Source organism: Pseudomonas sp. P7758, assembly GCF_013386485.1.
Taxonomy (GTDB): domain Bacteria; phylum Pseudomonadota; class Gammaproteobacteria; order Pseudomonadales; family Pseudomonadaceae; genus Aquipseudomonas.
In genome coordinates, this window is sequence record NZ_JACARS010000082.1 from 27183 (window position 1) to 83098 (window position 55916).

A 55916-nucleotide genomic window follows, 5' to 3' on the forward strand; every position below is an offset into this window, starting at 1 on the left:
CAGTTCCCTGACCTTTCTGGGCGAGCCGCATCACGAGTAACCCCGCAAATCCAAAGTGGGCACAGTCAATGTGGGAGCGGGCTTGCTCGCGAAAGCGGTGTGTCAGTCGCCATCTTCATTAACTGACCCACCGCCTTCGCGAGCAAGCCCGCTCCCACATTTAGTCCTCACTCGGCTTGATTACAGTGCAACCGGCGCTCTTTCCAGTTCCCTGAGCTTTCCAGGGCGAGCCGCATCACGAGTAACCCCGCAAATCCAAAGTGGGCACAGTCAATGTGGGAGCGGGCTTGCTCGCGAAGGCGGTGTGTCAGTCGCCATCTTCATTCACTGACCCACCGCCTTCGCGAGCAAGCCCGCTCCCACACTCAGGCCTCACCCGGCTTGACTACAGCGCGACCGGCGCTCTTTCACACAGGGTATTGAGCGCCGCCGCCCACTGCGGGTCATCGTTCAGGCACGGCACCAACACCAACTCCTCGCCCCCCGCCTCGCGGAATTGCTCCAGGCCGCGATCACCAATTTCCTCCAGTGTCTCGATGCAGTCCGCAACAAACGCCGGGCACATCACCAGCAGCTTCTTCACGCCCTGTTGAGCCAACGCTTCAAGGCGTGCCTCGGTGTACGGTTCGATCCACTTGGCCCGGCCCAGCCGCGACTGGAACGCCACCGACCATTTGCCATCCGGCAAGCCAAGGCGCTCGGCAAAATCCCGCGCAACGCTGAAACACTGCGCGCGATAGCACGTGGCAAGCACCTCGGGAGAGGCGTTCTGGCAGCAGTTGGCGTCCTTGAAGCAGTGTTGCCCGGTAGGGTCGAGCTTTTTCAGGTGGCGCTCGGGCAACCCATGAAAGCTCAGCAGGAGGTGATCGAAATCCTCTTCCACATAGGCTCTGGCGCTGTTGGCCAAGGCGTCCAGGTACTCCGGTTCATCGTAGAACGGCTGCAGAATCGAAAACTCGATCGCCAGCTTTTTGTGCCGCACCACGCGCCGGGCCTCTTCGATTACCGTGGTCACGGTGCTGTCGGCAAACTGCGGGTACAACGGCGCCAGGGTCACTTTCTTGATGCCTTGGGACGCCAGCCGGGTCAGTACGCTTTCAATCGACGGCTCGCCATAGCGCATGGCCAACTCCACCGGCCCCTGGGTCCACTGTGCAGTCATCTGTTGTTGCAAGCGACGGCTAAGAACTACCAGCGGCGAGCCTTCGTCCCACCAGATCGAGGCGTAGGCATGGGCCGATTGCTCCGGGCGCTTGATCAGGATCAGCGACACCAGCAAACGCCGAACCGGCCATGGCAGGTCAATGACGTAAGGGTCCATCAGGAACTGATTGAGGTAGCTGCGCACATCCGCCACCGAAGTGGACGCCGGTGAACCCAGGTTGACCAGTAACAACGCGTGATCCGTCATGCAACATCCTATCTCTAGAGGCGGCTGGACAAGTCGTCCAGGGCCGCATGCAACTCAGTGAACTGGAAAGTGAAACCGGCCGCCAACAGCCGCTGCGGCAAAGCCCGCTGGCCACCCAGCAACAAACCGGACAACTCGCCCAGGCCGATACGCAAGGCAAACGCCGGCATGGGCATGAACGCCGGGCGGTGCAGCACCTTGCCCAGGGTCTTGGCGAACTCCAGGTTGCGTACCGGGTGTGGCGCGCAGGCATTATAAGGACCGCTGGCATCGGTCTTGTGCAGAAGAAAATCAATCAGGGCGATTTGATCCTTTATATGGACCCATGGCATCCACTGCCGACCATTGCCGATAGGCCCGCCCAGCGCCAGTTTGAACGGCAGCAACAGCCGCGACAAAAAGCCGCCCTCCGCCGCCAGCACCAGCCCGGTACGCACCAGCACCACGCGGATGCCCAATGCCTCGGCACGCTGGGCGGTTTCTTCCCAGGCAATGGATAACTGGCTGCCGAAATCGTCCTGCACCGGGCCGCTGTCTTCGGTCAGCTCGCGCTCACCACCGTCGCCGTACCAGCCCACCGCGGAACCGGAGATCAACACCGCCGGTTTGTGTTCAAGGCCCTCAAGCCAGGCCAGCAGCGTTTCGGTGAGGCCGATACGGCTGCTCCACAACAGCGCCTTGCGTTTATGCGTCCAGGGCCGGTCGGCAATCGGCGCGCCGGCCAGATTGACCACCGCGTCCACCGCCTCGTTTATGTCTTGCAGGCGGGCGACGCCACTCACCTGGGCGCCGCACAATTTAGCCACTTGTTCGGGATGGCGGCTCCAGACCGTGAGGCGATGGCCCTGGGCAAGCCAGTATTGGCAAAGTTGACGGCCGATCAAACCGGTACCGCCGGTCAGCAAAATGTGCATGAGTTGTTCCTCGTGTAACGTTCGCCGACCACCGTTAGTCTATTTTATAAACAGGGATGTTTTAATCGGGCGCAACGCTGGTTAAACCTTCAGGTTTAACCATAGGTCACGCCAAACGATCAGGTACGCCAAAACTTATACCAAAAAACAATATTGTACAGCTATTGGTGTCGGCGTAGTCTGTACCCAACGGTAAAACGAGGCCTCCCATGACTGTTCCCATCGCGATCATTGGCACCGGCATCGCCGGTCTCTCCGCCGCCCGAGCGTTGAAAGACGCGGGGCACGTTGTACAACTCTTCGATAAAAGCCGCGGCAGTGGCGGTCGCATGTCCAGCAAGCGCAGCGATGCGGGCTCGCTGGACATGGGCGCACAGTACTTCACCGCCCGCGACCGGCGCTTCGTCAACGAGGTGCAACGCTGGCAGGCCAATGGTTGCGCCGAGCAATGGAAGCCACAGCTGTACAACTTCAAGTCCGGCCAACTGACGCCCTCCCCCGATGAACAGATCCGCTGGGTCGGCACGCCGCGCATGAGCGCGATCACCCGCGCCCTGCTCGATGACTTGCCGGTGCAGTTCGGTTGCCGCATCACCGAGGTGTTCCAGGGTAAACATCACTGGAACCTGCTGGACGCCGACGGCGAAAGCCACGGCCCGTTCAGCCACGTGATCATCGCCACCCCAGCGCCCCAGGCCACTGCCTTGCTGGCCGCTGCGCCCAAGCTGGCGAGTGTCGCCGCCGGGGTCAAGATGGACCCGACCTGGGCCATTGCCCTGGCCTTCGACAAGCCGCTGGATACGCCCATGGAAGGCTGCTTCGTCCAGGACAGCCCGCTGGACTGGCTGGCGCGCAACCGCAGCAAACCGGGGCGCGACACCACCCTCGACACCTGGGTTTTGCACGCCACCAGCACCTGGAGCAAGCAACACCTGGACCTGTCCAAGGAAGCCGTGATCGAACACCTGCACGGCGCCTTCGCCGAACTGCTGCACAGCGCCATGCCGGCGCCTTCCTTCACCCTCGCCCACCGCTGGCTGTACGCGCGGCCGTCCACCAGCCATGAATTTGGCGTGCTGGCCGACGCCGACCTGGGCCTGTATGTATGTGGCGACTGGTGCCTGTCAGGCCGCGTGGAAGGTGCGTGGCTCAGCGGCCAGGAGGCGGCGCGGCGGTTGATCGAGCACCTGCGATGAACCGCATCAATCCCGCCAAGTTGCTGCTGTCGAAGTGGACAGCAGCCCGCCCGCAGCACAAGGAAAAACATTTTCTGGTGACCAAACTGCTGCGTGATGACGAAGGCGATGTGCAGGAAATCGAGCTGGAAGCCGTGATGAGCCATCGCGTGCAGCGCCTGGCCTGGCAAACCCTGCAAAACGCCGAAGACTGGAAAATCGGCTGGAAATAGCCATTCCGCAAATACCTGTACAAATTATTTGACTTGTACAGCTTCAAACCTATGATGAGATTAAGTTGTACAGGAATTTAACTCTGTACAGGAATTTCATCGAGGTTTGGCCATGTCCAGCACCCTGCCCGCCACCGGCAAACCGAAAATCGCCATCAGCGCCTGCCTGTTGGGCGAGAAAGTGCGCTTCAACGGCGGGCATAAACAATCCCAGCTGTGTAGCCAGACCCTGGCCGATTATTTCGACTTCGTGCCGCTGTGCCCTGAAGTCGCCATTGGCCTGGGCATCCCCCGCGAACCGATTCGCCTGGTGGGCGACCCGCTCAATCCACAGGCCGTTGGCACCGTAAACCGCGAACTTAACGTGACCCAGCCGCTGGACGATTACGGCCAGCAAATGGCTGCTGAACACACCGACCTCTGCGGTTACATCTTCATGCAGAAATCCCCGTCCTGCGGCCTGGAACGGGTCAAGGTCTATCAGGACAACGGCATGCCCATCGACGGCGGCGGGCGCGGCATCTACGCCCAGGCGTTTTGTGCACGCCACCCCAATCTGCCGGTGGAAGAAGACGGTCGGCTGAATGACCCGGTGCTGCGGGAAAACTTCCTGACCCGGGTGTTCGTCTACGCCACCTGGCAGCAACTGCTCGCCGAAGGCTTGACCCGTCACCGCCTGCTGGAATTTCACTCGCGCTACAAATACCTGCTGATGGCCCACAGCCCGGTGCATTACAAAAGCCTCGGCAACCTGCTGGGCAGCATGCCCAGGGACGTCGACCTCGACGCCTTGGCCGCCGGTTACTTCAGCGAACTGATGAGCGCCCTGACCCAGTGCGCCACACGCGGCACCCACACCAACGTGCTGCAACACATCAGCGGCTACCTCAAGCAAGCCATCAGCGCCGAAGACAAACAGGAAATGCAGACCATCATCAGCCAATACCGCCAGGGCATCGTGCCGCTGGTGGTACCGCTGACGCTGCTCAAGCACCACTTTCGCCAGCATCCGGACCGCTATATCGCGCAGCAGGCCTACCTGCAACCGCACCCGGAAAACCTCAGCCTGCGTAATGCGATTTAACCTATGACTTTTCCCCTGCAAGAACCTGGCGAAGACATCGCCGAGGCCATCGACCAAGGCTGGCTGCCGATCCGCGAAGTGGCGCGCCAGACCGGCGTCAACGCCGTGACCTTGCGCGCCTGGGAGCGCCGCTACGGCCTGATCGTGCCCCAGCGCACGCCCAAGGGGCACCGCCTGTTCAGTGCCGAGCACGTGCAACGCATCCATACCATCCTGACCTGGCTCAACCGCGGTGTGCCGGTCAGCCAGGTCAAGAGCCTGATCGACACCGCGCAAGCCACCAGCGAGCCGCCGGTGGAAAACGAATGGCACAACCGCCGCCAGCACCTGGTGCAGGCCATCAGCGAACTGGCCGAGCGCCGGGTGGATGATGCCTTCAACCAGGCCATGGCGCTGTACCCGCCGCGCACCTTGTGCGAGCAACTGTTATTGCCGTTGCTCAAGGAGCTCGAACTGCGCTGGCAAGGCCAGTTCGGCGCGCAGATGGAACGGGTATTTTTCTATTCCTGGCTGCGCAGCAAATTCGGTGCGCGGATGTATCACAACAACCGCCAGCTCAACGGCGCCCCCCTGCTGCTGATCAACCATTCCGACCTGCCGCTGGAGCCGCACCTGTGGCTCACCGCCTGGCTCGCCAGCAGCGCCGATTGCCCGGTGGAAGTTTTCGACTGGCCATTGCCGGTGGGCGAACTGGCCCTGGCCGTCGAGCATCTGCAACCCCGTGCGGTACTGCTGTATTCGAGCAAGGCACTCCATACCTCGGTGCTGGGCAAACTGTTGAGCGGCTTCAGTTGCCCAAAACTGATAACCGGACCAACGGTATGCATCCACCAGGCGGAGCTGTCCGTATTAACCCAAGAGATTCCTGAATTGCTCCTGGCCGAAGACCCGTTGTCGGCCCATCAGGTACTGATCCAGCGTGGACTTATTTAAATGCACTTGATCTGGCTGCGCACCGACCTGCGCCTACATGACAACACCGCCCTCGCCGCCGCCGCACAGCGTGGCCCGACAGCGGCCGTCTACCTGATCAGCCCCGGGCAATGGCTGGCCCACGATGACGCGCCGTGCAAGGTCGATTTCTGGCTGCGCAACCTGCAGCGCTTGAGCTCGGCACTGGGCGAGTTGAACATTCCGTTATTGATCCGCCATGCCGACACTTGGGATCAAGCACCTGAAGTTTTGGCAGGCCTGTGCCAGGAACTGTCGGTGGAGTCGGTACACGTCAATGACGAATACGGCATCCACGAAGAGCGCCGCGACGCCGCCGTGGCCAAGGCCCTCGAAGCTCAAGGCATCACGTTCCACACCTATCTGGACCAGTTGTTTTTCCAGCCCGGCAGCGTGCTGACCAAGACCGGCACCTACTTCCAGGTGTTCAGCCAGTTCCGCAAGGTCTGCTACAGCCGCCTGCATGGCGCCTTGCCGCGTTTGGTCGCCACGCCCAAGGCGCAGGCGCCGCTCAAACTCAAAAGCGACGAGGTTCCGGATCACGTCGAGGGCTTCGCTACCCCGAGCGAAGCCTTGCGCGCCCTGTGGCCTGCCGGCGCAGCCGAAGCCCGGCGCCGTCTCGACCAGTTTGCCGACGCACAAATCAGCTACTACAAGGACGAACGCGACTTCCCGGCCAAGCCCGGTACCAGCCAGCTTTCGGCCTACCTTGCAGCAGGCGTGGTTTCACCGCGCCAGTGCCTGCATGCCGCGCTGCAAAGCAACCAGGGTGAATTCGAAAGCGGCGACATCGGCGCGATTACCTGGATCAACGAGCTGCTGTGGCGCGAGTTCTACAAACATATTCTGGTGGGCTACCCACGGGTCTCGCGCCACCGCGCATTCCGTCCAGAGACCGAAGCCGTGGCCTGGCGCAACAGCCCGGAAGACTTGAAAGCGTGGCAGGAAGCACGCACCGGCCTGCCGATCATCGACGCCGCCATGCGCCAGCTGCTGGAAACCGGCTGGATGCACAATCGCCTGCGCATGGTGGTGGCGATGTTCCTGACCAAAAACCTGCTGATCGACTGGCGCGAAGGCGAGCGCTTTTTCATGCGTCACCTGATCGACGGCGACCTGGCAGCCAACAACGGTGGCTGGCAGTGGAGCTCGTCCACCGGCACCGACTCGGCCCCGTACTTCCGGATTTTCAGCCCCTTGAGCCAATCGGAAAAATTCGACGGCGAAGGTGTGTTTATCAAGCACTGGCTGCCACAGTTGTCGGCGCTGAACAAAAAGGAAGTGCACAACCCCGACGCCGTGGGCGGCCTGTTTGGTGTGGCCGACTATCCTCGTCCTATCGTCGATTTGAAAAAATCCCGCGAGCGCGCCCTCGCCGCTTTCCGCAGCCTGCCTTCACGCCAGGCGGTCGGAGGTGCTTATGAGTGATTTCCTGCGCCGCTTCGCCCAGGTGTTCGCCAGCGTGGACAAGCACAACCTGCACCTGCTCGACGGCCTGTACAGCCAGGACATCAGTTTCACCGACCCACTGCACGAGGTGCACGGGCTGCCGGCGTTGCACCGCTACTTCGCCGAGCTGTACGACAACGTTACCCAATTGCGCTTTGACTTCCATGGCTTTGATCAAGTGGCGGAAGGCGAAGGCTACCTGCGCTGGACAATGAGCTTCTGCCACCCGCGCCTGGCCAAGGGCGAAGTGATTCGTGTGGAAGGCTGCTCGCACCTGCTGTGGCGCGACAAGGTGTATCGCCACCGGGATTATTTTGACGCTGGACAGTTGCTGTATGAACACGTGCCGGTCCTTGGCGGTGTGGTCAGCTGGCTGAAAAGGAGAATGGGATGAGCCTTAACCTTCCACGTCGTTACTGGTTGACCGGTGCCAGCAGTGGCATCGGGGCCGAACTGGCGAAGACGCTGCTCGAAAGCGGTGCCCATGTGGCCCTCAGTTCCCGCTCCAAGGCGCCCCTTGAACAGCTTGCCCAGCAATATCCCGGGCAAGTACTGGTGGTGGCCGGCGACCTGACCAACAGCCAGACCGTACGCGAGATCGGTGAACACATCGCGGTGGCCTGGGGTTCGCTGGATACGGTGATCCTGAATGCCGGCACCTGCGAATACGTGGATGCAAGGCAATTCGACGCCTCGATCATCGAGCACGTGGTGCGCACCAACCTGCTGGCCAGCAGTTACTGCATCGAGGCCGCGCTGCCGCTGTTGCGCGCCGGTCATACACCGCACCTGGTCGGTGTGGCCAGTGCGGTGACCTACCTGCCGATGCCCAGGGCGGAAGCCTATGGTGCGTCGAAGGCCGGCCTGCGTTACCTGTTCGAGTCCCTGCGTATCGACCTGTCGCCTGAAGGGATCGACGTCACCGTGGTCAGCCCGGGGTTTGTCGACACGCCGCTGACCGCCCGCAATGATTTCCCGATGCCCCTGAGCTGGCCGGCAGACAAGGCCGCGCGACATATCTTCGCCAAGCTGCAAAACCGTCCATTGGAAATTGCCTTCCCTGCCCTGTTTATTGCCGCCTTGTGGCCACTGTCGAAACTGCCGAACCGCGTCCAGTTGATCATTGGCAAACGCATGCTGCGCAGCCCGCCGCCGAGAAAGGACGACCTGTGAAGATCGCCATTATCGGCAGCGGCATTGCCGGGCTGACCAGCGCCTACCTGCTCAGTCGCCGCCACGACATCACCCTGTTCGAAGCGGGCGACCGCATCGGCGGGCACACTCACACGGTGAATGTCACAGTGGAAGGCAAAAGCCATGCGGTGGACACCGGCTTTATCGTGTTCAACGACTGGACCTATCCCAACTTCATCAAGCTGCTGGGGCAAATTGGCGTGACGTACAAACCCACCGAGATGAGCTTTTCGGTGTGCGACCCGAACGCCGGGTTCGAGTACAACGGCAACAACCTCAACAGCCTGTTTGCCCAGCGCCGGAATATTCTGTCGCCGGGGTTCTGGGGCATGTTGCGCGATATCCTGCGCTTCAACCGCCAGGCGCCCCTGGACCTGCAAGAGCAACGCATCAGCGCCGAGATGACCCTGGGCGAGTACCTGCAAGCGGGCGGCTACGGCCAGCGATTTATCCAGCACTACATCGTGCCGATGGGCGCGGCGATCTGGTCGATGTCCCTGGCTGACATGCTCGGGTTTCCCCTGCAATTCTTCGTGCGGTTCTTCAAGAACCATGGCTTGTTGTCGGTGAGCAACCGGCCGCAGTGGTGCGTGATCGAAGGCGGTTCCAGCCGCTATATCGAACCGCTGACCCAGTCCTTCCGCGAAAATATCCGCCTCAATTGCCCGGTCACCCGGGTTGAGCGCTCAGCCATCGGCGCAGTTATCCACAGCGCCGCCGGCAGCGAGGCATTCGACAAGGTGGTGTTCGCCTGCCACAGCGACCAGGCCCTGGGGTTGCTGGGGGATGCGAGCCTGGCCGAGCAACAGATCCTTGGCGCCCTGCCCTACGCCGACAATGACGTCGTCCTGCACACCGATACCCGTCTGCTGCCCGAGCGCAAACTGGCCTGGGCCAGCTGGAATTACCGCCTGGATGGCCGCGCGCAAAAACAGGCGGCGGTGACCTACGACATGAACATCCTGCAAGGCATCGACAGCACCACCACCTTTTGCGTGAGCCTCAATCAAAAGGCGCTGATCAACCCGCTCAAAGTCCTCGCCCGCTACACCTACGCCCACCCGCAATACAGCCTGGCCGCTGTGGCCGCCCAAGCGCGCTGGGAAGAATTGCACGGCACGCAGCACACCTATTATTGCGGCGCCTACTGGGCCAACGGTTTCCACGAAGACGGCGTGGTCAGCGCATTGCGCGTGGCCAAGGCGTTCGGGGAAATCCTGTGAACAGCGCCCTGTACAGCGGCTGGATCGCCCATCGGCGGTTTACGCCAAAGGGCCATGCCTTTCGGTACCGGATCGGCCTGCTGTACCTGGACCTCAGCGAACAGGACGAAGTGTTCGGCTTGTCGCCATTGGCGGGTGAGCGCTGGGCGCCGTTCGCGTTTCGCCAGCAGGATTACCTGCGTGAATTGACCCGTCACGGCATGAGTTTGACCGATGCCGTGCGCCAAGAAGTCGGCAAGGCCCTGGGGCGCATCCCCTCGGGCGTTATCTGCCTGCTGACCCAGGCCCGCAGTTGGGGCCTGGCCTTTAACCCGGTGAGTTTCTTCTACTGCTTCGAGGCCGACGGAACGCTGGCCGCGATCCTTTGTGAAGTGACCAACACCCCGTGGCGCGAGCGCTATCACTACGTGCTGCCGGCCCAGGCGCTGCCTGCCGGTGAGCATCAGCACTTCGCCGTGGCCAAGGCGTTTCATGTGTCGCCGTTCTTGCCCCGGGACCTGGAATACCGCATGAGCTTCAGCCCGCCCGCCGCCAGGCTCGGCGTGCACATGGCCGACTGGCAGGGCGAACTGAAAGTCTTTGACGCCACCTTGAGCCTGCAACGCGAAGCCCTGAACCGCGCCAGCCTGCACCGCTACCTGTGGCGCTTCCCGTGGATGACCGCCAAGACCTGCCTGGCCATTTATTGGCAGGCCTTGCGCCTCTTGCTTAAACGCACGCCGATTTTTTCCCATCACGCCGCCGAAGGCGCTTCTCGCACCGCAGTCGGTTACACCAAGGATCGCCGCCATGAAATCCCCTAGCTTATCGGTCAAATCCAACCGCTTGAACGTCAACGGCATGACCGCCGCGCTGCTGCGCAAAGCCGTGCTGCGCCAGCTCGGCCAACTGCGCCACGGCCAGTTGGTGGTGATCGAGGACGGCGAACGGCAAGTCTTCGGCGCACGGGAAGCGCACCTGCTGGGGGAGATCCAGATCCTCGATTCAGCCGTGTGGGGGCTGGTGGCGGCCAACGGCTCCATCGGCGCCGGCGAGGCATTTATCCATGGTTACTGGAGCAGCCCGGACCTGACCGCCGTGGTACGGGTGATGGTCAGCAACCTCGACGTGCTGGATGCGCTGGAAGGTGGCCTGGCGAAACTCGCGCGGCCCTTCACCCAGGGCCTGCACTGGCTCAACCGCAACACGCGCAAGGGCTCGCAGAAAAACATCGCCGCCCACTACGACCTGGGCAACGACCTGTTCGAGGAATTCCTCGACCCGACCATGATGTATTCGGCCGCGCAGTTCCTCACCGCCGATGACACACTGGAACAGGCACAACTGAACAAACTGGAACGCATCTGCCAGAAGCTCGCGCTGAAACCGTCCGACCACCTGCTGGAAATCGGCACCGGCTGGGGCAGCATGGCGATTTATGCCGCGCAGCAGTACGGCTGCAAGGTCACCACCACGACCCTGTCCAAAGAGCAGTTTGCCTACACTGAAAAACGCATCGAGGCCCTGGGTTTGCAGAATCAGGTGACGTTGCTGCTGGAGGACTACCGCGACCTGACCGGGCAGTACGACAAGCTGGTGTCGATCGAGATGATCGAAGCCGTGGGCCACCGCTTCCTGCCGACCTATTTCAAACAGTGCGCGCAGTTGCTCAAGAGCAACGGCCTGATGTTGCTGCAAGCCATCACCATTCGCGAGCAGCGCTACGAACAAGCCAAGAGCAGCGTGGATTTTATCCAGCGCTATATCTTCCCCGGCGGCGCCCTGCCCTGTGTACAGAAGATGCTGGAGGTCGTCAGCCGCGACACTGACATGAACCTGCTGCACATGGAGGACTTCGGCCTGCACTACGCGCGAACCCTGCGCATGTGGCATGAGAACTTTCGCCGCGCCCACAGCCGCCTGACGGAAATGGGCTACGACGAATACTTCCTGCGGCTGTGGGAGTTTTACCTGTGCTACTGCGAAGGCGGCTTTATGGAGCGCACCATCGGCACCGCGCAGATGCTGCTGGCCAAGCCGGCGGCGCTGACCCAGCCACTGCTCGGGCGCTTTGATGCTTAAACCACTGGCAAATGCCGTGCTGTTCCAGTGCGGCTGGTTTGCCTGTGTGCTGGGCGGCGACAGTCTGTGGCTGTTGGTGGGGTTGGCGGTGCTGGTAATCCATCTGCTGTGGATAAGTTCGTGGTCAGCGGAAGGCCAGGTGATTCTTGCCGTCACCTTGTTGGGCACCGTGATCGACACCGTGCTACGAGCATTCGGCGTGTTTCATTTCAGCCTGCCCGGACCGTTGGCACCATGGTGGCTGATCCTGTTGTGGGCATTGCTGGCGACCACGCTGCGCCATTGCCTGGCCTGGAGCGCGCAGCCCTGGTGGCGTGCGAGTTTGTTGGGGGCGGTGGGTGGGCCGCTGTCCTATTACGCGGGCAGCCAACTGGCGGGGGTGAGTTTCGGCTATGGCACCGTGCCGACCGTCATCGGCCTGGCGTTACTCTGGGGGATGATTTTTCCGTTGTTGCATTGGGTCGCCAGGCAGTTGGCGCATTGACGTCCGTCAGGCCTTTCACACACCTATGAGCCGCTTGCCTTACACTGCGCGCCTATGACCAACATCCCCCATACCCAAATCGCCGAACCTGCCGTCACCTGCTCCACCTGCGCCGCGTGCTGCTGCCAGCTGGAAGTCATGCTGATCACCGACACCGGCGTGCCCGATCGCTTTATCGATACCGACGATTGGGGCGGCGAAGTCATGCTGCGCCTGGATGACGGCTGGTGCGCGGCGCTGGACCGCGACACGATGATGTGCACGATTTACGAGAAGCGGCCGCTGATCTGCCGGGAATTCGAGATGGGCGCGCCGGAGTGCATCGATGAGCGCCAGGGGATTGCGACGGTGTATCGCTGATTTCGGAACCAATGAGTAGCCAATGTGGGAGCGGGCTTGCTCGCGAAAGCGGTGTGTCAGTCAACTGATTCGTGGCTGATATACCGCTTTCGCGAGCAAGCCCGCTCCCACAATGGTTTTGCAGTGTGCTTAAAAAACTACAACGGCAGCGTGTAGTGCAGCGAATAACTCTCTACACCATCGTTATTGCTGCTGATCCCGGCATTGGAGTAATGGGTGGCCCGAATCCCCACTTCACTGCCACCGACAAAGCGCAAGCCAAAGCCCAGCCGGTCTTCAAACTGGAAAGCCTGGCCGATATTGTTGTCTTCTACCCGCGTGCGGGAGAACACGGCCACACCCACGCCGGCCTCGATGTACGGCTTCACCCTCTCCCCGGCAAACTCATACACAAACACGGGTGAGAACGACAGGCTGCTGACGCTGGCCCGCTTGTCACCGTCCCAGTAGGTGTAGGCGCCGCTCCAGTACCCGGTCACGCGCCCCGTATCGGTCTGCCACCAGCTTTTATCCCAGTCCGAGGTCAGCCCCAACCGATAGGTCATGGTCGAATCGCTCGTACTTCCCACCCCAAGTTCCAGGCCTGCCGCCTGTGCGGAAAAAGAGTGCCCCAACATTGCGGCCGCAATCGCAGCCAAACAGAACAAGCGCTTCATAGAGAAACATCCCTTCCGAACGAAGTTGTATGATTTTGTACCGGCTAACTTGCTATAGAAGCTGCCGTATAGCCAGAAGTTCAGCGGATAAAGGCGTTATTTCACGTTTTTTTCACACGCCAAAACTACGCACAACTCCGGGAGATTTCCATAGGGTCGGTAGGATATTTCTTAGATGCTGCGGATCGCCGCTGGTCCAGAACTGTACAGGCGGCGGATTGCCAGTGGCCAGCAGTTCGCGATCACTCAAAAGACGTTGCAATTGACGCGCTACTGCCGCCCCGGTGTCGATCAAAATGATCGTCGGCGGGAGCATCTCGGCGAGCAGGGGCTTGAGGAACGGGTAGTGGGTGCAGCCAAGGATGATGGTGTCGCAACCGGCCGCAATCAGCGGCTCCACGTAGCCTTGCAACAGCAGGCGCAGGGCCGGGCTGTCCAGGTCGCCGGTTTCGATCAGCTCCACCAGGCCCGGGCAGGGTTGGGTGATCACCCGCACATCGGTGGCGAAGCGGTCAAGCAAGGCGGCGAACTTGGCGCTTTGCAGGGTGCCGGTGGTCGCCAGCACGCCGACGACGCCACTGCGGGTCGCGGCAGCCGCGGGTTTGACTGCCGGTTCCATGCCCACCAATGGCCAGTCGGGATAGTCCTGGCGCAAATCGGCAACCGCCGCAACGGTCGCCGTGTTGCAGGCAATCACAAACGCTTTGGCGCCCTTCTCACGGAAGAACGCCGCCACCTGTCGCGAACGATCGAGGATGAACGCCGGGGTTTTCTCGCCGTAGGGGATATTCCCGCCATCCGCCACGTACAGCAGCGACTCATGGGGCAGCAGACGCTGGATTTCGTCCAGCACCGACAGGCCGCCGACACCGGAGTCGAACACACCAATCGGCGCATCCTTAACCATGTTGGCTACCGCAGACGATGCAACCGGGGTCACGCTTGACCCGCAGCTCGCGAAAACGCGTGGTCAGGGCGTCGATCAACAAAAGCCGCCCCACCAACGGCTCGCCGAAACCGGCCAGTAACTTCAAGGCTTCCAGGGCCTGCAGGCTGCCGACCAGGCCCACCAACGGGCCGATGACGCCGGCTTCGCTGCAGGTCAGTTCGGCGTCGCTGCCGTGCCCGTATAAACAGTGGTAGCAGGGGCTTTCGGCGCGACGAGGGTCGAACACCGACAGCTGGCCTTCGAGGCGAATCGCCGCACCGCTCACCAAAGGCTTGCCGGCAGCGACACACGCAGCGTTGACCGCTTCGCGGGTGGAGAAGTTGTCGCTGCAATCCAGTACCACATCGACCACCGCAACGGCGGCCGCGAGGGAATCCTCATCCAGCGCGCTGCGATGGGCAACCAGCTGTATGTCAGGATTGATCGCGCTCAGGCGGCGAATCGCCGAGTCGACCTTGCTCAGGCCGACGCTGTCGGTGTCGTGAATGATCTGGCGTTGCAGGTTGGTCAGGTCGACAGTGTCGAAATCCGCCAAATGCAGCTCACCCACCCCCGCCGCCGCCAGGTACAGCGCCACCGGCGAACCGAGGCCACCCAGGCCGACGATCAGCGCGCGGCTGTTTTTCAGGCGCAACTGGCCTTCGATGTCGACATGCTGCAACAGAATCTGCCGGCTATAGCGCAACAGCTCCTGGTCGTTCATCACGGGCGGCGCCCCAACGTGATGCGTTCGTGGCCGCCCAGGTCGATGCGGCTGTGGACTTCTTCAAAGCCTTCCCCCTGCAGCAGGTCGCGCACGGCGGGCGCCTGGTCGTAACCGTGTTCCAGCAGCAACCAACCCGCGGCGTCGAGGTGCGCAGGCGCCTGGGCGATGATCAGCCGCAGGTCGTCCAGGCCGTCATGCCCGGATACCAGCGCGCTGGCCGGTTCAAAGCGCACGTCACCGGCCACCAGGTGCGGGTCGGTGTCGGCTATATAAGGTGGGTTGCTGATGATCAGGTTGTAAGTGTGGCCTTCGAGGGCACTGAACCAATGGCTGTTCAGCACCGTGGCGTTGTTCAGGTGCAGGCGCTGGCGGTTGCGTTCGGCCAGGGCCACAGCTTCCAGCACGCGGTCGACCGCCGTCACTTGCCAGGCCGGGCGTTCGCTGGCCAGGGCCAGGGCAATCGCGCCGCTGCCGGTGCCCAGGTCCAGGACCTTGGCCGGTGTGGCAGGCAGCAATTCCAGGGCGGCTTCCACCAGCATCTCGGTTTCCGGACGCGGGATCAGCGTGTGCGGTGCCACTTCCAGGTCGAGCTTCCAGAAGCCTTGCTGGCCGAGGATGTAGGCCACGGGCTCGCCGGCACGACGGCGTTGCAGGTAGTCGGCAAAGGTCAGCGCGTGTTCACTGCTGACGATTTTTTCCGGCCAGGTGTGCAGGTAGCTGCGGGACTTGCCCAAGGCGGCGGCCAGCAACAATTCCACGTCCAGGCGCGCAGTCGGCGAGTCCGGCAGGTCGGCGGCGCGTAACAAACTGGCAATAATGGTCATTTATTCACCTATCGCCGCAAGCTGGTCGGCCTGGTATTCGGCCAACAACGGCTCGATTACCGCATCGACGCCACCGGCGAGGATTTCGTCCAGGGAGTACAGCGTCAGGTTGACGCGGTGGTCGGTGACCCGGCCCTGGGCAAAGTTGTAGGTACGAATGCGCTCGGAACGGTCGCCCGAGCCCACCAGCAACTTACGTTCGCTGGCAATCGCATTGGCGGCGGCGCTGGTCTGCTGGTCATTCAGCTTGGCCGACAGCCAGGACATGGCCCGCGCACGGTTCTTGTGCTGGGAACGTTCTTCCTGGCACTCCACCACGATGCCCGAAGGCAAGTGAGTGATACGGATCGCCGAGTCGGTCTTGTTGACGTGCTGGCCACCGGCGCCCGATGAGCGGTAGGTGTCGACCCGCAGGTCTGCCGGGTTGATCTCGATGGCTTCCTGCTCGTCGGGCTCGGGCAACACGGCCACGGTGCACGCCGAGGTGTGGATACGGCCCTGGGATTCCGTGGCCGGCACCCGCTGCACGCGGTGCACGCCGGATTCGAACTTCAGTTTGCCGTAGACATTCTCGCCCTCAACCCGGGCGATGACTTCTTTATAGCCGCCGTGTTCGCCTTCGTTCTCGGACAAAATCTCCACACGCCAGCCGCGACGCTCGGCATAGCGCGAATACATGCGGAACAGGTCGCCGGAGAAAATCGCCGCTTCGTCACCGCCGGTGCCGGCGCGGATTTCAAGGAATACGTTGCGCCCGTCGTTCGGGTCCTTGGGCAACAGCATGCGTTGCAGGTCGCCTTCCAGTTCGATCAGCTTGTCCTTGGCCTCTCGCACTTCTTCAACGGCCATTTCGCGCATGTCCGGGTCGCTGTCCTTGAGCAGCGCCTGGGCGCCTTCGAGGTCAGCCTGAACCTTGAGCAACTGTTTATAGGTGCCCACGATCGGCTCAACTTCCGCGTACTCCTTGGAATAGGTGCGGAACTTGGTCTGATCGGAGATGACCTCGCCATCGCCGAGCAAGGCGGTCAGTTCTTCGAAACGGTCCTGAAGGACGTCCAGTTTATTGAGCAGTGACGCTTTCATTGCGGTTTTTTATCCGAAGAGCTTTCTGTCGCGCCCTCACCGAGGGCAAAGAGTTCCTGAGCCATGGCCAGCGCATCGAGGCGGCCTTCGGCGGTAAGCTTTTTCAACTGGACACTGGGAGCATGCAGCAATTTGTTGGTCAGGCCGCGCGCCAGTTGCATCAGCACGTCTTCGGCGCTGCTGCCGTTGGCGAGCATACGCTGGGCCTTGATCAATTCCTCGTCCCGCAGGCGTTCGCCTTGCTGACGGTAGGCCTTGAGCACGTCCACTGCCGCCAGTTCACGCAGGCGCACCATGAAATCGTCGGCACCGGTGCTGACCATTTCCTCGGCAGCCTGGGCAGCGCCCTGGCGACTCTTGAGGTTTTCGGCGACCACTTCGTGCAGGTCGTCGACGCTATAGAGGTAAACGTCGTCCAACTCGCCGACTTCAGGCTCGATGTCCCGGGGAACGGCGATATCCACCATGAAGATCGGCTTGTGCTTGCGCAGTTTCAGGGCGCTTTCCACCGCGCCCTTGCCGAGGATCGGCAACTGGCTGGCAGTAGAGCTGATGACGATGTCGCTGCGCACCAGCTCGGCCGGGATGTCGGAAAGCAACACCGCGTGGGCACCGAACTGCTCGGCCAGGATGCTGGCGCGTTCCAGGGTACGGTTGGCGACGACGATGCGCTTTACGCCCAGCTCGTGCAGGTGGCGGGCGACCAGGGTGATGGTCTCGCCGGCGCCGATCAGCAGGGCCTGGCTGCGCTGCAAGTCACTGAAAATCTGTTTGGCCAGGCTGACGGCGGCAAACGCCACGGACACCGGGTTTTCACCGATGGCGGTGTCGGTGCGCACCTGCTTGGCGGAGTTGAAGGTGGCCTGGAACAGGCGCCCCAGCAGCGGGCCGATGGTGCCGGCCTCGCGGGCCACGGCGTAGGCGGACTTCATCTGGCCGAGAATCTGCGGCTCGCCCAACACCAGCGAATCCAGCCCGGAGGCGACTCGCATCATGTGACGAACTGCCGCATCCTCTTCGTGCACATATGAGCTTTGGCGCAGCTCATCGAGGCTCAAATGGTGGTAATCGGCCAGCCAGCGCAGCACCACATCCGCTGAAAGATGTTCCTGCTCTATATAGAGCTCGCTGCGATTACAGGTCGAAAGGATCGCAGCTTCGCGACTGTCGGTGAGCCGGCAGAGCTGCTGCAAGGCCTCAACCAACTGCTCGGGAGTAAAAGCCACGCGCTCGCGGACGTCTACAGAAGCAGTCTTGTGGTTAATACCGAGTGCAAGGAAGGCCATTCAATATCGCTGATGATGTCGGGAAGCCGACAATTGTCCTACTTCGAATGATTCAGAACAACCACCGTAGGCTATTGTCCTATTAGCTTACGCCTATAAAGGCCATCTGTAGGAGCGAGCTTGCTCGCGATGGTCGTTAACGATAACGCTGGCTTACGGGATAAAACGCGTTGTCCTCTGGTTCTTCGCGAGCAAGCTCGCTCCTACACGGTTATGTTTGGCCGAAGGCTTGTGTCATGATGATCCGACCGCAGGTTAGTCGTCCTCTTCCTATATGAATAGATCTTCCGCGTTGCTCCTTGCTTTTGTCTTTCTCAGCGGCTGCCAGGCCATGGCACCCGTGTCGCCGGACGGTACGCCGCCGGTAGAAGACAGCACCCCCGCCCCTGAAAAGCCCAAGGTTTATTCCTCGTTCAGTGAAGAGACGATCTTCAGCCTGCTGAGCGCGGAGCTGGCCGGCCAGCGCAATCGTTTCGACATTGCCCTGGATAACTACGTGACCCAGGCCATCAATACTCAGGATCCGGGGATTTCGGAGCGGGCGTTTCGCATCGCCGAGTACCTGGGCGCCGATCAGGCGGCCCTGGACTCCTCGCTGATCTGGGCGAAAAACGCCCCGGACGATCTCGAGGCACAACGGGCAGCGGCCATTCAACTGGCCCGCGCCGGGCGCTATGACGACTCCATGGTGTATATGGAGAAGGTCCTGCAGGGCAAGGGCGACACGCATTTCGACTTCCTCGCGCTGTCGGCCGCCGACACCGATCAGGACACCCGCAACGGCCTGATGAAGAGTTTCGACCGCCTGCTGCAAAAACACCCGAACAACAGCCAGCTGATTTTCGGCAAGGCGCTGTTGTTGCAACAGGATGATGAGCCCGAGGCTGCGCTGAAGCTGCTGGAGCAACACCCGCCGGAAGAGGGCGAGATCGCGCCGATCCTGCTGCGCGCCCGCCTGCTGCAAAACCTCAACCGCGGCAAGGAAGCGATTCCGCTGCTGGAAAAAAGCATCAAGAAGTACCCGGGCGACAAGCGCCTGCTGCTGACCTATGCCCGCATGCTGGTCGAACAGGACCGCATGGAAGACGCCAAGGTGCAGTTCGCCAACCTCGTGCAGCAATACCCGGACGATGACGAATTGCGCTACTCCCTGGCGCTGGTGTGCCTGGAAGCCAAGGCCTGGGATGAGGCCAAGGGTTACCTGGAAGACCTGATCGCCCGCGAGAGCCACGTGGATTCGGCGCACCTGAACCTGGGCCGCATCGCTGAAGAGCGTAACGACCCGCAGGCTGCATTGCTTGAATACGCCCAGGTCGGCGCCGGCAATGACTACCTGCCGGCGCAACTGCGCCAGGCCGATATCCTGATGAACAACGGCCGCACCGACGAGGCGGAAAAACGCCTGGCTGCCGCACGGGATGCCGAACCGGACTACGCGATCCAGCTGTACCTGATCCAGGCCGAGACCCTGTCGGCCAACAAGCAGGGCGATCGCGCCTGGAAAATCCTCCAGCAAGCCTTGCTGCAGTATCCGGACGACTTGAACCTGCTGTACACCCGCGCCATGCAGGCGGAAAAACGCAATGACCTGGCGCAGATGGAAAAAGACCTGCGCCTGATCATCAAGCGCGATCCGGACAATGCCATGGCACTGAACGCCCTGGGTTACACCTTGTCCGACCGTACAACGCGTTACGCCGAAGCCAAGGAGCTGATTGAAAAGGCTCACCAGCTCAACCCGGAAGACCCGGCCGTACTCGACAGCCTCGGCTGGGTGAATTACCGCCTGGGCAACCTGGACGAAGCCGAACGCTTGTTGCGCCAGGCGCTGGAGCGCTTCCCCGACCAGGAAGTCGCCGCACACCTGGGCGAAGTGCTCTGGGCCAATGGCAAGCAGCGTGAAGCGCGACAAATCTGGGAGAAGTTCCTCAAGGAACAGCCCGAAAGCCCAATCCTGCGCAGCACCATCAAGCGCCTGACCGGATCCGAGACCCTTTAACTTTATGTTTTTGCGCCACGTTATCGTTTTCAGCTTTATTGCCCTGCTTGCCGGCTGTTCCGGTCTTGGCACCCGTGAATCTGTCGAAGGCCCGGGCAACCCGGCGCAGTGGCAGCAGCACAAGGATCAACTGAGCAGCCTTGATGGCTGGCAGATCGAGGGCAAGGTGGGCATTCGCGCCCCGAAAGATTCGGGCAGCGGCACCTTGTTCTGGCTGCAACGCCAGGACTATTACGACATTCGCCTGTCTGGCCCGCTGGGCCGCGGTGCGGCACGCCTGACCGGCCGGCCGGGGCAAGTCAGCCTGGAAGTGGCCAATCAGGGCCGCTATGAAGCGCCAACGCCGGAAGCCCTGCTGGAAGAACAGATGGGCTGGAAACTCCCCGTATCGCACCTGGTGTGGTGGGTACGCGGTCTTCCTGCGCCAGACAGCAAGAGCCGCCTGAGCCTCAATGGCGACAGCCGCCTGGCTTCGCTGGAACAGGATGGCTGGCAGGTCGAATACCTGAGCTATGTGCAACAGAACGGTTACTGGCTGCCCGAGCGCATCAAGCTGCATGGCACCGACCTTGACGTCACGCTGGTGATCAAGGACTGGCAACCGCGCAAGCTGGGGCAGTGAGATGAACGAGCAACGCCTGACCCTGCCCTCCCCGGCCAAACTCAATTTGATGCTGCACATTCTCGGTCGCCGTGAAGACGGCTATCACGAGTTGCAGACGATTTTTCAATTTCTCGACTACGGCGATGAGCTGACCTTCGCCGTTCGCGATGACGGCGTGATCCAGTTGCACACCGAATTCGACGGCGTGCCTCACGACAGCAACCTGATTGTGAAGGCCGCGAAAAAACTCCAGGAACAATCCGGTTGCCCATTGGGCATCGACATCTGGATCGAAAAAATCCTGCCCATGGGCGGCGGCATCGGTGGCGGCAGCTCAAATGCCGCAACGACATTGCTCGGCCTGAATCACTTGTGGCAACTGGGTTGGGACCACGATCGCCTGGCGGCGCTGGGCCTGACACTGGGCGCGGACGTCCCGGTTTTCGTGCGTGGGCACGCCGCTTTTGCCGAAGGCGTGGGGGAGAAACTCACCCCTGTAGACCCCGAAGAGCCGTGGTATGTCGTGCTTGTTCCGCAAGTATCTGTAAGTACAGCAGAAATTTTTTCAGATCCACTGTTGACACGTAACTCTCCTCCCATTAAAGTGCGCCCCGTTCCCAAGGGAAACAGTCGAAATGACTGCTTACCGGTTGTAGCAAGGCGTTATCCAGATGTACGTAACGCTTTGAATTTGTTAGGTAATTTTACCGAAGCAAAATTAACCGGAACTGGAAGTTGTGTGTTTGGGGGCTTCCCAAGCAAAGCTGAAGCTGATAAAGTCTCGGCCCTTCTTACAGAGACCCTTACAGGGTTTGTAGCAAAGGGAAGCAACGTTTCGATGTTGCATCGCAAGCTGCAAAGTCTGCTCTAAAGGAACCGAGTACTGGGTACTCGTTGCAACAGATACAGGGGCGTCGCCAAGCGGTAAGGCAGCAGGTTTTGATCCTGCCATGCGTTGGTTCGAATCCAGCCGCCCCTGCCATTTTCTATACTCATCCAGGTTACCCTCAGCCTCTAGGTACTGCGCGTGTCCAAGATGATGGTCTTTACGGGGAATGCTAACCCCGATCTGGCTCGGCGTGTTGTACGTCAGCTGCATATCCCTCTCGGTGACATCTCTGTCGGTAAATTCTCCGACGGCGAAATTACAGCCGAGATCAATGAAAACGTCCGCGGTAAAGATGTCTTCATTATTCAGCCGACTTGCGCTCCGACCAACGATAACCTGATGGAACTCGTCGTGATGGCTGATGCCTTCCGCCGCTCCTCAGCGACTCGAATCACAGCTGTAATCCCTTACTTTGGTTATGCCCGTCAGGATCGCCGTCCGCGTTCCGCACGTGTGGCTATCAGCGCGAAAGTCGTTGCTGACATGCTGACCGTGGTAGGTATCGACCGTGTTCTCACGGTTGACCTGCACGCTGACCAAATCCAGGGGTTCTTCGATATTCCGGTAGATAACATCTACGGCTCCCCCGTCCTGGTGGATGACATCGAAGACCAGCGCTTTGAAAACCTGATGATCGTGTCCCCGGACATTGGTGGCGTCGTGCGTGCACGGGCTGTTGCCAAATCCCTGGGCGTGGATCTCGGGATCATCGACAAACGCCGCGAGAAAGCCAATCACTCTGAAGTGATGCATATCATCGGTGATGTCGAAGGGCGTACCTGTATTCTGGTTGATGACATGGTCGACACCGCCGGCACCCTGTGCCACGCGGCGAAAGCCTTGAAAGAGCACGGTGCAGCAAAAGTCTTCGCCTACTGCACACACCCTGTGCTGTCGGGCCGAGCGATCGAGAACATCGAGAACTCAATGCTGGACGAACTGGTGGTGACTAACACCATCCCGTTGTCCGCTGCCGCTCAAGCCTGTTCGCGTATCCGTCAACTGGATATCGCACCGGTAGTTGCCGAAGCGGTTCGCCGCATCAGCAACGAAGAATCGATCAGCGCGATGTTCCGTTAAGGGTCAAACCTTAGCAGCATCAACCTGACGAAAAGCGCCCCGCCCCAGCATTCTGTTGGGGCGGGGCTTTTTTGCCCATATCGCCTTTAGCGCTGGTCGCAAACGCTAGGGCGAATGTGGTTATTTTGGAGATACAACATGAACGATTTTACTTTGAATGCTGAACTGCGTTCCGACCTGGGGAAAGGTGCGAGCCGCCGCCTGCGTCGTCTCGCAAGCCTGGTTCCAGCTGTAGTTTACGGTGGCGAAAAAGCCCCTGAATCCATCAGCATGCTGGCTAAAGAAATCGCCAAACTGCTCGAAAACGACGCGGCTTACAGCCACATCATCGAGCTGAACGTTGGCGGCACCAAGCAGAACGTCATCATCAAGGCACTGCAACGTCACCCAGCTAAAGGCCACGTGCTGCACGCTGACTTCGTACGCGTAGTAGCTGGTCAGAAACTGACCGCTATCGTGCCTGTGCACTTTGTTGGTGAAGAAGCTCCGGTCAAGAAAGGCGGCGAAGTTTCGCACGTTATCGCCGAGATCGAAGTGACCTGCCTGCCGAAAGACCTGCCTGAGTTCATCGAAGTCGACCTGTCGGCTCTGGAAATCGGCGCAATCGTTCACCTGTCCGACCTCAAGGCTCCTAAAGGCGTTGAGTTCGTTGCACTGGCTCACGGTGACGACAAAGCTGTTGCAAACGTACACGCTCCACGCGTTGCACCAGAAGCTGAAGAAGGCGCTGCAGAGTAATTCACTCTGTAATGCCGGAGCTTGAGGAAACATCGCGGACCGGAACGTAGCGAGAAAGCGGGCGAGAATGCGAAGTTGGCCTCTAACGGTTAATGAGTTTTTGTCGTCCACTTTCGCCGCACCAACGGCGATGTTATCCACAACTCCAAAGGAAGGGCCCCTGTCGTGACTGCCATTAAACTGATCGTTGGCCTGGGAAATCCAGGCGCCGAATACGAACAGACCCGGCATAACGCGGGGGCCCTTTTTGTTGAGCGCATCGCCCACGCCCAAGGCGTCAATCTTGTGGCCGATCGCAAATATTTCGGCCTGACCGGACGCTTTTCGCATCAGGGTCAGGATGTTCGTCTGTTGATTCCCACCACCTACATGAACCGCAGCGGCCAGGCTGTCGCGGCGCTTGCGGGCTTCTTCCGGATCAAACCCGAAGAAATCCTGGTGGCCCATGACGAACTAGACCTGCCACCCGGCGTTGCCAAGCTCAAGCAAGGCGGCGGCCATGGCGGGCATAATGGCCTGCGCGACATCATCGCGCAGTTGGGCAATCAGAATACGTTCTACCGCTTGCGGCTTGGCATTGGCCACCCGGGCGTTGCCAGTATGGTTTCAAATTTCGTCCTGGGTCGTGCGCCACGCGCCGAACAGGAAAAACTCGATGCCAGCATCGATTTTGCCCTCGGCGTGCTGCCGGATATCTTCGCCGGTGAATGGAACCGTGCGATGAAAAACCTGCACAGCCAGAAGGCCTGACTCTTTACCCGAGGGGAAACACCATGGGATTCAATTGCGGCATCGTCGGCCTACCTAACGTCGGCAAGTCCACCCTGTTCAACGCCCTGACCAAATCCGGTATTGCGGCGGAGAACTTCCCCTTCTGCACCATCGAACCGAACACCGGTATCGTGCCGATGCCCGATACACGCCTGGACGCCCTGGCGGCCATCGTGAATCCAAAGCGCATCCTGCCGACCACCATGGAGTTCGTCGACATCGCGGGCCTGGTAGCCGGCGCTTCGAAAGGTGAAGGCCTGGGCAACAAGTTCCTCGCCAACATCCGCGAGACCGATGCCATCGCCCACGTGGTCCGCTGCTTCGAAGACGAGAACGTGATTCACGTCTCCAACAGCGTCGACCCGAAACGCGACATCGAGATCATCGACCTGGAACTGATCTTCGCCGACCTCGACAGCTGCGAGAAGCAACTGCAAAAGGTCACGCGTAACGCCAAGGGCGGCGACAAGGACGCAGTGGTCCAGAAAGCCTTGCTGGAGCAACTGATTGCCCACTTCACCCTGGGCAAGCCGGCACGCAGCCTGATGAAGAGCATGAGCGCCGACGAAAAAGCTGTGATCAAGGGCTTCCACCTGCTGACCACCAAGCCGGTGATGTACATCGCCAACGTGGCTGAAGACGGTTTCGAGAACAACCCGCTGCTCGACGTGGTCCTGGCCATTGCCGAAGAAGAAGGCGCTATCGTTGTTCCGGTGTGCAACAAGATCGAAGCGGAAATCGCCGAGCTGGAAGACGGCGAAGAGAAAGACATGTTCCTCGAGGCCCTGGGCCTGGAAGAGCCTGGCCTGAACCGCGTGATCCGTGCCGGCTACGAAATGCTGCACCTGCAGACCTACTTCACCGCCGGTGTTGAAGAAGTACGCGCCTGGACCGTCAAGGTCGGTGCCACTGCCCCGCAAGCGGCTGGCGTGATCCACACCGACTTCGAAAAAGGCTTCATCCGCGCCGAAGTCATCGCCTACAACGACTTCATCCAGTTCAAGGGTGAAGCCGGTGCCAAGGAAGCCGGTAAATGGCGCCTGGAAGGCAAGGAATACATCGTCAAGGATGGCGACGTGATGCACTTCCGCTTCAACGTATAAGCTTTACCTGCGGCCTATGCCGCAAAACAAAAAGCCGATGCACTGCATCGGCTTTTTTGTGGGCGCTCACTTCCCCGCCACCGAAAAAAACTTCGGTATTCAATATTGTTAGAGCCAGTCCCATCTCTAAAATTAGCAGCGAGAACTTCAGAATTCGATTCGGTAGATATGAAAAATCACCAGCCCGGTAGGCAGTCCAGCTCGCTACCAACGTGCGCATGCCCCTGGGGAAGCGCCTCCCTGCGATAGGGCGCCGTTGTAAGCTAGTAAGCGGCCTACCCTGCCGTTACTGCTAACGACGGCACCTGGGCGGAATCGGACTACTTGCCTCGATGTTAGACAGCCGGACCTTCTACTGCTCCAGACCGTCACAGCTTTCCTAAACTCCCTGTGACTGTTAGCTCAGCAATTCCCTGACGAATAAACACAAGGTTCTCATCCAGTGTTTCGAGCGCACCGCGCACGTTGTTGGCAATTTCTGCCGACCCACGTTGTTCGACCCACTTGGAAAGCTCTTCAACTGCGGCGCCTAGGGCGAGTTGGTTCTGATTAAGGCGATCAAACAAGCTAGCAATCAGTTTGATATCCGTCATGGCGGCTCTCCGTGTTTTGAGCAAGCGTAGCACCGACGCCTTAATCACTCGGAATCACTTTCATGGAAAGCATATCTACCGGCGGCTGGAACCTGCTGACTTAGTACAGCAACAAGCACTTGCCGATGGAAACGCCCAATACACCGCCGACACCTTGGACATCCCCATTAGCACGGTGCGCCTACGTTTGTCCCGGGCGCGAGAACAGCTCAAGCGGGCCACCTACAACCCGCTACAACCGTAAATCAGCGCACCGGCGCAACGCCGACACCCTTTGCAGGAGCAGTTGATTTACCCGTTTGACGCAAGCGTTGGGCAGCAGGGATATCTGCCCGACTCGATTGATCTGGTATCAGGCCTTTTTGGTACGCGGCAACAGAATCGCCAACACCCCGAACAGCGGCAGGAACGAGCACAGCGTGTACACGTACTCGATGCCGTGGATGTCTGCCAGGTGCCCCAGCAGCGCCGCACCAATCCCGCCAAAACCGAACATCAAACCGAAGAACACCCCGGCGATCATCCCCACATTGCCCGGCACCAACTCTTGCGCATACACCACAATTGCCGAGAACGCCGAGGCCAGGATAAAGCCGATCACCACGCTCAGAATGCTGGTCCAGAACAGGTCCACATGGGGCAGAATCAGGGTGAACGGCGCCACCCCGAGGATCGAAAACCAGATCACCGCCTTACGGCCGATCTTGTCGCCAATCGGCCCGCCAAAGAACGTGCCCGCCGCCACCGCGCCGAGGAACAGGAACAGATGCAGCTGGGAACTGGCCACCGACAGGTCGAACTTCTCGATCAGGTAGAAGGTGAAGTAACTGGTGAAACTGGCCATGTAGAAGTACTTGGAAAACACCAGCAGGCCCAGCACCACCAGCGCGCTCAACACCCGGCCCTTGGACAGGCCGTGAGTGGCCGCCTGGCCTTGCTTGAGCTTGAACAGGTTCAAGTGGTGGGCGTACCAGCGGCTGATCGCATACAGCACAAACAACGCAAACACCGCGAACAGGCCGAACCAGGCCACATTGCCCTGGCCGAACGGAATGATGATCGCCGCCGCCAGCAACGGGCCGAAGGCCGAGCCGGCATTACCGCCCACCTGGAACGTCGACTGCGCCAGACCATAACGCCCGCCCGACGCCAGGCGCGCCACGCGGGACGCTTCCGGGTGGAAGGTCGACGAGCCGATGCCGATCAACCCCGCCGCCAGCAGGATCAACGGGAAGCTGCCCACCTGGGACATCATCAGGATGCCCACCAGCGTGCAGATCATTCCGCAGGGCAACAGGTACGGCTTGGGATGGCGATCGGTGTAATAACCCACCCACGGCTGCAGCAGGGACGCGGTGAGCTGGAACGTGAGGGTGATCAGGCCGACCTGGGTGAACGTCAGGCCGTAATTGGCCTTGAGCATCGGGTAGATCGAGGGCAGTACCGACTGGATCAAGTCATTGATCAAATGCGCCAGCGCCACCGCGCCGATTACACGCATCACCAACGGGCTGGTTTGCCCGGCGGCAGGCGTCGTAGCCACGGAGGGCTGGGAATTGCTCAGAGCCATGGGAGGTTTTCCGTACAGCAGATGGATGCACAGGTGCAGGTGCGACAATGTGCCACTTTTGGGTGCAGGAAGGCTATCCCGTTAGCAGGCTAACGAGTAGATGAATCGATGCAGCGGTCATGGTTTGTAAAGGGCCAGCAAGATGAATCCCTTTAATTTGCGGGACGTTTCCTAGAGAATCTTTCGGCCTTGTGCCTGGGGGAGTCGGTGGCTAGTCTTCGGTCCGTCGCTGGTTTTCAGTGATCGGGTTTAGCAGCCTGAAATCAATAGGTGTCAGCTTCCTAAGGTAAAAACAGGAGTTACACCATGGATAAATCACTTCCCGAGCCTCCATCAGATTGCTTCGTCGTAAGCGAAGACCTCAGTTTCGAAGACGCCCTGCTCTACACCTCACACCTGCTCAACAGCGCATCCGCCACTGCTCTCGACTGCCGCGACACTATGCAACACCATGATCGAGCCAAAATTCAAGCCGTATGGCACCTGCTGGAAATGGCCAAAGCCATGGTGGATCGCTCGATAGAGTGCCTGCACCCGCGCAAAACCTGACGCACGAACGCCAGAACACAGCAGATCAACTGTGGGAGCGGGCTTGCTCGCGAATGCGGTGGACCAGCCAATACCTCTGCTGACTGACACACCGCATTCGCGAGCAAGCCCGCTCCCACCTTTTGATCTTCGCCGCCTTGGGACCTGCGCAAACCCCAACCGCTCGTCACCAAACCCGGTGTTTCCCGTTAAACAGTTGATAGCGTAGATAAATTTTCAAAAAAAGCGCTTGACGCATTCCCGTTCTCCGCGAATAATGCGCGCCACTTGGCTACATAGCTCAGTTGGTTAGAGCATAGCATTCATAATGCTGGGGTCCGGGGTTCAAGTCCCTGTGTAGCCACCAAGTACTAAAAACGGCTTACCGAAAGGTAAGCCGTTTTTTTATGCCTGAAGAAAAGCACACTGCCCTATTACCCTAGAAAAGTTAGTGCTTATGCCGATGGTGCACATCGGGAAAATGCGCATGACTGTGCAGGATCGGTGCGTGCTCATGCGCATGACTATGTGGCTCGGTACCGTCCCACTCAAAGCCGTGCACATGCTGGTGGTGCTCGTCGTGTGTATGGCGATGGCCGTGCGTAAGAGGATCGTGCTGATGCTCGTGCGCATGATGTTCCATCAGATGAATCCACACCCCGATGGCCATCAAGGCGGCCGCGAGCAAGAACATCAGCGAAACCGACTCGCCCAGGATCAGGATCGAGATGACCGCGCCCAGGAAGGGAGCCGTGGAAAAGTAGGCCCCGGTGCGCGCACTGCCAAGCCCGCGCAGAGCGAGCACAAACAGCACCAGACTCACGCCATACCCAAGCAGCCCAACCACCATGGTTGACCCGAGCGTGGCCACCGCTGGCAGTTGCGACCCGATGGCCAACGCCAAACAGCAATTGACCACACCCGCCGCCAAGCCTTTGCTGCCGGCGATAAACAGCGCATCCGAGGCAGAGACCTTACGGGTCAGGTTATTGTCGATGGCCCAACAAAAACAGGCGAAAGCCACGGCCAGCGGCCCCGTCCAATCATGAGCCGTCGCTGTCCCGTGCGGCCATGACAAAACGATCCCGCCCAGAACAATAGCGATCATGCCGATCACGATGCGGCGATCTGCGTTCTCTTTGAACACGACCCACGCCAGCACGGCCGTGAGCACCGACTCAAGATTGAGCATCAGCGATGCGGTGGCGCCCGCTGTGCGGGTGAGCCCGTACATGAGCGCCACAGGCGCAAGCACGCCCCCAAAGACAATGGCGCCCACCAACCAGGGCCACTCTCCGGCTGCAAGCCCGGGCCGTTTCCAGCCGTGGTCGCGAGCAAACCGAACGATGGCCAGGCCCAGGCCGCTGCCCAGATAGAGCAGCCCGGCCAACAGGATGGGCGGCGTATCCACCCCTAGGAGCTTGGCAAGCGGAGTGCTGGCGCCGAACAACGCCGCCGCCGCCAACGCGTAGAGAATGCTCACATTCATAATGGGTCGCCCTGTCAGGCTTATTGCATAAGGACGAGCATCATAGCTGTGCCCGGGTAAGAATTATGTGAATGCCAGCCTGGCTGGATTCTGTACGACTGAAGCGGCAGGATAGCCCGGCTGGCAAACCACAAGAAGGTGACGCATGACATTCCCCGCTACCGGCATCAGCACTGACCGCCTCTTACTGCTGGGCGCCCACCCTTCCCACGCTCGCGCCCTGCAAATGTACCTGCTGCAAAATCGCGCCTTTCTGCAGCCTTGGGAGCCTTCGCGTGACGACGCCTTTTTTGAACTGGACGCCATCACCGAACGCCTCCACGCCATGGCCGACAAAACCGCCAGCGGCGAAGCGTTGCACCTGCTGATATTCAGCCAGGACCAAATCATCGGCGCCTGCAACTTCAGCAACATCGTGCGCGGTGCGTTTCAGGCCTGTCACTTGGGTTACGCGCTCGCTGAATCCGCACAAGGCCAAGGCCTGATGCATAAAGCGCTGACGGCGGCGATTGCCCATGTGTTCGACGCCATGCAACTGCACCGAATCATGGCCAACTACCGGCCAGAGAATGAGCGCAGTGCGCGCCTGCTGGCACGGCTGGGGTTTGAAAAAGAGGGCGAGGCGCGGGCGTATCTGAGGATCAACGGGGTCTGGGCGGACCATGTGTTAACGGCACTGATCAATCCGGCAAGCGACCGTCTATTGCAGCCCGAAGTTTTAAACCACTAGAATGGGATTAATTCTCACTTACGATTCTCTCTCATGAAGCTGTCTTCGCCCACCGACGCTCCTACGCTCGATGCGCTGTACCGCGGCTACCACGGCTGGTTGTTGACCTGGTTGCGGCGTCGTGTGCATTGCTCCCATCAGGCGGCCGACGTGGCGCAAGACACTTTCGTACGCTTGTTGGCATCGGGTACTTACGTGGCGCCGGGTGAGCCACGGGCTTATCTGGCCACCATCGCGCGCCGGTTGCTGATGGACAATGGCCGCCGTCGACGCCTGGAACAGGCTTACCGCGAAGAGCTCGAGCGCTGCGCCGCGTACCTTGAGCAAGCCCCGTCGCCGGAGCAGATCCTGCAAGCCGCGCAAATGCTTGAGGCGATCGACCGGGCCTTGGCACGCATGCACAAGCGGATCCGCGACACCTTCATCCTGCGTTACCTCGAAGGCCTGGACCAGGCGCAAATCGCCCAGCGCCTGGGTGTCTCGGTGCGCACAGTACAGAACGATCTGGTGGAAGCCTTGCTGGCGTGCGATGCGTGCGCCCAGCCATGAACCAGCCTCTGCCCCACGCTGTGCTGCGCCAGGCCGCCGAATGGCTGGTGCGGCTGGATCACGAAGGCAATGCCGCCAACGAACAGGCGTTTCGCGCCTGGCTGGCCGCCGACCCGCAGCACCCGCAAGCCATTGCCCGCCTTCAGGGCCACTTGCTGCCTCTCAAACAAGCCCCGGCCCGTGCCGCATTGCGCCGGGCCCGGCAGCCTCGCCAAGGGGCAACGCTGGTCAAGTGTCTCGCCCTGGCCCTGCTGCTCGCGGGGGTGCCGGCGTACCAGTACGAGCAACGTGGCTATCTGTTCGCCGACCTGAGCACCGACCGTGGCCAATGGCGCCAGACGCTGCTGGCCGACGGCAGCGACCTGCAACTGGAAGGCAGCTCTGCGGTGAACCTGCACCTGGACGCCAGCCAGCGCCGCGTGCAACTGCTGCATGGTGAGATTCTGGTAACAGTGGCCAAGGACACCCAGCGCCCGTTTTATGTCGACACCCCGCAGGGCAGCATTCGCGCCCTGGGCACGCGTTTTATCGTCGAACTCAGCGACACCGCCACCGTGGTCAAGATGCTCGAATCCTCGACCCGCATCGACAGTGCCGGGCATACGATTACCCTCGGCCCCGGCGAGCAGGTGCGCCTGGATGCAAGCGGGCCCGGCACGCCGAAAAGCGTTGATGTGCAAGCACAGCAGCAAGCCTGGACGGCCCACCAGTTGCTGGCCAACGACGAGCCGCTGGCGGATGTACTTGAGCGCCTGGCGCGGCATCGCCCGGGTGTGCTGATGTTCGATCGCAAGGCGCTGCAAGGCATTCGGGTGAGCGTGATGCTGCCGACGGACGACAGCGACCGCGCGTTGCGCCTGCTCACGCGCACCCTGCCGATTGAGGTCAGCACGTACACCCCGTGGCTCACGCGTGTGCGCCTGAAAGTCCCCGCCGGATAATTCTTACGCAGCGTTGCGTGTTTTCGGTTTTACCGCGTCCTTTCCTTGGCCAACATCCAAAGGAGCACCGATAACATGTCTTCAACCCCCACACGCGGCGGCCTGTTACTGGCCAGTCGACTGTTGCTTGGCTGCCTGCCGATGGCGGTGCCGGGCCTGGCTTACGCGCAACAGCAGGTACAGGCGTTCGACATCGCGCCCGGCAAACTCGGTGATGTACTGACCCGCTTCGCCCAGGCCGCCGGTGTGCCGATTTCGTTCCTGTCGCAACAGGTGGCAGGGTTGAACAGCCCCGGTGTGCGCGGCAGCTACAGCGTGGCGGACGGGTTCGCGCAGGTGCTGGCCGGCACCGGTTTCGCCGCAACCGGCAATGCCGATGGCTATCAGTTGGAAAGCCTGCCGGTAGCCGGCAGCGCGCTGTCGCTGGGCGCCACAGAGATCACTGCCAACCAGTTGGGCACCATCACCGAAGGCAGTGGTTCCTATACCCCGGGCACCATTGCCACCGCCACGCGCATGGTGCTGACCCCACGGGAAACCCCGCAGTCGATCACCGTGATCACGCGCCAGCATATGGATGACTTCGCGCTCACCTCGATCGATGACGTGATGCGCCATACGCCGGGCATCACCGTGTCGACCTTCGACAGTGAGCGCAATAACTACTACGCACGCGGCTTCTCGGTGGAGAACTTCCAGTACGACGGCATTCCTACCCTGCGCAACTCCGCCTACTCGTCCGGCCAGACCCTGACCGACATGGCGATCTATGACCGCGTGGAAATTCTCAAGGGCGCTACCGGCCTGCTCACCGGCGCTGGCGCCCCTGGCGCGACGATCAACCTGATCCGCAAAAAGCCCACCCGCGACTTCAAGGCCAGCGTGGAACTCGGCGCCGGCAGTTGGGACAACTATCGCTCCCAGATCGACGTGAGTGGCCCGCTGACCGACAGCGGCAACGTGCGTGGCCGCGCGGTGGCGGCGTATCAGGACAAGCACTCGTTCATGGACCATTACCAGCGCAACACCAATGTGTATTTCGGCACGCTGGAAGCCGACCTGACCGAAGACACCCTGCTCACCGTCGGCTTCGATTACCAGAACAGTGACCCGCAAGGCTCGGGCTGGTCCGGCAGCCGTGCGCTATTCGACCGCAGCGGCAACCGCATTGACGTGAAACGCTCCTACAACAACGGCGCCAAGTGGAGCCGTTGGGAGCAGTATTCCCGCAGCGTGTTTTCCACCCTGGAACATAACTTCGACAATGGCTGGGTGATCAAGGGCCAATACACCCACCAAATCATGGGCTACGACGCGCCCCTGGGTTCGATCATGAGTGGCCCGTTCCCCGCCACCGGACTGTCGTCCCTGTACGCGAACAAGTTCACCGGCAATACCCGCGCCGACTCGGGCGATGTCTACGCCAGCGGCCCATTCAGCCTGCTGGGCCGTACCCATGAACTGGTGATTGGCGCGTCGGCCTCGAATTCCCACTGGACCGGAAAGGACTACGGCGCCCCCACCTATGTGGGCAACAACCAGATCGATTTCTGGAATTTCGACGGCAATGTGCCGGAGCCAGACTGGGGCGTGCCGACCCGCACCATCGATGCCACCACCCGGCAATCCGCCGGCTACATGGCCGCACGTTTCAACCTCACGGACGACCTGAACCTGTTCCTCGGCAGCCGCGTGGCCAACTACAAATTGCGTGGCGAAGACGACTCCACCGAGACCGGCAAGCTGGTGCCCTACGCCGGGGTCACCTACGACCTGAACGACAACTTCACCGCGTATGCCAGCTACACCGACATCTTCATGCCGACGACCTACAGCCGCGACCGCAACAACAAATTGCTGGAGCCGGATGAAGGCAAGAACTACGAGACCGGCCTCAAGGGCGAGTTCTTCGAGGGCCGGCTCAACACCAGCATGGCCTACTTCGAAGTGCACGAAACCAACCGTGCGGAGCCGGACGCCGAATACAACGCCGCGCCGACCAACCCATCCCTCGGGTATGCCGAGAAAGGCATCAAGGCCAAGACCAAGGGTTTCGAGGCCGAGATGTCCGGCGAACTGGCGCCGGGCTGGCAGGCCCAGGCCGGCTACACCCACAAGATCCTGCGGGATGAGCATGGCGACAAGGCTTCGACCTGGGAGCCGGAGGACCAGCTCAGTTTCTTCACCTCGTACAAACTCAAGGGCCCGCTGGACCGCCTGACCGTCGGCGGCGGCGCGCGCTGGCAGAGCAGAAGCTGGCAAGTGGTGTACAACCGGCCCAAGGCGCAAAACGAAGAGTTCTCGCAGGAAGCGTATTGGGTGGTGGACGCGATGGCCAAGTATCAGGTCAGCGAACATCTTTCCGCGACGCTGAACGTCAACAACCTATTCGACAAGCAGTACTACACCAACATCGGCTTCTATAACACGGCCTATTACGGCACCCCGCGCAACGTGATGCTCACCACGCGCTGGGACTTCTAACCGGCCAGGCGCCAGCGCCCCGTGACGTGGGGCGCTGTTGCGTCAAACAGCGTGCCGCACAAAACACTGCTCCACCACAGACTTGCCCCACTGCTGCCCCTCCTGTTCCGACTCCAGCACAAAGCCCGCGTTTTCATAGAGCTTGCGCGCCACATCCAGGCCCTTGAACGTCCATAACCGCACCGCCGGAAACCGGTGCCCGTCACAGAAATCCAGCGCCTCTTTCAACAACCGTTTACCCAAGCCCTGGCCGTGGGCAGACGGGGCGAGGATGAAGCAGCGCAGGATCGCCTCGCCGTTTTCGCCCTCGCCATCAATCGCGATCGAACCGACGATCTGCTCTGCGTCCAGCACTGCCCAGACTTGGTTGCGCGGGTTGGCCAGGCGCCCCATCAACTCGGCCATGTCCGCCGCCACCAGGCTTTCAAACGGCTGGCCAAAATTCGCATGCTGGGCGTAGTACTCGGCGTGCATCTGCGCGATACGCCCGATGATGCCTGGCCGGTAGCCATGGGCAATGCGGTAGTGCCTCGGCTGCCGGGCGCCAGTACGTTGGGTTTGCAGGGCTGCGGCGTACTGATCGAGCCCGCGGCTGACGGCCTGTTGCTGTTCGCTGGACAAGTCGCCAATCGCCTCGCCCACCTGGCGCCGGGCAAACGTTTCAATGTCGCGTAACGTCTTCTGGCCTCGTGTGGTGAGCCGCAGCTTTTTCGAACGGGCATCGTCCTCGTTGGCAAACTCTTCCAGCTCGCCCGCCTCGACCAGCTTGCGCACCATGCGGCTCACCGACGACTTTTCCAGCCCCAGCAACATGACCAGTTCAGCCGCTGTCAGCGCGCCACGCTCGCCGATTTCAACAATCGTGTGCACCGATGACGGTGGGTAACTGCTGGCCGCCAACTTCGGCTGCATGAAGCCCAGCTCTCGCACCATAAGACGCGAGGCACAGCGGATCTGATCGATAAGGTCTGGCTTGGAACGGTTCACGGGGGGGAAACCTCTTGCCCGAATGACGAGGGACATAGTTGTACCGCACAACCAAATACAGATCAATCTCCCAACCTGCAAACCACTGAGGTACATTCCCTCCCCACGGACAACAGATCATTCTCAAATGAACGGAGTCATCGCGTGTTTTCGATTTTTCACCGCCAACGCCTTACCACCCTCTCGCTGATCACCGCTGCCCTCACCCTCGCCGCCTGCCACAGCGCTACCGCGCCGGAACTGCCGCCCGCCCCGGAGCTCGGCTCGGGCTATCGCACCGACATGAGCCCCCGCCACGCCGAGCGCCACATGGCCGCCGCCGCCAACCCGCTGGCCGCCGAAGCCGGGCGCGAGATATTGCGCAAGGGCGGCTCGGCCATCGACGCCGCGATTGCCATGCAGGCCGTGCTGACCCTGGTGGAGCCGCAGTCCTCCGGGATCGGCGGCGGTGCGTTCATCATGCTGTGGGACGGCAAGCAGGTGCACGCCTACGACGGTCGCGAAACCGCACCGGCGGGCGCTACCGAGCGGTTGTTCCTCAACGCCGATGGCACGCCGATGTCGTTCCCGCAGGCACAGATTGGCGGGCGTTCGGTGGCCACCCCGGGGGTGTTGCGTGCCCTGGAAATGGCCCATAAAAAGACCGGCCACCTGCAATGGGCCAAACTGTTTGAGCCGGCCATTCGCCTGGCCGAAGAGGGTTTCCCGATCTCTGCGCGCCTGCACAGCCTGATTGCCGCTGACCGCTACATCAGCCGCTCGCCGGAAATGACCGCGTACTTCCTGAATGCCGACGGCAGCCCGAAGGCCACCGGTACGCTGCTGAAAAACCCGGCGCTGGCCAACGTGTTCAAGCGCATCGCCAAGGAAGGGCCGGACGCGCTGTACTACGGCCCGATTGCCGACGAAATCACCCGCAAGGTACAAGGCAACAGCAACGCCGGCAGCCTGACGCTGACCGACCTCAAGGGCTACAGCGCAGTTGAGCGGGCGCCGTTGTGCACCGACTACAAACGCTGGAAAGTCTGCGGCATGCCGCCGCCGTCGTCGGGCGGGATCGCCATTGCGCAGATCCTCGGCACGTTGCAGGCCCTGGAAACCCGCGACCCGCGTATGACGCTTGGGCTGTTGAAGCCGGTGAAGAACGACTCCCCGGCCGGCCTGGAACCGGTGCCTGAAGCGGTGCATCTGATCGCCGAGGCCGACCGCCTGGCCTATGCCGACCGCGCCCAGTACGTGGCGGATTCCGACTACGTGCCGGTGCCGGTGGCCGGGCTGGTCGCGCCGGACTATCTGGCCGGCCGTGCCGCATTGATTGGTGAGCGCAGCATGGGCGTCGCCAATCCGGGCAAGCCTGCGGGAATTGAAGTGGCCTACGCGCCGGATCGCTCGCCGTTGCGCATTTCCACCTCGCAAGTGGTGGCAGTGGATGACGTGGGTGGCGCGGTGTCGATGACCACCACGGTGGAGTCCGCATTCGGTTCCCATGTAATGGTCCAGGGCTTTTTGCTGAATAACCAGATGACCGACTTCTCCTTCATCCCCGAAGAGAACGGCCAGCCGGTGGCCAACCGGATCGAGCCGGGCAAGCGCCCGCGTTCGTCGATGGCACCGACCCTGGTGTTTGATCGCCAGAGCGGTGAGTGGGTGGCCACGGTAGGTTCGCCGGGCGGTTCGCAGATCATCGAATATGTGAGCAAATCCCTGGTGGCCATGCTCGACTGGAACCTCGACCCGCAAGCGGCCGTCGGCCTGCCCAACTTCGGCAGTCGCAACGGCGCGACCGAGCTGGAAGCCGGGTTGTTCAGTGCTCAGCTGAAACAGGCACTGAAGGACAAGGGCCACGCCCTGAGCGAAATCGACATGACCAGCGGCGCCCAGGCGATCGTCCGGGTGCGCGATGCGCAGGGCAAGGCGTCGTTGGTCGGCGGGGCTGATCCACGCCGTGAAGGCGAAGCGCTGGGGGATTGAATTGACTCACTGGAGAGCTGCGCGTGCACAAGGCAAATAACCTCGGCGCCCTGGCGGGCGTCGACCATGGGTTTTGTACGATTGACGATCCATTGCGGCCCGACGAGGTGTTCATCTGCAAGCAGGTGCACAGCGCCACGACCATTGAATGGAACGCGAAGCTTACGCCCAACACGGTGGAGGCTGACGGGGTTTTCAGCCGGGATCTGCAGCCGATTGCGGTGATTACCGCCGACTGCCTGCCGCTGCTGATGGCCTCGGAGGACGGGGACTTTGTCGCGGCGATTCATGGCGGCTGGAAGGGACTGCAAGGCGGGATCATCGCCAATGCCATGCAACGGTTTACCGCCGAGGGTGTGGCGCTGGATCAGTTGCGGATTGCGATTGGGCCTTCGATCAAGCCTTGTTGTTATGAGGTGAGTGGCGAGTTTGTGGCGCAGTTGCAGGCGAGTCAGGGGCATTTGTGGCGGGATGGAAATGCGCCGTGGACGTTCGAGCAGCCGGGGCCTTTGTTGGCACCGGAGATTCAGCCGCCAGAACCCAGGCAGGCCTTGAGTGCGTGGTTTGATTTGAGCCGCTATGCGCTGATCTTGCTGGAGGCGGCAGGGATAAAACGTGAGCAGGTTGAGGTAAGCGAAGTGTGTACGTATTGCACCTCGCCGGCGTTTGCGAGTTATCGCAGAAGGACCCATGACAGTACGGAGAGGAAGACGTTGTTGTACTCGTGGGTTGCTCGCGCAGTGTAATGGGACGACGCCCACAGCTCTCTTAGCTATTAGCTTTAGAAAATCTGTGGGCTGTCATTTTTTGCGAAACAACGTTTCTTGAATCCCTCTCCATCCGCTGACATTTTCTGGCCCCGCCCCTTCTTGCCAGAGGCTACGTCAAAGACGTAGAATTTTTGCGTGTTAACGATCATCGAGTCACCATTATTCAGCAAGCTATGGCCCGATTACTGGACCGAAGAAGAACGGGGTATTTTTATGGCTTTTCTAGCCAACCACCCCGATTCAGGTACTGTCATTCCAGGTTCTGGTGGTTGCCGAAAAGTACGCTGGAGCTTGGAAGGCCGGGGCAAGAGCAGCTCAGTACGGATCATTTACACAACGCAATTGGCGTGCGGCGCACTAGTTGCCTTGCTGATTTATGGCAAAGGTGCCACCGAGAATATTCCCGCGCATGTCCTCTACAAAATCGCCAAGGAGATGAACCATGCCACTCACTGAGAAACAGCTGAAGGAACGTGACGCCAAGCGCAACATCGGCGAGGAATTGCTGGCTGCCGTTATCGACGTCAAGGAAGCGCGTCATGGTCACGTCCATCACGTCGAAATTACCCAAGCGGCTGAGGCGCGCAGCAAGACCGGGTTGTCACAGCCCAAGTTTGCCGAACTGCTGGGGGTCTCTGTACGAACGCTTCAAGAATGGGAGCAAGGGCGCCGTTCTCCTTCCGGCGCAGCACGTTCCTTGCTGCACATAGCAGCCATCAGGCCAGACGTTTTTCGAGAAGTCCTCAGTAACGCCTGATGGCGTTACTGGTCTACCGGCTAATCTTCAACCCCTTGCGCCCCGCATGCCGCTCCAGCGCCAGCTCGATCAAGCGGCTCACCAGCTCGCTGTAGCTCATGCCTGCCGCCTGCCACAACTTCGGGTACATGCTGATGCGGGTGAACCCAGGCAACGAGTTGATCTCGTTGATCAGCACCTCACCCTCATCCGTCAGAAACACATCCACCCGCGCCAGCCCGGCACAGCCCAGGGTTTCAAACGCTTCGATGGCCAACGCACGAATGCGCTCGCTGGCTTCAACACTGATGTCCGCCGGCACCACCACTTGGGCTGCCTGGTCATCGATGTATTTGCTGTCGTAGGAATAGAACCCGTCGCGCACCACGATCTCGCCACAGCCGCTGGCGATGGGGTTCTCGTTACCCAACACGGCACATTCAATTTCCCGGCCTTTTACCGCCGACTCCACCAGCACCTTCTCATCAAACCCAAGTGCCAGCTCTACAGCAGCGTGATATTCAGCCTCGCTGCCCACCTTGCTCACCCCCACGGACGAACCCTGGTTCGCCGGTTTCACGAACATCGGCAATCCGAGTTTCTGTTGGGCGTGTTCGAAGGTGGTACGCGCCGCATTCCTGCGGTTGAGGGTAATGAACGGCGTCACGGCAATCCCGGCATCGCGTAGCAGGCGTTTGCTGATGTCCTTGTCCATGCACACCGCCGAACCCAGCACATCGGAGCCGACAAACGGCAGGTCCGCCATGCGCAGCAGGCCTTGCAGGCAGCCGTCTTCGCCGAGGGTGCCGTGGACGATCGGGAAGATCACATCGACGTGTTCCAGCGAGGCCTGGCTGGCGGTTTCCACCAGTTGCTGGCTGGCCTTGCCCGGCACGACCGCCAGTTCACGATTGGATTGATTGAGGGCGATCAGCGCCGGGTTTTCTTCGTTGAGCAGGAAGCCCGAGGTGTCGTTGAGGTGCCAGTGGCCGGCCTTGTCGATGCCGATCAGGATCGGCTCGAAGCGCGAACGGTCCAGTGCATCGACGATGTTGCGCGCCGACTGCAGCGACACTTCATGCTCGGCCGAACGGCCACCAAAAATAATCCCTACCCGCAGCTTGCTCATGATCGGCCTCACGTTTGAAAGTAAGGCTTCTTACCATGAGCCGTCAGCGATTCGCTACCAGCGTGGCGCCGAACAGCACATAACAACCACCGGCAAACCGGTCCAGCCACTTGCGCGAGCGGCTGTAGGCGTTGGCCATCCGTTCACTGGAAAACACCAGTGCCACGCAGGTGTACCAGCTGAATGACAGCGTCGCCATGGTGATCACGGCCAGGGTCAGCAGCATCGGCGACGGTGATGGGGGCATGGTGGACGCAAAGATCGTCGCGACAAACAGCGCCGCCTTGGGGTTGGACAGGTTGCCCAATAAACCCAGGCGCCAGGCGGAAAACAACGAACGCCGAGGTTCGTCGGGCAACAGGTTCTGGGCCATGGCCGGTGCCGAGCGCCGGAACAGTTTCAACCCCAGGTAAATCAGGTAGCAGCCGCCGATGATCTTGAACGCGAGGTACAACATCGGCGCTGCGGTAAACAATGACTTGATCCCCAAGCCGCCGGCCAGGCCCCACATCACGGTGCCAGTGGCCACGCCAGCGGACGCCACTACGCCATGGCGACGTGAGCAACTGGCAGCCAACTGCGCGGTATTGAAAAAGTTCGGGCCTGGCGTCACGACCGCGACGGTCCAGAGCAAGGCCAGCGACAGAAGAGGCGCGGCGTACGGCAGGCTTGGGAAAAGCATCGGTTGATCCATCCTTCAGGGAATTAAAGATCCTTGCCGTTTACAGCTCAGGTTCGGGTTCATGCACCAGCAGGTCGCCCGGCTGACACTCCAGATACTTGCAGATTGCATCCAAGGTCGCCAGCCGTATGCCCTTGACCTTGCCTTGCTTGAGCAATGACAGGTTTTGTTCGGTGATACCAATGGCGGCGGCCAGGTCCTTGGACTTGACCTTGCGCCGGGCGAGCATAACGTCCAACTCAATCACAATAGACATGCTGTTCTCAAACAAACGTGCGGTTTTCAGAATCCACTTCACTGGCCTGCCACAGGATACGCGCGATCACCGAGATGCAGCCGGCGAGAAACAGCGCCACGATGCTGGGCGGGGTAAAACTCAAGGTGAGCAGCCGCTGGCCAACCGGCTCGTTCATCGTGACCCAGACACTGAGCAAGGGCTCACACAGAAAATCCAGCAACACCCACAGTGCCACGGCCCGGCCTACTTTACCCAAGTGCTGCGCGGCGGCGCTGGAAAAATACTCCCCACGAGCATAGTTCTGGAACAGCTGGCGCAAATGATTCAAACCGGACACCAGCGCCATCAAGGGAATGCTGGAGAGCAGGACGCCGCCCAGTGTCTGCCACCAAGGGAACGTCGCAACGATCTCCGCCCGTCCCTCGATCTGTTGACCACTCAGGGCGAAACCAAACCCGAACGAAGCGCTTTGCACCGGGTAAAGCCACGCAGCGGTATTGAGCAGCAGTATGGCGACGATCAACAACAGGGTAAGCAATGCCATGCGCTGGCTGAGCTGGGCAAGACGTTGGGAATTCATGGATAAGCCTCTGAGAAATTTGAGGCGGAAAAATAAACGATTAATTATCGTAAAACAATCATTTTTTAATGATTAGCGATACCTTAACGCAAAGCCGGTACTGCCCCCGAAATTTCAGCAGTGGCACAATCGTTCAAGACCGCAGCAGACAGCCCGGTCACACTGGGGTAACGTATTTGCGTCCCGACCTGCGACTGACACCATGATCAAACCCTCTCTCGACTGGCTGCACCGCGCGCCCCACGCCAGTGGGCTGGAGCGTATCGAGGCGTATTTTGCCGGGTTTGGCTTCGACCCTCATCGCCACGACACTTACGCCATCGGCCGCACCTTGTTCGGCGTGCAGAGCTTTCACTATCGCGGCGGCATGACACACAGCCTGCCGGGGCGGACCATGGTGATCCATCCCGATGAAGTGCATGACGGCTGGGCCGGCAGCGAGGAAGGTTTCAAATACCGGATGATTTACGTGGAGCCGGCGCTGATCCAGCAGGTGCTCGGTGGCAAGCCGTTACCGTTCATCCCCGGCGGATTGTCCAGCGACCCGTGGCTGTACCGCGCCAGTGAAGTGTTGCTGCAAAGCCTGGATTGCCCGATTGATCCGTTGCAGGAACAGGACGCAATGTTTGACCTGGCCCAGGCGCTGAATAACGCGTCGGGCATCACGGTCAATCGCAAGACCTTCGACTACCGGGCCGCCGAGCGCGCACGGGAATTTATCCACAGTGCCCTGGGCCGGCCGATTACCCTCGATGAAATGGCGGAATACGCCAACCGCGACCGCTGGGCGTTGTCGCGGGATTTTCGTTTGTTGTTCGGCACCAGCCCCTATCGCTACCTGACCATGCGCCGCCTGGACCTGGTGCGCAGCCTGCTGGGCCAGGGCCAGTCATTGGTAGATGCGGCACTGACCGCCGGCTTCACCGACCAGAGCCACATGACCCGCCAGTTCCGCAGCACTTTCGGCATGCCGCCGTCGCGCTGGGTGAAGATGCTCGGGCGCTGAAATCCCGCCTTGAAATGCGATCAACCTGTAGGAGCTGGCTTGCCTGCGATGGCGGTGGGTCAGTTAATAAATTGTTGGCTGACACTCCGCTATCGCAGGCAAGCCAGCTCCTACAGTTGAACTATGTCGCTGCCGAAATCGTATTCGACGCTGGAGCTCGTTCCTTAAGGGCCAACGCCAGCACCGCACCCGCCAGGGCAATCGCCGCGCTCCACCACAACGCCAGCTCAATCCCGCCCGCCTGCGCCGCGCCCGTCGACCCACCGGCGTTCGCCAACGACACCAGCAACGCCAGCCCCAACGCACCGCCAATCTGCTGGCTGGTGGACGCCATGCCTGCCGCCACACCCTGCTCGCCCGGCCGGATGCCCAGCCCGGCGGCCACCCACATCGCCGTCCAGGTCATGCCCTGGCCAATACTCAGGATGAAAATCCCCGGCAGCAACGACCAGAACCCCGCCCCCGTCGGCAACGCCACACATACCAAAGCGATACCCACCGCGCCCGCCAACTGGCCGCTGACCAGGGTGTTGCGCAACCCCAGACGCGCCAATGAACGCTCCGCCAGCCAGATACCCGCGGTGCACACCAGCGTCGCCGGCAAAAACGCCAACCCCGCCTGCAACACGCTGTAGCCGTAGACCTGCTGGTAATACACCGCCAAAAAGTAGTACTGCACGCCAAAGCTGCTCATGAACACCGCCGTCAACACCATGGCCATGCGCAACTCGCGATAGCCCAACAAGCGAAGCGGCATCAACGGATCACGGCCCCGGTGTTCGATCCACCCAAACAATCCGAGCAGCACCAACGCCAAGGCCATGCAGCCCAGGGTCGACGGCGCCGCCCAGCCCCACTCCGGCCCCTGCACCAGGGAGAACACCAGCAAGGTGCCGCCCAGCGTCACGGTCAACGCGCCGCTGATATCAAAGTTGCGCCCGCGGGCCCGTTCGCCATCGGCGGGAATCCAGTAGCGCGCCGCCAGGGCGCAGGCGCCGGCCAACGGCACGTTCACCAGGAACACCGCTTCCCAGCCCCAGGCCTGGGTCAGCACGCCGCCGAGCAACGCGCCCAATGCCAGGCCCGCCGCAGACGCCGCGCTCCACACGGCAAACGCCCGATTACGCGCGGGCCCTTCGGCGTAGTGGGTGTTGATCAGCGCCAGCGTGGCCGGGAACAACAGCGCCCCACCCACACCCTGCACCGCCCGCGCCAGCACCAGCAGCAAGGCGCTGCCACCGAGCACCGCCGCCAGGGAAGACAGCGCATACAGAGACTGGCCAAGCATGTACAAGCGCCGCTTGCCCAACAGGTCCGCCGCCCGACCGCCCAGCAACAGGAAGCCACCAAACGCCACGCTGTAGGCACTGACCACCCACTGCAATTGCTGGGCAGAAAACCCCAGGTGGCTGCCGATTTGGGGCAGCGCGACAAACACAATGGTCGCGTCGAGGGCGATGATCAGTTGCGCGGTTGCCAGCAGCAACAGCATCCAGCCAGAGGGTCGAGAAGAAGACATCACAGTGTCCTGCCTGAAAATGAGAGGCGCCAGTTTCTTTCATGCCCAACAGATGATAAATACCCCTATCACTCTTTCAGTAATGACTTTAATCATGGATCTGAATGCTGTTCGCCTGCTGGTGCGCGTCGCCGAAACCCGCAGTTTCACTCGCGCCGCCGGAGACCTGGGGCTGACCCAATCGGGCTTGTCCCGGGCCATTTCCCGGCTGGAAAACCAGCTGGGTGTGCGCCTGCTGCAACGCAACACCCGCAGCGTCAGCCTCACGCCCGACGGGCAGATGCTGTATGAACGCAGCGCGCCGCTGCTGGCGGAACTGGCCGAAGCTGAGCGGCAAATGCTCGACCGCCGTGCCTCACCGTCCGGTTTGCTGAAGATCAGCACGCCCTCGTTGTTTGGCCGCAAGGTGGTGATGCCGGTGATCGGCGAGCTGACCCTGCAATACCCCGATCTGCGCATTGAAGCGGTAATGACCGACCGCCTGGTGGACATCGTCGACGAAGGCTTTGACGCCTTGCTGCGCACCGGCGACATCCAGGACCAACGCCTGATCGCCCGGGCACTGCCACCGCTGCGCTGGGTCACCGTCGCCTCCCCGGCTTATCTCGCGCGTTTTGGTACGCCGCAAACCGTCGATGAACTCCAGGACCACAATTGCCTGACCGTACGTAACCTGCGCACCAGCCGGCTGGTGGACTGGCAGTTCATGCTCGATGGCAGGGTGCAGGACGTGAGTGTCGAGGGGCGGTTGATCTTTGATATCGGCGATGCGCTGGTGGACGGCGCGCTGGGCGGATTCGGCATCGCCCAGGTGATGGACTTTGCGGTGCGGGAAGATCTGGCGGCCGGGCGCCTTGTGCCCTTGCTGGAGGAATTTGCCGGGCGCAGTCGGGCGATATCGCTGGTGTATCCGCCATCGCGGCAGTACTCGCCGAAGTTGATGGCGTTTGCCGAGGCACTCAGCAAAGCCCAGTGGTAACACAACCTTTGTGGCGAGGGAGCTTGCTCCCGCTCGGATGCGCAGCAGTCGTATATCTACCGACCAAGTGTATTGGCAGGAAACAATGGGACCGCTTCGCGCTCCAGCGGGAGCAAGCTCCCTCGCCACAAAACCAGGCTGTACCGGAAGAATTGGCACTGGGCTTAAAGCTGTCGCCCATCAATCGGCTCACCAATCGTCAGGAAATGCCCGCCCGCCACATGGTGCAAGGTACGCAGCGCATCCTGCCCTTCGAAATGCCAGCGACCGTCGCTGAATACGCGCTCATCAGCCTGGGCGGCCACCACTTCGGCGAGGAACAGATCGTAGGTCTGCTGGTTATGCGGTTCCGGCAGCAAGCGGCATTCCAGCCACGCCACGCAGCCTTCAAGCATCGGCGCTTCGGTGTGTTCGCCGCTGAACGTCTGCAAGTCATATGCGGCGAACTTGTCGGTCTCGCTGCCGGTGGTGTTGCCCACGGTCTGCACGATATCGGCCTGGGCCGCACACGGTACGTTGAGCACGAAAGTGCCGGCGCCTTCGAGCAGTTGCCGGGTCCAGGTGGCCTTATCCAGCACGACGGCGACTTTGGGCGGCTCGAAATCCAGCGGCATCGCCCAGGCCGCGGCCATGATGTTGCGCTGGCCGTTGTGCGCGGCGCTGACCAGTACGGTCGGGCCGTGGTTGAGCAAGCGGTAGGCCTTGGACAGCGGGACGGGACGGCGATGGTTAGGGCTCATGGACGAAAGGCTCGGAAAAAAAACCTACGATACCTCAAGCATGAGCCCGGGTGACTAGCTGCTCAGTTGATTGGCGAATTGCCCTACAGCGCTGACCACTTTCTGGGCGCCGTCCTGGATCTCGACGATCACCGTGCCCGCCTCGGCCGCCAATGCCAGCCCTTGCTCGGCCTGCAGGCGGCCATCGGTCATCAACGCCACTGCATCGCGGGCCATGTCCTGGTTCTGGCGCACCACGCCGACGATTTCCTCGGTGGCCTTGCTGGTACGCGACGCCAGTTGCCGAACCTCATCGGCCACCACCGCAAAACCACGGCCTTGCTCACCGGCACGGGCGGCTTCGATGGCGGCGTTGAGCGCCAGCAGGTTGGTCTGCTCGGCGATGCCGCTGATGGTCTTGACGATGCTGCCAATCACCTGGGACTGGGCGTTCAGCGCTTCAATGCCCTCACCCGCCTGCTCCATGTGCTTGGCCAGGTCGCGCATCACCTCCACCGCCTGGGTGACCACGGTGGTGCCGCGCTGGGCGCTGCTGTCGGTGTGCAGCGAGGTGCTGTAGGCGATGTTGGCCGCGTCGGCCACGGCCTGTTCCTGGTTGACCTGGTCGGTGATCACCGTGGCGAACTTGACCACTTTGTACAGCCGCTCGTTGGCGTCGAGCACCGGGTTATACGAAGCCTCCAGCCACACCACCCGCCCGTGGCTGTCCACTCGCTTGAAGCGGCCCGCGACGAATTCACCGGCGTTCAGGCGCTTCCAGAACTGCTGGTACTCGACGCTGCCGGCATCCTGCGGCTCACAGAATATCCGGTGATGTTTGCCCTGGATCTGCGCCAGGCTGTAACCCATGCCGTTGAGAAAACGGTCGTTGGCCGTCAGTACATTACCGTTGAGGTCGAACTCGATCACTGCCGTGGAACGCACCAGCGCGGTGATCAGGTTTTCGTGCTCGCGGGACGCCTCGATAGTGCGGGTCAGGTCGCTGGAGTACATCGAAATATGCTTGATACGCCCGTCACTGCCACGCACCGGTTGCACGATGGAGCGCAGCCACGCCTCATTGCCGTTGCCGCGCATCAGGCGTACGGAACCGGCGAAGTGTTCGCCACGCACCAGGGCGTTCGTGAAGCGCAGTTGAAAAGTGTCGTGCTTGACGTGCGCCGGCACCAGATCCTCGATCAGGCGGCCTTGCAGCTGGCTTGCCTGGTAAGCCATCTCTTGAAGGAAGATGGCATTGACGGATTCGATGCGCCCTTCGGGATCCAGGGTCAGGGCCATCATTTCGCTTTCCAGGCTCTCCTTGACCTGCTGCAAACTGGATAATTCTTCGCGAAGAGCAGACAGCTCCTGCTTGAGACGGGTGTTGAACATGGAAGCACCGGTGGGCAAATGAGGGCGGGATCTGACCTGCATCGGCGCTGCCGGCATTTTCTTAAGAGAGCTTTAGCCCATTGCCCAACTATATTTTTTCAGCCCCTCAACTGCCGTTGTTACGGCAGATGCCCATCACTTGGTAGTGGAGCGTGTTGAGCTTGCCGGTGGAGTCTTCGTAGGTCATGCGTGACGGCACCGCGCTGCACGAGCGGATCGGCGGCGTGACATTCACCACCTTGGCAATGTCCAGCTTCATGCCGTAGCGATACACCAGCACCTCGGGCGCAGGCTTGCCCTTTCTGGCCGCGTAGGCGGCCATGGCTTGCTCATTGTTTTGCATCAATTGGGCGAAGGTGCGGTCGCCTCCACCTTCGGCCATCGCGCCGGCGGAAACGATCAGGGCCAATGCAGCGACAGTGGTTTTCAGGGTATTCATGAGGGCGTCCTCGTCTGACTTATTGAATTAAAAGTTCAGAGCAAGAATAACTAACCAAGCCTGTCGCAAAGTTCACCGACAGATTACTTATCCGTTATGTTTTATTGAAATTCCAAAATTGTAATCTGTGCGCCACCTCGCCGTTATCTCGTGTTTGCAACTATCTGCCCGGGCGCCATCACAACAAGAATGCCCCATCGATAAGAAGCTGATAGCTGCCACTACCGAGGAGCGCTACATGAGCACTAACCGCACATTTTCACTCTCCATGATTGCCGCCCTGGCGGGGCTCACCCCGCTGTCAGGCATGGCCGTGGAAGAAAAACCCGAAGGGTTTATCGAAGGCAGCACCTTGAACGTGCTGGCCCGCAACTTCTACTTCAACCGCGATGACCGCAAGGGCCAGTCGAGCCCCACCGGCAATGGCTATTCCGAAGCCTGGGCCCAGGGTTTTATCGGCAAGTTCGAATCCGGATTCACTCAGGGTCCGGTGGGTTTCGGCCTCGATGCGTTTGCGATGTATGGCCTGAAACTCGACTCCGGCACCGGCCGCAGCGGCGGCAAGGGCTCGTTCGGCGTACTGCCGGTAGACAGCGACAACCACCCCGAGGATGGCTACAGCAAGCTCGGCGGCGCGGTAAAAGTGCGTCTGCTGGATACCGTGATCAAGGCCGGTGACGTGTTCCCGCTGACCCCGGTGGTGGCCTACGGCGACTCGCGGGTGTTGCCGGAAAGCTTCCGTGGCGTCACCGCGCAAAACACCAGCATTGACGGATTGAGCTTGCAGGCCGGGCACTTGAGCGGCATGAGCCAGCCTACTCAAAGCGGCATGGATAAAGGCTTCGCGACGTTTTATGCGGGCAAGGTGGATTCACCCTGGATCGGCTATGCCGGCGGCGACTACCAGGTGAACAAACACCTCAGCGTCAGCCTGTACACCAGCCGCCTGAAGGATGCCTGGGACCAGTACTACTTCGGCAGCGCCGCCAGCTACCCGCTGAACGATGACGTGTCGCTGTTTGGCGACTTCAACTATTACAAGGCCGTGGACGAGGGCAAGAAACGCCTTGGCGAGTTCGATAACAACATCTGGAGCGCCAGGCTCGGGGTCAAGGTCGGCGCCCACAGCCTGGCCCTGTCGCACCAGCGCAACAACGGCGATGACGACTTTGACTACCTGCGCATGTCGGACTCGATCTTCCTCAACAACTCGATCCAGTACAGCGACTTCAACTCGCCCAGGGAACGCTCGTGGATGCTCGCCTATAACCTCGACATGCAGGCCTTCGGCATTCCTGGCCTGACCTTCATGACCCGCTATGGCAAAGGTACCGGCGCCGACTATAGCAACGCCAACAGCGTGTACATGCGCCGTGACGCGGCCGGCGACCCGCTGACCGATCAACGCCGCTGGGAGCGGGATATCGAGGCGAAGTACGTGGTGCAGGGCGGTAACTTGAAAGACCTGTCGCTGCGTTTGCGCCAGGCGACCGTTCGCTCAAGTGCCTTTGAGTCGGACTTGGAAGAAGTTCGGTTGATTGTCGAATACCCATTGGCAATTCTGTAAATGAACACAACGGCAAATGCTTACATTCATTTGCCGTTGACTAACATCTGTTCACAAATTGAAGCCTGTCAGAACTGTAATATGCGCCTCACCTTCTCGTTAAGTTGCGCTTCATATACTGGTCACAACTAACGGCACACGCCTTATTTGGAGACACGTCATGAAGCCATCCCACCTGTTATTGATCAGTTTTCTCGGCGCCACTTCCACCCTCGCATTCGCCGACGACGGCGCCGACCGCTCCCGGCAGTTCCTCGCCGAGTTCCGCCAGCAACAGCAGCAGGTCCACGGTGAACAGTCCGTGGCCGAGACCGCGCCCGCCGACGCACAGAAGCAGTCGATCTGAACGGCGCACACCGAGCACATTCATCTCTGAAGCTTTTGTGTAGCTCCTTTGGAAAGAGATGAATTTTTAACGCCCCGGATGGGGCGTTTTTTTTGCCCGCCCGTTCTGCAACGCAACAACCAGTCACAAACTGGCTGATTGACCCTGTAGCTACTTCAGCCTTCAGGCTTCGGAAAATTCGAATTTCAGTCTCTCTCTATCAGTAAAAGGTAAACCCCCATGCGTATCCTTGTGGTTGAGGACGAGCAAAAAACCGCCGCCTACCTGCAGCAGGGCCTGACCGAAAGCGGTTACGTGGTCGACTGCGCCGCCAGCGGCGTGGACGGCCTGCACCTGGCCGGGCAACACGCTTATGAACTGGTGATTCTCGATGTAAACCTGCCGGCCAAGGACGGCTGGGAAGTGCTTGAGCAACTGCGCCGCGACAGCAACCAACGGGTGATGATGCTCACAGCCCGTGGCCGGCTGACTGACAAGATCAAGGGCCTGGACATGGGCGCCGATGATTACCTGGTCAAACCCTTCGAATTCCCCGAATTGCTGGCCCGGGTGCGTACGCTGTTGCGCCGCAGCGAGCACATACCGGTGCCGGAAGTCTTCCGCGTGTCGGACCTTGAACTGGACCCGCGCCGCCACCGCGCCTATCGCGGCACCCGGCGCATTGACCTGACTACCAAGGAGTTCGCGCTGCTGCATGTGCTGATGCGTCAGTCCGGCGAAGTGCTGACCCGCACGCAGATTATTTCCCTGGTGTGGGACATGAATTTCGACTGCGACACCAACGTGGTGGAGGTCTCCATCAGCCGCCTGCGGGCCAAGGTCGATGACCAGAGTGACGTCAAGCTGATCCATACCATTCGCGGCGTGGGCTATGTGCTGGAGGCCCGCCAATGAAAGCCAGCAGCCTGTCGATGCGCCTCGGGCTGACGGTGAGCCTGATGGGCGCGGGCCTGGTGGTGCTGCTCGCGACACTGGCCTACCTGGCGCTGACCCACGAGCTTGAGAAACTGGCGCGCAAGGGCCTGGAAAGCAAGATGGAGCAGATCCAGCACAGCCTCGCCCTCGGCCTGGACACCCGCGACATAAAGGCCCGCCCGCATTCGCTGATGGACCTGGTGATGGGGCATGACAATTTCTACCTGACCATCGTCGGCACCGCACCCGATGAAGCGGTGCTGCTGAGCGTCGGTGCCAAGCCACAGGAACCGTTGCTGACCGACTTCGCACCACGCCAGACCCTCGGTTACCTGAACTGGGACGACAGCAACGGTAACCAGGTGCTCAGCGCCTCCAGCCTGATGCGCCTGTCCAGCGGCGAACGCGTCCGGGTGCTGCTGTCCCTGGACCGCATGGACGATCAGGCATTGCTCAGTGCTTACCTGCGTTCCACGGTGATCGCCCTGCCGCTGCTGTTGCTGCTGATCGGCATCGGCGCGTGGTGGGTGGTGCAACGCGGGCTCGCACCGCTGCAACAGTTCAGCCGCGTCGCGGCCAAGGTCACCACACAGGATCTGACCCACCGCCTGGCTGTGGATAACTTGCCCAACGAGTTGGGCGAGTTGGCGCAGGGCATCAACTTCATGCTGCAGCGCCTGGATGGCGGTGTGCAGCAGCTGTCGCAGTTCTCCGATGACCTGGCCCACGAGCTGCGCGCACCGCTGACCAACTTGATGGGCAAGGCCCAGGTGACGTTGTCCCGGGAGCGCCCGCCCGAGGAGTACAAGGCGGTGCTGGAATCCAGCACCGAAGAAATGGAGCGGCTGGCGCGGATCGTTTCCGACATGCTGTTCCTGGCACAGGTCAGCCACCCGGCGGCGCGGGTTTCGTTTGCGCCCGTGTCCCTGGCCGCTGAAGCACGCCGGGTGATGGAACTGTTTGCGTTGAGTGCCGAAGACAAGCAACTGAGCCTGAGCCTTCACGGTGATGCCTCGGTGCATGGCGATCGCCTGATGATTCAGCGGGCGATTTCCAACTTGTTGTCCAATGCCATCCGTCATACGCCACACGCTTCCACGGTGTCGTTGCAGGTGGAAACCCACGGGCAGCAAGTCTCGCTGTCGGTGGGCAACCCGGGCCCGGGGATTGAAGCGCACCACCTGCCGAACCTGTTCGAGCGTTTCTACCGCGTCGACAGCAGCCGCGCCCGCTCCGAAGGGGGGACCGGGCTGGGGCTGGCCATCGTGCGGTCGATCATGACCCTGCATCAAGGCCGGGCAGAAGTCAGCAGCGAGCCCGGAGATTTCACTGTGTTTCGGTTGGTGTTTCCCCTTCATACCAACGCTATCTGCCAATAACCCATTGTGGCGAGGGAGCTTGCTCCCTCGCCACAGGTTATTGGCCAGGCATCGGGCGGTCTTCCTGTTCTTCACGCCGGTGCGCCCAGTGATACAGCGCCGGCAATACCAGCAGGGTCAGCAGCGTCGACGAAATAATCCCGCCAATCACCACCGTCGCCAACGGGCGCTGCACTTCGGCGCCGGTGCCGGTGGCCAGGGCCATGGGGATAAACCCCAGCGACGCCACCAACGCCGTCATCAACACCGGGCGCAAGCGCGTCAGGGCGCCTTCGTTGATGGCCACCGACAATGAGCGCCCCTCTTCCCGCAGGTTGCGAATGAACGCAATCATCACCAACCCGTTCAGCACCGCCACCCCCGACAGCGCGATAAAACCCACGCCCGCCGAGATCGACAACGGAATGTCCCGCAGCCACAGCGCCATGATCCCGCCGGTCAACGCGAAGGGAATCCCGGTGAACACCAGAAGCCCGTCCTTGAGGTTGTTGAACATCATGAACAGCAACCCGAACACCAGCAGCAACGCCACCGGCACCACGATGCGCAAGCGCTCGGAAGCTTCCTTCAACTGCTCGAACTGGCCGCCCCAGGTGGTCCAGTAGCCCGCGGGGATTTTCACCTGAGTGTCGATGGCCGTCCCGGCTTCCTCGACAAACGAGCCGATATCGCGCCCACGCACGTTGGCGCTGACGATCATCAGGCGTTTGCCGTTTTCACGGCTGATCTGGTTGGGGCCGAGCACCAGGTCCAGGCTGGCGACTTCCGACAGCGCGATAAAACCCAACTGCCCCGCCGCGTTATTCGCCAGCGCCGGGATCGGAATCAACAGCCGCGACAGGCCTTCGATATCGGTGCGCAGCGCGTCCGACAAACGCACGACCATGTCAAAACGCCGGTCGCCTTCGTACATCGTCCCGGCCTGGCGCCCACCCACGGCGACGGCGATCGTGTCTTGCACATCGCCCACGTTCAGGCCGAAACGCGCAGCCTTGTCGCGGTCGATATTGATGGTCAGCACCGGCAGGCCGGAGGTCTGTTCCACCTTCACTTCCGAGGCGCCCTTGAGGGTTTGCAAGGTCTCGGCGATTTCCCCGGCGGTCTTGTTGAGCACCGCCATGTCGTCACCAAACACCTTCACCGCCACGTCACTGCGCACGCCGGAAATCAGTTCGTTGAAGCGCAGCTGGATCGGTTGCGACAGTTCATACACGCTGCCCGGCACAATCGCACTGGCGCGCTGGATGTCGGCGATGATTGCCTCGCGGGACTTCTTCGGGTCGGGCCACTGGTCCTTGGGCTTGAGCATCACGTAGCTGTCGGAGATGTTCGGCGGCATCGGGTCGGAGGCGATTTCCGCGGTGCCGGTGCGGGCGAATACCCGCTCGATTTCCGGCACCTCAGCCATCAAGGTCTTTTCCAGTTGCTGCTGCATCTGTACCGACTGCGTCAGGCTGGTGCCCGGCACCCGCAACGCTTGTTGGGCGAAATCACCCTCGCTGAGGCTGGGGATAAATTCGCTGCCCATGCGACTGGCCACCAGGCCCGACGCAACGATGGCCAGCACCGCCAGGCCGAACACCAGCGGCCGGCGCGCCATCACCCAATCCAGCACCGGCGCGTAGACACGGCGTGCGCTGCGCATCACCAGGTTTTCCTCTTCCTTGACCTTGCCGGTGACGAACAGCGCAATGGCCGCCGGCACGAAGGTCACGGACAGAATCATTGCCCCCAGCAGCGCGATCACCACGGTGAACGCCATCGGGTGGAACATCTTCCCGGCCACCCCGGTGAGGGCGAAGATCGGCAGGTACACCACCATGATGATCAGTTGCCCGAAGATCAGCGCGCGCCGCGCTTCCTTGGCCGCCGCAAACACTTCATGCAGGCGCTCGCTGCGGGTCAGCAATCGCCCGTGGCGCTGCTGGGTGTGGGCCAGGCGGCGGATGGCGTTTTCGACGATCACCACCGCGCCATCCACGATAATCCCGAAATCCAGCGCGCCGAGGCTCATCAGGTTGGCGCTGACCTTGTTGGTAAACATCCCGGTAAAGGTGAACAACATGGCCAGGGGAATCACCATCGCGGTGATCAGCGCGGCGCGGATATTCCCCAGGAACAGGAACAATACCGCCACCACCAACAGCGCCCCTTCGAAGAGGTTTTTCTTCACGGTGCTGATGGCTTTTTCCACCAGGTTGGTGCGGTCGTAGACGGTGACGGCCACCACACCTTCAGGCAGCGAACGGTTGATCTCTTCGAGTTTTTTCGCGACCGCCTGGGACACCGTGCGGCTGTTTTCGCCGATCAACATGAACACCGTGCCCAGCACCACTTCGCGGCCATTTTCCGTGGCGGCGCCGGTACGCAGCTCGCGGCCAATGTCGACCTGGGCGACGTTGCGTACCCGAATCGGCGTACCGTCGGAAGTGGTGATGACGATGTTGGCAATGTCGTCGATGGACGCGACTTGCCCCGGCGCACGGATCAGCAATTGCTCGCCGCTGCGCTCGATGTAGCCGGCGCCGACGTTGGCGTTGTTGCGCTCCAGCGCCGTGACCAGGTCGCCCAAGGTCAGGTTGTAGGCCGCCAGGCGCTTGGGGTCCGGGGCGATCTGGTATTCCTTGGCAAACCCGCCGATGGTGTTGATCTCGGCCACCCCCGGCACGTTGCGCAGTTGCGGCTTGATGATCCAGTCCTGGATCACCCGCAGGTCGGTCGGCGTATAGGCTGAGCCGTCCTCCTTGCGCGCGCCGTCTTTCGCCTCCACGGTCCACAGGAAGATTTCCCCGAGCCCGGTGGAGATCGGCCCCATCATGCTTTCGATACCATCGGGGAGTTGCTCGCGAGCCACCTGCAAGCGTTCGTTGACCAGCTGGCGGGCGAAGAACAGGTCGGTGCCGTCCTTGAAAATCACCGTGACCTGGGACAAGCCCGAGCGCGACAGCGAGCGGGTCTGCTGCAAGCCCGGCAGCCCGGCCATGGCGGTCTCGATGGGAAAGGTGATGCGCTGCTCGGTTTCCAGCGGCGAAAAACCCGCCGCCGCCGAGTTGATCTGCACCTGGACGTTGGTGATATCCGGCACGGCGTCGATGGGCAATTTCTGATAGCTGGCGATACCGACACCGGCCATCAACAGCACCGCCAACAGCACGATGATGCGCTGCTCGATGGCGAATTGGATAAGGCGCTCAAACATGGGGAATCACTCGCAGGATCAATGGGCGTGCTCGGCCGAGGCCTTGCCCAACTCGGACTTGAGGATGAAGCTGCCGACGGTGGCCACCTGCGCGCCGGCGTCGAGGCCCTGGCGCACTTCGACGAAACCGTTTTCGCTGACGCCCAGTTCGATATGCCGGGTCATGAAGCCGTCGCTGGTGCGCACGAACACCGAGGGTTTGTCCTCGACGGTCTGGATTGCCTCCTGGGGGACGGTGACCTTGGCCGGGTAGGTGTCGGTGGCGACCTGCACGGAAACGAACAGCCCTGGACGCCACGAAGCGTCGGGGTTCGGCACCGTGACGCGCACGGTGGCCGTGCGGGTCTGCTCCCCCAGCAAGTTGCCGACATAGGCCACGGTACCGAGCACTTCGGTGCCCATTTCCGAGGACGTGACCTTCACCGGTTTGCCGACCCGGACCTTGTTCAAATCCTTGGGGAACACGCCGAAGGTCACCCACACCTGGGACAGGTCCGACAGGGTGAAGGCGTTGCTGGTCTCGCTCACCACTTCGCCGACACCCAGGTGTTTTTCCACTACTACGCCGTCGAACGGCGCCCGCAGTTCGTAGCGATTGCCGCCGACCAATACGGCGCTGCCGCTCAGGGCGTTCATCTTTTGCCGGGCATTGTTCAGGGCAATTTCGGCCTCTTGCAGCGCCTGGCGCGCCAGCAGGTAATCCTGTTCGGCGGAGATCCTGTCCTGCCACAACTGGCGCTCGCGCTGGAAGGTGGTGCGGGCCAGTACCACCCGGCGCTCACTGGCCGCCAGTTCACTGCGCTGATCGGAAATCTGCTGGCTGGCGATCACTGCCAGCAGCTCGCCCTTCTTCACCGATTGGCCGAGGTTGACCTGCACCGACTCCACCACGCCGGCAGCACGCGGCACGATGTGGGAGGTGCGGTCTTCGTCGAAACGCACCTCGCCCGGCAGCGAAAGCACAGTGCTGATCTGCCGGGATTGCGCCGGGGCCAGTTGAATACCGGCGGCCTGGACCTGCTGTTCGGTCAGCTCGATCTTGCCTTCTTCTTCCGCCTCTGCCGCACCGCTGATGGCCGGCCACGCCAGCATCAGCGCAACGGCCAGTGCCATCCTGTGTTTGTTGTTCATGGAACGCTCCTGAAAAAATCAAAACCGGGCGAGGTCGCCGTAAATCCGTTCGATGCGCACCCAGGCTTCGGTGGCCTGGGCCGTCGCCGCGAGGTATTGGGTGCGGGCCGCAATCAAGGTG

General features: G+C 61.0%; 57 protein-coding genes, 2 tRNA genes and 2 pseudogenes (1 of these 61 only partly in view). 37 read left to right on the forward strand and 24 right to left on the reverse strand.

Annotation, left to right across the window (positions count from 1 at the left end; all coding sequences use genetic code 11):
* Window positions 1-385 precede the first annotated feature (385 nt).
* Window positions 386-1411: a ferrochelatase gene (hemH, locus tag HX873_RS18120; protein ID WP_003208438.1), complete on the reverse strand. Its 1026-nt coding sequence runs from the start codon at window positions 1409-1411 to the stop codon at window positions 386-388.
* A 14-nt stretch (window positions 1412-1425) separates the two neighbouring features.
* Window positions 1426-2325, reverse strand: a complete 900-nt coding sequence (locus tag HX873_RS18125; RefSeq protein WP_177123005.1) for a TIGR01777 family oxidoreductase — start codon at window positions 2323-2325, stop codon at window positions 1426-1428.
* Between the two features lie 209 nt (window positions 2326-2534).
* Between HX873_RS18125 and HX873_RS18130 the strand changes: the two genes are divergently transcribed.
* The 12 genes from HX873_RS18130 to HX873_RS18185 all read left to right on the forward strand — a co-directional run bounded on the left by HX873_RS18130 (window position 2535) and on the right by HX873_RS18185 (window position 12539).
* Window positions 2535-3521 (forward strand): NAD(P)/FAD-dependent oxidoreductase, encoded by a 987-nt coding sequence (locus tag HX873_RS18130; RefSeq protein ID WP_003208434.1) that lies wholly within the window; start codon window positions 2535-2537, stop codon window positions 3519-3521.
* On the forward strand, window positions 3518-3733 hold the full coding sequence (locus HX873_RS18135; RefSeq protein ID WP_003208432.1) for a TIGR02450 family Trp-rich protein: 216 nt from the start codon (window positions 3518-3520) through the stop codon (window positions 3731-3733). Before HX873_RS18130 ends, HX873_RS18135 begins: the two co-directional genes overlap by 4 nt.
* Window positions 3734-3845: 112 nt before the next feature.
* Window positions 3846-4817, forward strand: coding sequence for a DUF523 and DUF1722 domain-containing protein (locus HX873_RS18140; protein ID WP_256349641.1), 972 nt, complete (start codon window positions 3846-3848; stop codon window positions 4815-4817).
* 3 nt (window positions 4818-4820) lie between these two features.
* The gene (locus HX873_RS18145) at window positions 4821-5750 is read left to right on the forward strand and encodes a MerR family transcriptional regulator (protein WP_087693763.1); all 930 of its coding nucleotides are present in this window, start codon (window positions 4821-4823) and stop codon (window positions 5748-5750) included.
* Window positions 5751-7196, forward strand: a complete 1446-nt coding sequence (phrB, locus tag HX873_RS18150; protein WP_087693764.1) for a deoxyribodipyrimidine photo-lyase — start codon at window positions 5751-5753, stop codon at window positions 7194-7196.
* Entirely contained in the window at window positions 7189-7611 is a 423-nt protein-coding gene (locus HX873_RS18155; protein WP_008432282.1) for a nuclear transport factor 2 family protein, read from the forward strand. Before phrB ends, HX873_RS18155 begins: the two co-directional genes overlap by 8 nt.
* The gene (locus tag HX873_RS18160) at window positions 7608-8390 is read left to right on the forward strand and encodes an SDR family oxidoreductase (protein WP_008432280.1); all 783 of its coding nucleotides are present in this window, start codon (window positions 7608-7610) and stop codon (window positions 8388-8390) included. Before HX873_RS18155 ends, HX873_RS18160 begins: the two co-directional genes overlap by 4 nt.
* A complete protein-coding gene (locus tag HX873_RS18165; protein ID WP_177123006.1) occupies window positions 8387-9634 on the forward strand; it encodes an FAD-dependent oxidoreductase in 1248 nt (415 codons plus the stop codon). Before HX873_RS18160 ends, HX873_RS18165 begins: the two co-directional genes overlap by 4 nt.
* Window positions 9631-10437, forward strand: coding sequence for a DUF1365 domain-containing protein (locus HX873_RS18170; RefSeq protein ID WP_087693766.1), 807 nt, complete (start codon window positions 9631-9633; stop codon window positions 10435-10437). Before HX873_RS18165 ends, HX873_RS18170 begins: the two co-directional genes overlap by 4 nt.
* The gene (locus tag HX873_RS18175) at window positions 10424-11695 is read left to right on the forward strand and encodes a cyclopropane-fatty-acyl-phospholipid synthase family protein (RefSeq protein WP_003208420.1); all 1272 of its coding nucleotides are present in this window, start codon (window positions 10424-10426) and stop codon (window positions 11693-11695) included. The genes HX873_RS18170 and HX873_RS18175 overlap by 14 nt, the downstream gene beginning before the upstream one ends.
* Window positions 11688-12179, forward strand: a complete 492-nt coding sequence (locus HX873_RS18180) for a DUF2878 domain-containing protein (RefSeq protein WP_008432274.1) — start codon at window positions 11688-11690, stop codon at window positions 12177-12179. Before HX873_RS18175 ends, HX873_RS18180 begins: the two co-directional genes overlap by 8 nt.
* Before the next feature lie 54 nt (window positions 12180-12233).
* The gene (locus tag HX873_RS18185; RefSeq protein WP_003208416.1) at window positions 12234-12539 is read left to right on the forward strand and encodes a YkgJ family cysteine cluster protein; all 306 of its coding nucleotides are present in this window, start codon (window positions 12234-12236) and stop codon (window positions 12537-12539) included.
* A 137-nt stretch (window positions 12540-12676) separates the two neighbouring features.
* Here HX873_RS18185 and HX873_RS18190 read toward each other — a convergent pair whose 3' ends face one another.
* The 6 genes from HX873_RS18190 to hemA all read right to left on the reverse strand — a co-directional run bounded on the left by HX873_RS18190 (window position 12677) and on the right by hemA (window position 18043).
* Window positions 12677-13195 (reverse strand): acyloxyacyl hydrolase, encoded by a 519-nt coding sequence (locus tag HX873_RS18190; RefSeq protein ID WP_003208415.1) that lies wholly within the window; start codon window positions 13193-13195, stop codon window positions 12677-12679.
* A 112-nt stretch (window positions 13196-13307) separates the two neighbouring features.
* Window positions 13308-14102, reverse strand: a complete 795-nt coding sequence (gene murI, locus HX873_RS18195; RefSeq protein WP_003208413.1) for a glutamate racemase — start codon at window positions 14100-14102, stop codon at window positions 13308-13310.
* Complete coding sequence (locus HX873_RS18200; RefSeq protein ID WP_177051819.1) at window positions 14095-14850, reverse strand: molybdopterin-synthase adenylyltransferase MoeB; 756 nt, start codon at window positions 14848-14850, stop codon at window positions 14095-14097. Before HX873_RS18200 ends, murI begins: the two co-directional genes overlap by 8 nt.
* On the reverse strand, window positions 14847-15674 hold the full coding sequence (gene prmC / locus HX873_RS18205; protein WP_087693770.1) for a peptide chain release factor N(5)-glutamine methyltransferase: 828 nt from the start codon (window positions 15672-15674) through the stop codon (window positions 14847-14849). The genes HX873_RS18200 and prmC overlap by 4 nt, the downstream gene beginning before the upstream one ends.
* A complete protein-coding gene (gene prfA / locus HX873_RS18210) occupies window positions 15675-16757 on the reverse strand; it encodes a peptide chain release factor 1 (RefSeq protein WP_003208405.1) in 1083 nt (360 codons plus the stop codon).
* The gene (gene hemA / locus HX873_RS18215; RefSeq protein WP_008432265.1) at window positions 16754-18043 is read right to left on the reverse strand and encodes a glutamyl-tRNA reductase; all 1290 of its coding nucleotides are present in this window, start codon (window positions 18041-18043) and stop codon (window positions 16754-16756) included. The genes prfA and hemA overlap by 4 nt, the downstream gene beginning before the upstream one ends.
* 274 nt (window positions 18044-18317) lie before the next feature.
* Here hemA and HX873_RS18220 point away from each other — a divergent pair, with 274 nt between their 5' ends.
* From HX873_RS18220 to ychF, 8 genes are all read left to right on the forward strand, one after another.
* The gene (locus tag HX873_RS18220) at window positions 18318-20042 is read left to right on the forward strand and encodes a tetratricopeptide repeat protein (protein ID WP_008432263.1); all 1725 of its coding nucleotides are present in this window, start codon (window positions 18318-18320) and stop codon (window positions 20040-20042) included.
* A gap of 4 nt (window positions 20043-20046) precedes the next feature.
* Complete coding sequence (lolB, locus tag HX873_RS18225) at window positions 20047-20664, forward strand: lipoprotein insertase outer membrane protein LolB (RefSeq protein ID WP_008432261.1); 618 nt, start codon at window positions 20047-20049, stop codon at window positions 20662-20664.
* A gap of 1 nt (window position 20665) precedes the next feature.
* Entirely contained in the window at window positions 20666-21517 is an 852-nt protein-coding gene (ispE, locus tag HX873_RS18230) for a 4-(cytidine 5'-diphospho)-2-C-methyl-D-erythritol kinase (protein ID WP_003208395.1), read from the forward strand.
* Window positions 21518-21553: 36 nt separating this feature from the next.
* A tRNA-Gln gene (locus HX873_RS18235) sits at window positions 21554-21628 on the forward strand.
* 45 nt (window positions 21629-21673) lie between these two features.
* Window positions 21674-22615: a ribose-phosphate pyrophosphokinase gene (locus HX873_RS18240; protein WP_003208392.1), complete on the forward strand. Its 942-nt coding sequence runs from the start codon at window positions 21674-21676 to the stop codon at window positions 22613-22615.
* A gap of 138 nt (window positions 22616-22753) precedes the next feature.
* Window positions 22754-23353 carry a 50S ribosomal protein L25/general stress protein Ctc gene (locus HX873_RS18245; RefSeq protein ID WP_003208391.1) on the forward strand — a complete coding sequence of 200 codons (600 nt, stop codon included), beginning with the start codon at window positions 22754-22756 and terminating at the stop codon, window positions 23351-23353.
* Between the two features lie 165 nt (window positions 23354-23518).
* Window positions 23519-24103 (forward strand): aminoacyl-tRNA hydrolase, encoded by a 585-nt coding sequence (gene pth, locus HX873_RS18250; protein ID WP_003208389.1) that lies wholly within the window; start codon window positions 23519-23521, stop codon window positions 24101-24103.
* 23 nt (window positions 24104-24126) lie between these two features.
* Window positions 24127-25227 carry a redox-regulated ATPase YchF gene (ychF, locus tag HX873_RS18255; protein ID WP_008432257.1) on the forward strand — a complete coding sequence of 367 codons (1101 nt, stop codon included), beginning with the start codon at window positions 24127-24129 and terminating at the stop codon, window positions 25225-25227.
* A 368-nt stretch (window positions 25228-25595) separates the two neighbouring features.
* Here the strand turns inward: ychF and HX873_RS18260 are convergent, their stop codons facing one another.
* Window positions 25596-25820, reverse strand: a complete 225-nt coding sequence (locus HX873_RS18260) for a hypothetical protein (RefSeq protein ID WP_087693771.1) — start codon at window positions 25818-25820, stop codon at window positions 25596-25598.
* A 124-nt stretch (window positions 25821-25944) separates the two neighbouring features.
* On the opposite strand from HX873_RS18260, the pseudogene HX873_RS31630 reads away from it, so the two are divergent.
* Window positions 25945-26064, forward strand: a pseudogene (locus tag HX873_RS31630) (RNA polymerase subunit sigma); the annotation flags it as partial.
* 108 nt (window positions 26065-26172) lie between these two features.
* On the opposite strand, the gene HX873_RS18265 reads toward HX873_RS31630, so the two are convergent.
* Window positions 26173-27390, reverse strand: a complete 1218-nt coding sequence (locus HX873_RS18265; protein ID WP_093201834.1) for an MFS transporter — start codon at window positions 27388-27390, stop codon at window positions 26173-26175.
* A gap of 306 nt (window positions 27391-27696) precedes the next feature.
* Between HX873_RS18265 and HX873_RS18270 the strand changes: the two genes are divergently transcribed.
* Both HX873_RS18270 and HX873_RS18275 read left to right on the forward strand, forming a co-directional pair.
* Window positions 27697-27939, forward strand: a complete 243-nt coding sequence (locus HX873_RS18270; RefSeq protein ID WP_087693773.1) for a DUF6124 family protein — start codon at window positions 27697-27699, stop codon at window positions 27937-27939.
* A gap of 269 nt (window positions 27940-28208) precedes the next feature.
* Window positions 28209-28285: transfer RNA gene (locus HX873_RS18275), tRNA-Met, on the forward strand.
* A gap of 81 nt (window positions 28286-28366) precedes the next feature.
* Here HX873_RS18275 and HX873_RS18280 read toward each other — a convergent pair.
* Window positions 28367-29407: a DMT family transporter gene (locus HX873_RS18280; protein WP_177123007.1), complete on the reverse strand. Its 1041-nt coding sequence runs from the start codon at window positions 29405-29407 to the stop codon at window positions 28367-28369.
* 145 nt (window positions 29408-29552) lie between these two features.
* On the opposite strand from HX873_RS18280, the gene rimJ reads away from it, so the two are divergent.
* From rimJ to HX873_RS18300, 4 genes are all read left to right on the forward strand, one after another.
* A complete protein-coding gene (gene rimJ, locus HX873_RS18285) occupies window positions 29553-30137 on the forward strand; it encodes a ribosomal protein S5-alanine N-acetyltransferase (protein WP_177123008.1) in 585 nt (194 codons plus the stop codon).
* 33 nt (window positions 30138-30170) lie between these two features.
* Window positions 30171-30686 (forward strand): sigma-70 family RNA polymerase sigma factor, encoded by a 516-nt coding sequence (locus HX873_RS18290; RefSeq protein ID WP_003217834.1) that lies wholly within the window; start codon window positions 30171-30173, stop codon window positions 30684-30686.
* The gene (locus tag HX873_RS18295; RefSeq protein WP_177123009.1) at window positions 30683-31627 is read left to right on the forward strand and encodes a FecR domain-containing protein; all 945 of its coding nucleotides are present in this window, start codon (window positions 30683-30685) and stop codon (window positions 31625-31627) included. Before HX873_RS18290 ends, HX873_RS18295 begins: the two co-directional genes overlap by 4 nt.
* 75 nt (window positions 31628-31702) lie before the next feature.
* Window positions 31703-34111: a TonB-dependent siderophore receptor gene (locus tag HX873_RS18300; RefSeq protein ID WP_177123010.1), complete on the forward strand. Its 2409-nt coding sequence runs from the start codon at window positions 31703-31705 to the stop codon at window positions 34109-34111.
* 42 nt (window positions 34112-34153) lie between these two features.
* Here HX873_RS18300 and HX873_RS18305 read toward each other — a convergent pair whose 3' ends face one another.
* The gene (locus HX873_RS18305; protein ID WP_177123018.1) at window positions 34154-35044 is read right to left on the reverse strand and encodes a bifunctional helix-turn-helix transcriptional regulator/GNAT family N-acetyltransferase; all 891 of its coding nucleotides are present in this window, start codon (window positions 35042-35044) and stop codon (window positions 34154-34156) included.
* Between the two features lie 198 nt (window positions 35045-35242).
* Between HX873_RS18305 and ggt the strand changes: the two genes are divergently transcribed.
* The 4 genes from ggt to HX873_RS18325 all read left to right on the forward strand — a co-directional run bounded on the left by ggt (window position 35243) and on the right by HX873_RS18325 (window position 38596).
* Window positions 35243-37069, forward strand: a complete 1827-nt coding sequence (gene ggt / locus HX873_RS18310; RefSeq protein ID WP_177123011.1) for a gamma-glutamyltransferase — start codon at window positions 35243-35245, stop codon at window positions 37067-37069.
* A 23-nt stretch (window positions 37070-37092) separates the two neighbouring features.
* The gene (locus tag HX873_RS18315; protein ID WP_177123012.1) at window positions 37093-37815 is read left to right on the forward strand and encodes a polyphenol oxidase family protein; all 723 of its coding nucleotides are present in this window, start codon (window positions 37093-37095) and stop codon (window positions 37813-37815) included.
* A 159-nt stretch (window positions 37816-37974) separates the two neighbouring features.
* A complete protein-coding gene (locus HX873_RS18320; protein WP_087693782.1) occupies window positions 37975-38295 on the forward strand; it encodes a transcriptional regulator in 321 nt (106 codons plus the stop codon).
* On the forward strand, window positions 38282-38596 hold the full coding sequence (locus HX873_RS18325) for a DNA-binding transcriptional regulator (RefSeq protein ID WP_087693783.1): 315 nt from the start codon (window positions 38282-38284) through the stop codon (window positions 38594-38596). The genes HX873_RS18320 and HX873_RS18325 overlap by 14 nt, the downstream gene beginning before the upstream one ends.
* Before the next feature lie 13 nt (window positions 38597-38609).
* On the opposite strand, the gene ddlA is transcribed toward HX873_RS18325, so the two are convergent.
* The 4 genes from ddlA to HX873_RS18345 are packed head-to-tail and all read right to left on the reverse strand — an operon-like array spanning window position 38610 to window position 41204.
* A complete protein-coding gene (ddlA, locus tag HX873_RS18330; RefSeq protein WP_063033162.1) occupies window positions 38610-39704 on the reverse strand; it encodes a D-alanine--D-alanine ligase in 1095 nt (364 codons plus the stop codon).
* Between the two features lie 43 nt (window positions 39705-39747).
* Entirely contained in the window at window positions 39748-40386 is a 639-nt protein-coding gene (locus HX873_RS18335; RefSeq protein ID WP_087693797.1) for a LysE family transporter, read from the reverse strand.
* 40 nt (window positions 40387-40426) lie between these two features.
* Window positions 40427-40642 carry a helix-turn-helix transcriptional regulator gene (locus HX873_RS18340; RefSeq protein WP_010177071.1) on the reverse strand — a complete coding sequence of 72 codons (216 nt, stop codon included), beginning with the start codon at window positions 40640-40642 and terminating at the stop codon, window positions 40427-40429.
* Between the two features lie 7 nt (window positions 40643-40649).
* Window positions 40650-41204: a DUF2975 domain-containing protein gene (locus HX873_RS18345; RefSeq protein ID WP_087693784.1), complete on the reverse strand. Its 555-nt coding sequence runs from the start codon at window positions 41202-41204 to the stop codon at window positions 40650-40652.
* Window positions 41205-41406: 202 nt separating this feature from the next.
* On the opposite strand from HX873_RS18345, the gene HX873_RS18350 reads away from it, so the two are divergent.
* On the forward strand, window positions 41407-42210 hold the full coding sequence (locus tag HX873_RS18350; RefSeq protein ID WP_076014932.1) for an AraC family transcriptional regulator: 804 nt from the start codon (window positions 41407-41409) through the stop codon (window positions 42208-42210).
* A gap of 121 nt (window positions 42211-42331) precedes the next feature.
* On the opposite strand, the gene HX873_RS18355 is transcribed toward HX873_RS18350, so the two are convergent.
* Window positions 42332-43702, reverse strand: a complete 1371-nt coding sequence (locus HX873_RS18355) for an MFS transporter (RefSeq protein ID WP_214499967.1) — start codon at window positions 43700-43702, stop codon at window positions 42332-42334.
* Between the two features lie 121 nt (window positions 43703-43823).
* Here HX873_RS18355 and HX873_RS18360 point away from each other — a divergent pair, with 121 nt between their 5' ends.
* Window positions 43824-44708 (forward strand): LysR family transcriptional regulator, encoded by an 885-nt coding sequence (locus HX873_RS18360; RefSeq protein ID WP_102604731.1) that lies wholly within the window; start codon window positions 43824-43826, stop codon window positions 44706-44708.
* Window positions 44709-44872: 164 nt separating this feature from the next.
* Here HX873_RS18360 and HX873_RS18365 read toward each other — a convergent pair whose 3' ends face one another.
* The 4 genes and pseudogenes from HX873_RS18365 to HX873_RS18375 all read right to left on the reverse strand — a co-directional run bounded on the left by HX873_RS18365 (window position 44873) and on the right by HX873_RS18375 (window position 47258).
* On the reverse strand, window positions 44873-45448 hold the full coding sequence (locus HX873_RS18365; RefSeq protein ID WP_003214424.1) for a flavin reductase family protein: 576 nt from the start codon (window positions 45446-45448) through the stop codon (window positions 44873-44875).
* Between the two features lie 54 nt (window positions 45449-45502).
* Window positions 45503-45934 carry a methyl-accepting chemotaxis protein gene (locus HX873_RS32120; RefSeq protein ID WP_371132413.1) on the reverse strand — a complete coding sequence of 144 codons (432 nt, stop codon included), beginning with the start codon at window positions 45932-45934 and terminating at the stop codon, window positions 45503-45505.
* A 108-nt stretch (window positions 45935-46042) separates the two neighbouring features.
* A pseudogene (locus HX873_RS32125) lies at window positions 46043-46876 on the reverse strand (PAS domain-containing protein); the annotation flags it as partial.
* A gap of 49 nt (window positions 46877-46925) precedes the next feature.
* Window positions 46926-47258: a DUF2790 domain-containing protein gene (locus tag HX873_RS18375; RefSeq protein WP_087693789.1), complete on the reverse strand. Its 333-nt coding sequence runs from the start codon at window positions 47256-47258 to the stop codon at window positions 46926-46928.
* Window positions 47259-47496: 238 nt separating this feature from the next.
* Between HX873_RS18375 and HX873_RS18380 the strand changes: the two genes are divergently transcribed.
* The 4 genes from HX873_RS18380 to HX873_RS18395 all read left to right on the forward strand — a co-directional run bounded on the left by HX873_RS18380 (window position 47497) and on the right by HX873_RS18395 (window position 51465).
* Window positions 47497-48825, forward strand: coding sequence for an OprD family porin (locus HX873_RS18380; RefSeq protein ID WP_134325732.1), 1329 nt, complete (start codon window positions 47497-47499; stop codon window positions 48823-48825).
* A gap of 160 nt (window positions 48826-48985) precedes the next feature.
* Window positions 48986-49171: a hypothetical protein gene (locus HX873_RS18385; RefSeq protein ID WP_008437498.1), complete on the forward strand. Its 186-nt coding sequence runs from the start codon at window positions 48986-48988 to the stop codon at window positions 49169-49171.
* A 219-nt stretch (window positions 49172-49390) separates the two neighbouring features.
* Entirely contained in the window at window positions 49391-50065 is a 675-nt protein-coding gene (locus HX873_RS18390; protein WP_003214417.1) for a heavy metal response regulator transcription factor, read from the forward strand.
* A complete protein-coding gene (locus tag HX873_RS18395) occupies window positions 50062-51465 on the forward strand; it encodes a heavy metal sensor histidine kinase (protein ID WP_177020529.1) in 1404 nt (467 codons plus the stop codon). The genes HX873_RS18390 and HX873_RS18395 overlap by 4 nt, the downstream gene beginning before the upstream one ends.
* Before the next feature lie 37 nt (window positions 51466-51502).
* Here HX873_RS18395 and HX873_RS18400 read toward each other — a convergent pair whose 3' ends face one another.
* The 3 genes in view from HX873_RS18400 to HX873_RS18410 are tightly spaced (at most 18 nt apart) and all read right to left on the reverse strand, a layout consistent with a single transcriptional unit that may run on beyond the window.
* A complete protein-coding gene (locus HX873_RS18400; RefSeq protein WP_177123013.1) occupies window positions 51503-54664 on the reverse strand; it encodes a CusA/CzcA family heavy metal efflux RND transporter in 3162 nt (1053 codons plus the stop codon).
* Between the two features lie 18 nt (window positions 54665-54682).
* Complete coding sequence (locus HX873_RS18405) at window positions 54683-55795, reverse strand: efflux RND transporter periplasmic adaptor subunit (RefSeq protein ID WP_177123014.1); 1113 nt, start codon at window positions 55793-55795, stop codon at window positions 54683-54685.
* Window positions 55796-55813: 18 nt separating this feature from the next.
* A protein-coding gene (locus tag HX873_RS18410) for a TolC family protein (RefSeq protein ID WP_177123015.1) crosses the window boundary here: on the reverse strand, window positions 55814-55916 show its 3' end. It continues 1121 nt past the right edge of the window; only the last 103 of its 1224 coding nucleotides appear in the window; its start codon lies off the right edge, out of view; it ends in the stop codon at window positions 55814-55816.

Excerpts from the sequence above, each read along its gene's own strand:
- hemH (WP_003208438.1), bottom strand. The coding sequence starts at position 1,411 with ATGACGGATCACGCGTTGTTACTGGTCAACCTGGGTTCACCGGCGTCC.
- HX873_RS18125 (WP_177123005.1), bottom strand. The coding sequence starts at position 2,325 with ATGCACATTTTGCTGACCGGCGGTACCGGTTTGATCGGCCGTCAACTT.
- HX873_RS18130 (WP_003208434.1), top strand. The coding sequence starts at position 2,535 with ATGACTGTTCCCATCGCGATCATTGGCACCGGCATCGCCGGTCTCTCC.
- HX873_RS18135 (WP_003208432.1), top strand. The coding sequence starts at position 3,518 with ATGAACCGCATCAATCCCGCCAAGTTGCTGCTGTCGAAGTGGACAGCA.
- HX873_RS18140 (WP_256349641.1), top strand. The coding sequence starts at position 3,846 with ATGTCCAGCACCCTGCCCGCCACCGGCAAACCGAAAATCGCCATCAGC.
- HX873_RS18145 (WP_087693763.1), top strand. The coding sequence starts at position 4,821 with ATGACTTTTCCCCTGCAAGAACCTGGCGAAGACATCGCCGAGGCCATC.
- phrB (WP_087693764.1), top strand. The coding sequence starts at position 5,751 with ATGCACTTGATCTGGCTGCGCACCGACCTGCGCCTACATGACAACACC.
- HX873_RS18155 (WP_008432282.1), top strand. The coding sequence starts at position 7,189 with ATGAGTGATTTCCTGCGCCGCTTCGCCCAGGTGTTCGCCAGCGTGGAC.
- HX873_RS18160 (WP_008432280.1), top strand. The coding sequence starts at position 7,608 with ATGAGCCTTAACCTTCCACGTCGTTACTGGTTGACCGGTGCCAGCAGT.
- HX873_RS18175 (WP_003208420.1), top strand. The coding sequence starts at position 10,424 with ATGAAATCCCCTAGCTTATCGGTCAAATCCAACCGCTTGAACGTCAAC.
- HX873_RS18180 (WP_008432274.1), top strand. The coding sequence starts at position 11,688 with ATGCTTAAACCACTGGCAAATGCCGTGCTGTTCCAGTGCGGCTGGTTT.
- HX873_RS18185 (WP_003208416.1), top strand. The coding sequence starts at position 12,234 with ATGACCAACATCCCCCATACCCAAATCGCCGAACCTGCCGTCACCTGC.
- HX873_RS18190 (WP_003208415.1), bottom strand. The coding sequence starts at position 13,195 with ATGAAGCGCTTGTTCTGTTTGGCTGCGATTGCGGCCGCAATGTTGGGG.
- murI (WP_003208413.1), bottom strand. The coding sequence starts at position 14,102 with ATGGTTAAGGATGCGCCGATTGGTGTGTTCGACTCCGGTGTCGGCGGC.
- prmC (WP_087693770.1), bottom strand. The coding sequence starts at position 15,674 with ATGACCATTATTGCCAGTTTGTTACGCGCCGCCGACCTGCCGGACTCG.
- prfA (WP_003208405.1), bottom strand. The coding sequence starts at position 16,757 with ATGAAAGCGTCACTGCTCAATAAACTGGACGTCCTTCAGGACCGTTTC.
- hemA (WP_008432265.1), bottom strand. The coding sequence starts at position 18,043 with ATGGCCTTCCTTGCACTCGGTATTAACCACAAGACTGCTTCTGTAGAC.
- HX873_RS18220 (WP_008432263.1), top strand. The coding sequence starts at position 18,318 with ATGAATAGATCTTCCGCGTTGCTCCTTGCTTTTGTCTTTCTCAGCGGC.
- lolB (WP_008432261.1), top strand. The coding sequence starts at position 20,047 with ATGTTTTTGCGCCACGTTATCGTTTTCAGCTTTATTGCCCTGCTTGCC.
- ispE (WP_003208395.1), top strand. The coding sequence starts at position 20,666 with ATGAACGAGCAACGCCTGACCCTGCCCTCCCCGGCCAAACTCAATTTG.
- HX873_RS18245 (WP_003208391.1), top strand. The coding sequence starts at position 22,754 with ATGAACGATTTTACTTTGAATGCTGAACTGCGTTCCGACCTGGGGAAA.
- ychF (WP_008432257.1), top strand. The coding sequence starts at position 24,127 with ATGGGATTCAATTGCGGCATCGTCGGCCTACCTAACGTCGGCAAGTCC.
- HX873_RS18260 (WP_087693771.1), bottom strand. The coding sequence starts at position 25,820 with ATGACGGATATCAAACTGATTGCTAGCTTGTTTGATCGCCTTAATCAG.
- HX873_RS18265 (WP_093201834.1), bottom strand. The coding sequence starts at position 27,390 with ATGGCTCTGAGCAATTCCCAGCCCTCCGTGGCTACGACGCCTGCCGCC.
- HX873_RS18270 (WP_087693773.1), top strand. The coding sequence starts at position 27,697 with ATGGATAAATCACTTCCCGAGCCTCCATCAGATTGCTTCGTCGTAAGC.
- HX873_RS18280 (WP_177123007.1), bottom strand. The coding sequence starts at position 29,407 with ATGAATGTGAGCATTCTCTACGCGTTGGCGGCGGCGGCGTTGTTCGGC.
- rimJ (WP_177123008.1), top strand. The coding sequence starts at position 29,553 with ATGACATTCCCCGCTACCGGCATCAGCACTGACCGCCTCTTACTGCTG.
- HX873_RS18290 (WP_003217834.1), top strand. The coding sequence starts at position 30,171 with ATGAAGCTGTCTTCGCCCACCGACGCTCCTACGCTCGATGCGCTGTAC.
- HX873_RS18295 (WP_177123009.1), top strand. The coding sequence starts at position 30,683 with ATGAACCAGCCTCTGCCCCACGCTGTGCTGCGCCAGGCCGCCGAATGG.
- HX873_RS18300 (WP_177123010.1), top strand. The coding sequence starts at position 31,703 with ATGTCTTCAACCCCCACACGCGGCGGCCTGTTACTGGCCAGTCGACTG.
- HX873_RS18305 (WP_177123018.1), bottom strand. The coding sequence starts at position 35,044 with ATGGTGCGAGAGCTGGGCTTCATGCAGCCGAAGTTGGCGGCCAGCAGT.
- HX873_RS18325 (WP_087693783.1), top strand. The coding sequence starts at position 38,282 with ATGCCACTCACTGAGAAACAGCTGAAGGAACGTGACGCCAAGCGCAAC.
- ddlA (WP_063033162.1), bottom strand. The coding sequence starts at position 39,704 with ATGAGCAAGCTGCGGGTAGGGATTATTTTTGGTGGCCGTTCGGCCGAG.
- HX873_RS18335 (WP_087693797.1), bottom strand. The coding sequence starts at position 40,386 with ATGCTTTTCCCAAGCCTGCCGTACGCCGCGCCTCTTCTGTCGCTGGCC.
- HX873_RS18340 (WP_010177071.1), bottom strand. The coding sequence starts at position 40,642 with ATGTCTATTGTGATTGAGTTGGACGTTATGCTCGCCCGGCGCAAGGTC.
- HX873_RS18345 (WP_087693784.1), bottom strand. The coding sequence starts at position 41,204 with ATGAATTCCCAACGTCTTGCCCAGCTCAGCCAGCGCATGGCATTGCTT.
- HX873_RS18350 (WP_076014932.1), top strand. The coding sequence starts at position 41,407 with ATGATCAAACCCTCTCTCGACTGGCTGCACCGCGCGCCCCACGCCAGT.
- HX873_RS18355 (WP_214499967.1), bottom strand. The coding sequence starts at position 43,702 with ATGCTGTTGCTGCTGGCAACCGCGCAACTGATCATCGCCCTCGACGCG.
- HX873_RS18360 (WP_102604731.1), top strand. The coding sequence starts at position 43,824 with ATGGATCTGAATGCTGTTCGCCTGCTGGTGCGCGTCGCCGAAACCCGC.
- HX873_RS18365 (WP_003214424.1), bottom strand. The coding sequence starts at position 45,448 with ATGAGCCCTAACCATCGCCGTCCCGTCCCGCTGTCCAAGGCCTACCGC.
- HX873_RS32120 (WP_371132413.1), bottom strand. The coding sequence starts at position 45,934 with ATGCGCGACCTGGCCAAGCACATGGAGCAGGCGGGTGAGGGCATTGAA.
- HX873_RS18375 (WP_087693789.1), bottom strand. The coding sequence starts at position 47,258 with ATGAATACCCTGAAAACCACTGTCGCTGCATTGGCCCTGATCGTTTCC.
- HX873_RS18380 (WP_134325732.1), top strand. The coding sequence starts at position 47,497 with ATGAGCACTAACCGCACATTTTCACTCTCCATGATTGCCGCCCTGGCG.
- HX873_RS18385 (WP_008437498.1), top strand. The coding sequence starts at position 48,986 with ATGAAGCCATCCCACCTGTTATTGATCAGTTTTCTCGGCGCCACTTCC.
- HX873_RS18390 (WP_003214417.1), top strand. The coding sequence starts at position 49,391 with ATGCGTATCCTTGTGGTTGAGGACGAGCAAAAAACCGCCGCCTACCTG.
- HX873_RS18395 (WP_177020529.1), top strand. The coding sequence starts at position 50,062 with ATGAAAGCCAGCAGCCTGTCGATGCGCCTCGGGCTGACGGTGAGCCTG.
- HX873_RS18400 (WP_177123013.1), bottom strand. The coding sequence starts at position 54,664 with ATGTTTGAGCGCCTTATCCAATTCGCCATCGAGCAGCGCATCATCGTG.
- HX873_RS18405 (WP_177123014.1), bottom strand. The coding sequence starts at position 55,795 with ATGAACAACAAACACAGGATGGCACTGGCCGTTGCGCTGATGCTGGCG.